The sequence below is a fragment of the Paenibacillus sp. Soil750 genome (assembly GCF_001428045.1).
Lineage (GTDB): Bacteria > Bacillota > Bacilli > Paenibacillales > NBRC-103111 > Paenibacillus_E > Paenibacillus_E allorhizoplanae.
Genome location: NZ_LMSD01000003.1, coordinates 1 through 57,671, shown reverse-complemented (window position 1 = coordinate 57,671; position 57,671 = coordinate 1). Strand labels below are relative to the sequence as shown.

Annotated in this window: 47 protein-coding genes, 3 tRNA genes and 1 rRNA gene; 12 read left to right on the top strand and 39 right to left on the bottom strand. The window is 46.1% G+C overall.

Going from position 1 to position 57,671, the window contains the following annotated elements; translation table 11 throughout:
• Positions 1 to 10: 10 nt before the first annotated feature.
• Positions 11 to 1,855: an asparagine synthase (glutamine-hydrolyzing) gene (gene asnB, locus ASL11_RS04540; RefSeq protein ID WP_056610283.1), complete on the top strand. Its 1,845-nt coding sequence runs from the start codon at positions 11 to 13 to the stop codon at positions 1,853 to 1,855.
• A 69-nt stretch (positions 1,856 to 1,924) separates the two neighbouring features.
• On the opposite strand, the gene ASL11_RS04535 is transcribed toward asnB, so the two are convergent.
• The 3 genes from ASL11_RS04535 to ASL11_RS04525 form a co-directional block, all read right to left on the bottom strand.
• The gene (locus ASL11_RS04535) at positions 1,925 to 2,572 is read right to left on the bottom strand and encodes an XTP/dITP diphosphatase (protein ID WP_056610281.1); all 648 of its coding nucleotides are present in this window, start codon (positions 2,570 to 2,572) and stop codon (positions 1,925 to 1,927) included.
• Positions 2,556 to 3,314: a ribonuclease PH gene (rph, locus tag ASL11_RS04530; protein ID WP_056610279.1), complete on the bottom strand. Its 759-nt coding sequence runs from the start codon at positions 3,312 to 3,314 to the stop codon at positions 2,556 to 2,558. Before rph ends, ASL11_RS04535 begins: the two co-directional genes overlap by 17 nt.
• Positions 3,315 to 3,493: 179 nt before the next feature.
• Positions 3,494 to 4,543, bottom strand: a complete 1,050-nt coding sequence (locus ASL11_RS04525) for a GerMN domain-containing protein (protein ID WP_056610277.1) — start codon at positions 4,541 to 4,543, stop codon at positions 3,494 to 3,496.
• A 270-nt stretch (positions 4,544 to 4,813) separates the two neighbouring features.
• On the opposite strand from ASL11_RS04525, the gene ASL11_RS35615 reads away from it, so the two are divergent.
• On the top strand, positions 4,814 to 5,776 hold the full coding sequence (locus tag ASL11_RS35615; protein ID WP_056610274.1) for a phosphatidylglycerophosphatase A family protein: 963 nt from the start codon (positions 4,814 to 4,816) through the stop codon (positions 5,774 to 5,776).
• 326 nt (positions 5,777 to 6,102) lie between these two features.
• Here the strand turns inward: ASL11_RS35615 and ASL11_RS04515 are convergent, their stop codons facing one another.
• The 3 genes from ASL11_RS04515 to ASL11_RS04505 are packed head-to-tail and all read right to left on the bottom strand — an operon-like array spanning position 6,103 to position 8,543.
• On the bottom strand, positions 6,103 to 7,080 hold the full coding sequence (locus ASL11_RS04515; RefSeq protein WP_056610271.1) for an MBL fold metallo-hydrolase: 978 nt from the start codon (positions 7,078 to 7,080) through the stop codon (positions 6,103 to 6,105).
• Positions 7,081 to 7,090: 10 nt separating this feature from the next.
• Positions 7,091 to 7,822 carry a class I SAM-dependent methyltransferase gene (locus ASL11_RS04510; protein ID WP_056610269.1) on the bottom strand — a complete coding sequence of 244 codons (732 nt, stop codon included), beginning with the start codon at positions 7,820 to 7,822 and terminating at the stop codon, positions 7,091 to 7,093.
• A gap of 46 nt (positions 7,823 to 7,868) precedes the next feature.
• On the bottom strand, positions 7,869 to 8,543 hold the full coding sequence (locus ASL11_RS04505; protein ID WP_056610268.1) for a DUF6483 family protein: 675 nt from the start codon (positions 8,541 to 8,543) through the stop codon (positions 7,869 to 7,871).
• A gap of 194 nt (positions 8,544 to 8,737) precedes the next feature.
• Here ASL11_RS04505 and ASL11_RS04500 point away from each other — a divergent pair, with 194 nt between their 5' ends.
• Complete coding sequence (locus tag ASL11_RS04500; protein ID WP_028556998.1) at positions 8,738 to 8,959, top strand: helix-turn-helix domain-containing protein; 222 nt, start codon at positions 8,738 to 8,740, stop codon at positions 8,957 to 8,959.
• A gap of 519 nt (positions 8,960 to 9,478) precedes the next feature.
• Here ASL11_RS04500 and ASL11_RS04495 read toward each other — a convergent pair.
• The 4 genes from ASL11_RS04495 to ASL11_RS04480 all read right to left on the bottom strand — a co-directional run bounded on the left by ASL11_RS04495 (position 9,479) and on the right by ASL11_RS04480 (position 15,954).
• Positions 9,479 to 11,587 carry a molybdopterin oxidoreductase family protein gene (locus ASL11_RS04495; RefSeq protein ID WP_235550375.1) on the bottom strand — a complete coding sequence of 703 codons (2,109 nt, stop codon included), beginning with the start codon at positions 11,585 to 11,587 and terminating at the stop codon, positions 9,479 to 9,481.
• Positions 11,588 to 11,644: 57 nt separating this feature from the next.
• On the bottom strand, positions 11,645 to 11,995 hold the full coding sequence (nirD, locus tag ASL11_RS04490; RefSeq protein ID WP_063795473.1) for a nitrite reductase small subunit NirD: 351 nt from the start codon (positions 11,993 to 11,995) through the stop codon (positions 11,645 to 11,647).
• 33 nt (positions 11,996 to 12,028) lie between these two features.
• Positions 12,029 to 14,455 carry a nitrite reductase large subunit NirB gene (nirB, locus tag ASL11_RS04485; RefSeq protein WP_056610266.1) on the bottom strand — a complete coding sequence of 809 codons (2,427 nt, stop codon included), beginning with the start codon at positions 14,453 to 14,455 and terminating at the stop codon, positions 12,029 to 12,031.
• 257 nt (positions 14,456 to 14,712) lie between these two features.
• Positions 14,713 to 15,954 carry a nitrate/nitrite transporter gene (locus ASL11_RS04480; RefSeq protein ID WP_056610264.1) on the bottom strand — a complete coding sequence of 414 codons (1,242 nt, stop codon included), beginning with the start codon at positions 15,952 to 15,954 and terminating at the stop codon, positions 14,713 to 14,715.
• A 463-nt stretch (positions 15,955 to 16,417) separates the two neighbouring features.
• On the opposite strand from ASL11_RS04480, the gene ASL11_RS04475 reads away from it, so the two are divergent.
• Positions 16,418 to 17,068, top strand: coding sequence for an ANTAR domain-containing response regulator (locus ASL11_RS04475; RefSeq protein ID WP_235550374.1), 651 nt, complete (start codon positions 16,418 to 16,420; stop codon positions 17,066 to 17,068).
• A complete protein-coding gene (locus tag ASL11_RS04470) occupies positions 17,065 to 18,096 on the top strand; it encodes an anthranilate phosphoribosyltransferase (protein WP_056610262.1) in 1,032 nt (343 codons plus the stop codon). Before ASL11_RS04475 ends, ASL11_RS04470 begins: the two co-directional genes overlap by 4 nt.
• Positions 18,097 to 18,163: 67 nt before the next feature.
• Here ASL11_RS04470 and ASL11_RS04465 read toward each other — a convergent pair whose 3' ends face one another.
• Entirely contained in the window at positions 18,164 to 18,940 is a 777-nt protein-coding gene (locus ASL11_RS04465; protein ID WP_056610260.1) for a peptidoglycan-binding protein, read from the bottom strand.
• A gap of 282 nt (positions 18,941 to 19,222) precedes the next feature.
• Between ASL11_RS04465 and ASL11_RS04460 the strand changes: the two genes are divergently transcribed.
• Positions 19,223 to 22,219: an efflux RND transporter permease subunit gene (locus tag ASL11_RS04460; RefSeq protein ID WP_056610259.1), complete on the top strand. Its 2,997-nt coding sequence runs from the start codon at positions 19,223 to 19,225 to the stop codon at positions 22,217 to 22,219.
• A 67-nt stretch (positions 22,220 to 22,286) separates the two neighbouring features.
• On the opposite strand, the gene ASL11_RS04455 is transcribed toward ASL11_RS04460, so the two are convergent.
• Positions 22,287 to 23,441, bottom strand: a complete 1,155-nt coding sequence (locus ASL11_RS04455) for a sulfite reductase subunit alpha (protein WP_056610257.1) — start codon at positions 23,439 to 23,441, stop codon at positions 22,287 to 22,289.
• Between the two features lie 307 nt (positions 23,442 to 23,748).
• On the opposite strand from ASL11_RS04455, the gene ASL11_RS04450 reads away from it, so the two are divergent.
• The gene (locus tag ASL11_RS04450; RefSeq protein WP_056610255.1) at positions 23,749 to 24,738 is read left to right on the top strand and encodes a ketoacyl-ACP synthase III; all 990 of its coding nucleotides are present in this window, start codon (positions 23,749 to 23,751) and stop codon (positions 24,736 to 24,738) included.
• A 39-nt stretch (positions 24,739 to 24,777) separates the two neighbouring features.
• Here the strand turns inward: ASL11_RS04450 and ASL11_RS04445 are convergent, their stop codons facing one another.
• The 13 genes from ASL11_RS04445 to ASL11_RS04385 all read right to left on the bottom strand — a co-directional run bounded on the left by ASL11_RS04445 (position 24,778) and on the right by ASL11_RS04385 (position 37,149).
• Positions 24,778 to 25,035 (bottom strand): hypothetical protein, encoded by a 258-nt coding sequence (locus ASL11_RS04445; protein WP_082595251.1) that lies wholly within the window; start codon positions 25,033 to 25,035, stop codon positions 24,778 to 24,780.
• A complete protein-coding gene (locus tag ASL11_RS04440) occupies positions 25,032 to 25,394 on the bottom strand; it encodes a hypothetical protein (protein WP_056610253.1) in 363 nt (120 codons plus the stop codon). The genes ASL11_RS04445 and ASL11_RS04440 overlap by 4 nt, the downstream gene beginning before the upstream one ends.
• A 5-nt stretch (positions 25,395 to 25,399) precedes the next feature.
• Positions 25,400 to 25,687: a hypothetical protein gene (locus ASL11_RS04435; RefSeq protein ID WP_056610251.1), complete on the bottom strand. Its 288-nt coding sequence runs from the start codon at positions 25,685 to 25,687 to the stop codon at positions 25,400 to 25,402.
• A gap of 59 nt (positions 25,688 to 25,746) precedes the next feature.
• Positions 25,747 to 26,481 (bottom strand): glycosyltransferase family 2 protein, encoded by a 735-nt coding sequence (locus ASL11_RS04430; protein ID WP_327205085.1) that lies wholly within the window; start codon positions 26,479 to 26,481, stop codon positions 25,747 to 25,749.
• Positions 26,441 to 26,962, bottom strand: a complete 522-nt coding sequence (locus tag ASL11_RS04425) for a glycosyltransferase (RefSeq protein ID WP_056610247.1) — start codon at positions 26,960 to 26,962, stop codon at positions 26,441 to 26,443. The genes ASL11_RS04430 and ASL11_RS04425 overlap by 41 nt, the downstream gene beginning before the upstream one ends.
• A gap of 24 nt (positions 26,963 to 26,986) precedes the next feature.
• Positions 26,987 to 27,367 carry a hypothetical protein gene (locus ASL11_RS04420; protein ID WP_056610244.1) on the bottom strand — a complete coding sequence of 127 codons (381 nt, stop codon included), beginning with the start codon at positions 27,365 to 27,367 and terminating at the stop codon, positions 26,987 to 26,989.
• Between the two features lie 67 nt (positions 27,368 to 27,434).
• Positions 27,435 to 28,580, bottom strand: a complete 1,146-nt coding sequence (locus ASL11_RS04415; protein WP_235550373.1) for a CgeB family protein — start codon at positions 28,578 to 28,580, stop codon at positions 27,435 to 27,437.
• A gap of 15 nt (positions 28,581 to 28,595) precedes the next feature.
• Positions 28,596 to 29,687 carry a CgeB family protein gene (locus ASL11_RS04410; RefSeq protein WP_056610238.1) on the bottom strand — a complete coding sequence of 364 codons (1,092 nt, stop codon included), beginning with the start codon at positions 29,685 to 29,687 and terminating at the stop codon, positions 28,596 to 28,598.
• Positions 29,681 to 30,568 carry a dTDP-4-dehydrorhamnose reductase gene (gene rfbD, locus ASL11_RS04405; protein WP_056610233.1) on the bottom strand — a complete coding sequence of 296 codons (888 nt, stop codon included), beginning with the start codon at positions 30,566 to 30,568 and terminating at the stop codon, positions 29,681 to 29,683. Before rfbD ends, ASL11_RS04410 begins: the two co-directional genes overlap by 7 nt.
• Positions 30,565 to 31,566 (bottom strand): dTDP-glucose 4,6-dehydratase, encoded by a 1,002-nt coding sequence (gene rfbB / locus ASL11_RS04400; protein ID WP_056610230.1) that lies wholly within the window; start codon positions 31,564 to 31,566, stop codon positions 30,565 to 30,567. Before rfbB ends, rfbD begins: the two co-directional genes overlap by 4 nt.
• On the bottom strand, positions 31,566 to 32,285 hold the full coding sequence (locus ASL11_RS04395) for a sugar phosphate nucleotidyltransferase (RefSeq protein WP_056610227.1): 720 nt from the start codon (positions 32,283 to 32,285) through the stop codon (positions 31,566 to 31,568). The genes rfbB and ASL11_RS04395 overlap by 1 nt, the downstream gene beginning before the upstream one ends.
• Before the next feature lie 231 nt (positions 32,286 to 32,516).
• Positions 32,517 to 35,867: a WIAG-tail domain gene (locus tag ASL11_RS04390; protein WP_056610225.1), complete on the bottom strand. Its 3,351-nt coding sequence runs from the start codon at positions 35,865 to 35,867 to the stop codon at positions 32,517 to 32,519.
• Positions 35,868 to 35,958: 91 nt separating this feature from the next.
• The gene (locus tag ASL11_RS04385) at positions 35,959 to 37,149 is read right to left on the bottom strand and encodes a glycosyltransferase family 4 protein (RefSeq protein WP_056610222.1); all 1,191 of its coding nucleotides are present in this window, start codon (positions 37,147 to 37,149) and stop codon (positions 35,959 to 35,961) included.
• Between the two features lie 216 nt (positions 37,150 to 37,365).
• Here ASL11_RS04385 and ASL11_RS04380 point away from each other — a divergent pair, with 216 nt between their 5' ends.
• Entirely contained in the window at positions 37,366 to 38,466 is a 1,101-nt protein-coding gene (locus ASL11_RS04380) for a YheC/YheD family endospore coat-associated protein (protein WP_056610219.1), read from the top strand.
• A gap of 607 nt (positions 38,467 to 39,073) precedes the next feature.
• Here the strand turns inward: ASL11_RS04380 and nagZ are convergent.
• Both nagZ and ASL11_RS04370 read right to left on the bottom strand, forming a co-directional pair.
• Entirely contained in the window at positions 39,074 to 40,375 is a 1,302-nt protein-coding gene (nagZ, locus tag ASL11_RS04375) for a beta-N-acetylhexosaminidase (RefSeq protein ID WP_056610217.1), read from the bottom strand.
• Positions 40,376 to 40,451: 76 nt separating this feature from the next.
• A complete protein-coding gene (locus ASL11_RS04370) occupies positions 40,452 to 40,748 on the bottom strand; it encodes a hypothetical protein (RefSeq protein ID WP_056610215.1) in 297 nt (98 codons plus the stop codon).
• Positions 40,749 to 40,951: 203 nt separating this feature from the next.
• On the opposite strand from ASL11_RS04370, the gene asd reads away from it, so the two are divergent.
• Complete coding sequence (gene asd / locus ASL11_RS04365; protein ID WP_056610213.1) at positions 40,952 to 41,740, top strand: archaetidylserine decarboxylase; 789 nt, start codon at positions 40,952 to 40,954, stop codon at positions 41,738 to 41,740.
• Positions 41,741 to 41,775: 35 nt separating this feature from the next.
• Positions 41,776 to 43,035 carry an MFS transporter gene (locus ASL11_RS04360; RefSeq protein WP_056610211.1) on the top strand — a complete coding sequence of 420 codons (1,260 nt, stop codon included), beginning with the start codon at positions 41,776 to 41,778 and terminating at the stop codon, positions 43,033 to 43,035.
• Positions 43,036 to 43,092: 57 nt separating this feature from the next.
• Here ASL11_RS04360 and ASL11_RS04355 read toward each other — a convergent pair whose 3' ends face one another.
• A complete protein-coding gene (locus ASL11_RS04355; RefSeq protein ID WP_056610209.1) occupies positions 43,093 to 44,532 on the bottom strand; it encodes an NAD-dependent malic enzyme in 1,440 nt (479 codons plus the stop codon).
• Positions 44,533 to 44,718: 186 nt separating this feature from the next.
• Positions 44,719 to 46,332 (bottom strand): MocR-like pyridoxine biosynthesis transcription factor PdxR, encoded by a 1,614-nt coding sequence (pdxR, locus tag ASL11_RS04350; RefSeq protein ID WP_235550372.1) that lies wholly within the window; start codon positions 46,330 to 46,332, stop codon positions 44,719 to 44,721.
• Between the two features lie 20 nt (positions 46,333 to 46,352).
• Between pdxR and ASL11_RS04345 the strand changes: the two genes are divergently transcribed.
• Both ASL11_RS04345 and ASL11_RS04340 read left to right on the top strand, forming a co-directional pair.
• Positions 46,353 to 46,934: a GNAT family N-acetyltransferase gene (locus ASL11_RS04345; RefSeq protein WP_056610204.1), complete on the top strand. Its 582-nt coding sequence runs from the start codon at positions 46,353 to 46,355 to the stop codon at positions 46,932 to 46,934.
• 157 nt (positions 46,935 to 47,091) lie between these two features.
• Entirely contained in the window at positions 47,092 to 48,402 is a 1,311-nt protein-coding gene (locus tag ASL11_RS04340) for an aminotransferase class I/II-fold pyridoxal phosphate-dependent enzyme (protein ID WP_056610203.1), read from the top strand.
• Between the two features lie 296 nt (positions 48,403 to 48,698).
• Here ASL11_RS04340 and ASL11_RS04335 read toward each other — a convergent pair whose 3' ends face one another.
• The 10 genes from ASL11_RS04335 to ASL11_RS04290 all read right to left on the bottom strand — a co-directional run.
• The gene (locus tag ASL11_RS04335) at positions 48,699 to 48,908 is read right to left on the bottom strand and encodes a hypothetical protein (protein WP_056610201.1); all 210 of its coding nucleotides are present in this window, start codon (positions 48,906 to 48,908) and stop codon (positions 48,699 to 48,701) included.
• A gap of 178 nt (positions 48,909 to 49,086) precedes the next feature.
• Positions 49,087 to 50,304 carry an MFS transporter gene (locus tag ASL11_RS04330; protein ID WP_056610199.1) on the bottom strand — a complete coding sequence of 406 codons (1,218 nt, stop codon included), beginning with the start codon at positions 50,302 to 50,304 and terminating at the stop codon, positions 49,087 to 49,089.
• A 29-nt stretch (positions 50,305 to 50,333) separates the two neighbouring features.
• A complete protein-coding gene (locus tag ASL11_RS04325; RefSeq protein WP_056610196.1) occupies positions 50,334 to 51,644 on the bottom strand; it encodes a D-arabinono-1,4-lactone oxidase in 1,311 nt (436 codons plus the stop codon).
• Positions 51,641 to 52,828, bottom strand: a complete 1,188-nt coding sequence (locus ASL11_RS04320; protein WP_082595263.1) for an amino acid deaminase/aldolase — start codon at positions 52,826 to 52,828, stop codon at positions 51,641 to 51,643. The genes ASL11_RS04325 and ASL11_RS04320 overlap by 4 nt, the downstream gene beginning before the upstream one ends.
• 32 nt (positions 52,829 to 52,860) lie before the next feature.
• Positions 52,861 to 54,231, bottom strand: coding sequence for an aldehyde dehydrogenase (locus ASL11_RS04315; protein ID WP_056610191.1), 1,371 nt, complete (start codon positions 54,229 to 54,231; stop codon positions 52,861 to 52,863).
• A 294-nt stretch (positions 54,232 to 54,525) separates the two neighbouring features.
• Positions 54,526 to 56,730: a glycosyltransferase gene (locus tag ASL11_RS37345; RefSeq protein ID WP_268796184.1), complete on the bottom strand. Its 2,205-nt coding sequence runs from the start codon at positions 56,728 to 56,730 to the stop codon at positions 54,526 to 54,528.
• A 452-nt stretch (positions 56,731 to 57,182) separates the two neighbouring features.
• Positions 57,183 to 57,264: transfer RNA gene (locus tag ASL11_RS04305), tRNA-Leu, on the bottom strand.
• Between the two features lie 13 nt (positions 57,265 to 57,277).
• Positions 57,278 to 57,349, bottom strand: a tRNA-Gln gene (locus ASL11_RS04300).
• A 15-nt stretch (positions 57,350 to 57,364) separates the two neighbouring features.
• A tRNA-His gene (locus ASL11_RS04295) sits at positions 57,365 to 57,437 on the bottom strand.
• 131 nt (positions 57,438 to 57,568) lie between these two features.
• Positions 57,569 to 57,671 (bottom strand): 23S ribosomal RNA (locus tag ASL11_RS04290); the annotation flags it as partial.

Here is a 57,671-nt window from a genome sequence, read left to right as displayed (position 1 = left end):
AGGAACGTCTATGTGCGGAATAACGGGTTGGATAGATTGGCGGAAAGACTTGACCGGGTACCCGTCCATTCTAGAAAATATGACGGAAACGCTCCAACTGCGCGGACCTGATGCCTCTGGTACCTGGATCTCACAGCATTGTGCCCTCGGACATCGACGTCTAAGTGTTATGGATCCTGAGAATGGCGCTCAGCCCATGGTCCGTAAACAAGGCGACTATACGTATACCATCGTATATAATGGCGAACTCTATAATGCCCCAGAGTTAAAAAAAGAGCTCGAGCTTCGCGGCCATCAATTTCGAACAACGTGTGATACCGAAGTGCTGCTCGTTGCTTTTATGGAGTGGGGAAAAGCTTGCGTAGATCGTCTGAACGGCATCTTTGCTTTCGCAGCTTGGAATGACCAAGAGCAGTCACTGACCCTGGTACGGGACAGACTCGGTGTTAAGCCTCTTTTTTATTCCCATCAGGATAGTGTATTATTATTCGGCTCAGAACCAAAAGCCATTCTAGCTCACCCTGATTTTAAAGCTGAGGTTGGCGCCGAAGGCTTTGCAGAAATATTCGCTGTCGGACCGGCTAGAACGCCTGGACATGGGATTTATCGCAACATGTCAGAGCTGAAGCCAGGTCAATTTGCCATTTTTGATCGGAATGGCTTATCCATTCGAACATACTGGAAGCTCGAAAGCCATCAGCATCCTGATGATATCGCCGGTACAGCTGCGCAGGTTGGGCAATTGCTTAATGATACAGCAGAGCGCCAATTAGTTTCAGACGTCCCCATCTGTACACTCCTCTCTGGAGGACTAGATTCTAGCGCCCTCACCGCGCTGGCTGCGACGCATTACAAAAATAGCGGGCAAGGACCGCTTCATACCTTCTCCGTGGACTACAAGGATAACGATAAGCACTTCAAAGCGAACCTATTCCAACCAAACTCAGACGCACCTTGGATAAAAAGGATGACTGAGCATTTAGGAACGGAGCATCATTACATTGAGTTCGATACGCCGGAGCTTGTGGAATCTCTGAAGACAGCAGTGATCGCCCGCGATACACCGGGCATGGCCGATGTCGACGGGTCCCTCTATTTATTTTGCCGAGAAATCAAAAAAGAAGCTACGGTTGCAATCTCTGGAGAAGCGGCTGACGAAATATTCGGTGGATACCCTTGGTTCCACAATACAGAAGCACTAGAAGCGAACACGTTCCCCTGGTCACTCAAGCTAGCGAATCGGGTCGACCTGCTCGCCTCAGACTTCGTCGACTGGATTAAACCTGTCGAATATGTCAGCAATCGATACCAGCAAGCCTTAAGCGAGGTACCTCGTTTAGCTGGGGAAACCAAGCAGCAGAATCGGATGCGAGAAATGTCCTATTTGAATATCACGCGTTTCATGCCTACGTTGCTTGATCGTAAAGACCGTATGAGTATGGCCGTAGGCCTCGAGGTACGCGTTCCCTTCTGTGATCACCGTCTAGTTGAATACGTGTGGAACATTCCATGGGAAATTAAAACATCCGGAGACAGAGAAAAAGGCATATTACGTCAAGCATTAAGAGGTGTATTGCCTGAAGATGTGCTGACGAGGAAGAAAAGTCCATATCCGAAAACGCACAACCCGAATTATTTAACCGCGGTAAGAAAATGGGTTTTGGAAATTCTGGATGATCCCTCATCCCCTATCTTGCCTTTTATTGATGTCAAAAAGATTCGCGCACTCGCCAGCTCCGAGTCCAACGATTTCGACCTCCCTTGGTTCGGTCAGTTGATGACAGGTCCTCAGCTATTCGCTTATTTAGCTCAAGTGGATATGTGGCTAAGAACTTATAAAATCTCGATCCGATAAATGAAATTGCAGTGAAAATAGAAAAGACCTGCGTCCACGCATTCACGTGGTTGCAGGTCTTTCTGTGTTTTAGTTCGTTTGATCAGGAAGCTGATCCAAAAACATACGCAAGGCTTTGGCGCGATGACTCATTTCATTCTTCTCTTCCACCGTCAACTCAGCCATCGTTCGGCCCAGTGATGGGATATAGAATAGTGGATCGTAACCAAATCCGCCTTCACCGCGCTCCTCATGAATAATAAAGCCTTGGCAGACATCCTCCGCTTCGATCACTTCATTCGCAACGGGATCAATTAAAGTGAGTGCACAAACGAAGGATGCCTCACTAAGTAATGGAGGGTGGCCATCCCCTGCGCTCAGCTCGATCCGATCTTCCAATTCATGCAAAGCTTGAAGTAGTCTGGCATTATTGTCAGCATCCGTTGCGTTTTCTCCCGCGTAGCGAGCCGAATATACACCTGGATCACCACCAAGAGCCGTAACGCATAAACCGGAATCATCAGCAAGTACAGGTACATGAAGATGCGCAGAGATGATTTGCGCCTTGATCCGCGCATTCTCTGCAAAGGTCTTCCCACTCTCAACGATTTCTGGTAAATCCGAGTAATCCGCTAAGCTTCGAACCTTATACCCTTTAGCTCCGAAAAGCTTGGCGAACTCTTTCACTTTACCTTCGTTTCGCGTTGCAATGACAACAAAATTACTTTGTAGCCGCATGCCCAGCACCTCGAATACGATCTGCGATCGGTCCTAGCACACCGGATTGTACTTCGATCATGGTGTTAATCCCCGATTCCGCTAACGCTAGCAATTCATCAAGCTCTTTACGGGAAAAAGGAGCATCCTCGCCCGTTCCTTGAACCTCAACGAATTGACCTCGCCCTGTCATCACGACGTTCATATCCACTTTCGCTTTGGAATCCTCTTCGTAATTAAGATCGAGCTTCGGAATATCTCCAATAACGCCAACACTGACAGCAGCGAGGAAGTCGTTGATTGGGAACTTGGCAAGGTTTTTATCATTAGCAAGCTTGTTGATTGCAAAAGCCATCGCTACGAAAGCCCCCGTAATGGACGCTGTACGCGTACCGCCATCTGCTTGAATCACATCGCAATCCAGCGTAATGGATCTTTCACCTAGCGCTTCCAAACTGACAACCGAACGTAATGCTCGACCGATTAGACGTTGAATTTCCATCGTGCGTCCACCGAGCTTACCTTTTGCCGCTTCACGCTGATTACGAACTTGTGTTGCCCGCGGCAGCATCGAATACTCCGCTGTAACCCAGCCTTTCCCTTGCCCTTTCATAAAAGGAGGAACACGCTCTTCAACCGTTGCTGTACAAATGACTTTCGTATCCCCGACCTCAATGAGGACCGAGCCTTCTGCGTGTTTTATATAATGAGGGGTTATTTGCATAGGTCGCAGTTCTTGATCCGTTCTTCCACCAATTCTCATAAATGTCTTTCTCCTCCTGTAGCTACATCTAAAGCTCTAATCCTTACGCCCCATTGTAACAAACTCATCAAGGAAAAGCATCCTAACACTAGTCAATATGGAAAAAACCGAAAAACCACCAGGGACTCCACCGTTAAGAACGTTGGAATCACCTGGTGGAACGTTGGTTATCAATACGATTAAAGCTTGATCGCAGGATTAATATGCGCGGGTCTCAGGACAGGCTTACTGTAGTTTTGATTATCTGTAGACGTAATTTTCACAGCGCCATCCACCTTAATTTGTACCTGTTTAAATGTTGTGTTCTCAGTTAAAGACAAGATGACGGATTGCAACGCATCGGCTGAAGCTTTCTGATCCGTTCCCAGCAGCTTGTTAGAGAAGTCCACGGTGATGAGACCCTCGCCTGGCTTAATGCTCTTCAACTCTGTCGTTGCATTGAGGACAGCAGCAAGTCCTTTCTTCTGATCTGGCCCTTTAATTAACTGCTCGACAACAGCCTTCGCAACATCGTCCGTTCTCTTTATAAGTCGAGTCACAGGGACATAATATTTGTAATTTTGATCATTTTGATTTAGGAAATAGAGTGTAACCGGAGTAGCTTGACCAAATTCGGTATCCTCTGCTTTTTCCAGATTGATCCCCATCGTGCGCGCTAATGGTACATCAAGAGGTGTTCGGCCCTTTGGCATCTCTTTCAGGTCCTTGCCATCTACACGCAGTTGAACCTTATCGATCGTAGGGAAGTTCGTCAAGTTCCACGTGATAGCCTCAAGGAGCTTGCGCTCATCCTTCACATCGTAGTTGAGGAATTCTTTGGAGAAATCAACCGTAGCACTTTTGTCTGATTTTACATTTAAACTAATAACCTTAGTCCCCTTCGGTAGAAGTGCTTGGAAACCTGAAGGCAGCTGACTCGTTTCTGGTCCGCCATCAACCATGTACTCTAATGTCGTCTTAGCAACGGAGACTGTCTTAGGTAAAGCTAGACTTAACGGTGTCACGAAGCCTTTGGCATCTTTCACATACACCGTCATTTGTGACGTAATATCTTCAGACATGTCGACTGTAACCGCTGCTGAAGTCGTCTTCACATCTACGTCTGTACCCGCCCCAGGAGGTGCATCGATGTCACTCTTCTTTCCACTGCCCAAAATCGAACATCCCGTGGTCAGTAGAACAATCACCCCCGCTAAAGCGGCTGAACGAATCCAATGTTGATGTTTCATTTGCTTATTTCCTCCTTCGATTTTTGCTATTCGCATGGCCTGTACGATGCTTTTTCGTATTACTATGTATACGAGGCTTTGTCCGATTTATAACTACTTTTTGTCCACCTTTCTATGAATCACAAAAAAACTTAATGACTACGAGGATTATCACCAATCTTCGTCAATTCGAACTCATATGCTATACTGAATACCAGCATGAAACTGAAATAAAAAACCACTATCAGTTGCAATAACTACTTTCTGATATTGGATGAAGGAGGTCTTGTAATGAGAACATTTCTGAAGGAAAAGACCCTCATTTTCAATGAATTTCGAGAAGAGGTTTTCAGTCATTATCCACAAGCTGTCATTGAGGAAGCTGTTGCTAGATTGCTTGTTGAAATAAAAGGCATCAAGAAAATCCCCACCGATTTGATCACAACCACACTGCTCGGGGTATTAAGTAAAACAGAAACATTCAACGTCATGTCTACACTCATGGAGCTTCAAAAAAAGGTGAAACATGATGCAGAACTGCTAGCGAGCATGAAAGACCCTGCCTATAACGTTCATCGCACAATTGCGATGTCCATTTGCGGATTATACGGGAGCGGTGCGATCTCACTCTTCGGTTTCATCGACTGCAAATTCCGCTTCTTTTTCCCGACGAAAAGACCTAAATCCTTCATCTCCAAGGGGATTTGTGCAATTGTCGCATCAACCGCAAGTGTCATTATTTCGGATAGCGTGAAGATGGATTACTCCAAACGCAATCTGCAAATGCTTGAGGCACGAGGTGTTCTTCTGGATGATATGGTCGAGATCCTTGACCAGTTGCAACGTCCTTACAATCCAGATATGCCACGCAGTCTCTGTGAAGAGCATATTCTGGCGGTACTTCGCAAACAGCAAACCTTTCATGCGCTCCAACTCGCGATCAAGATTGATACCGCTGTCGAAGCCAAAGAATTCAACCCTCAATACAATCATATTGTGGGGATGGACGAAGGACTTTTCGGCGTCGATGAAAGCATCGCAACTGCCGTTCCTCTCATGTACGGAACCATTGCGCTCACGAATTTCGGCTATCTTGATAAAGCCAAAATCGGCATTATCGAAGAGCTCGATAGTGATCACGCAGATGGTAAATGCAATACGTTTATCGATGATATGGTCTGTGGGATTGTTGCGGCAGCTTGTGGTCGGTTAGCGCATAACCATACGCCGACGTATAGTAAGCCGTTGAAGTAAGAGTCTGAAACGATAGTGTACGATTAGGAACAATTGACTGGTTATTGAAAGTGCGAAAGGGAACGTACTGGCGCTATTCGGATGAAAATCGGGGTAAGTGCAGGTGCTAGGGAACGTAGGGACGCTAAATTGAAGAAAAATGGGTTTTCGGCACCATTTCGGAAGAAATAAGGGATCTACGTTCCCCCTCTGGGTGAAATCGGCTGCTTAGGAGCAAAATAGAGGATCTTGGTTCCCTTACTTCAAGGCTATGTAAAGGTAAGCTGGGACTTACGTTATAGAAGCAAAGAAAACCCTCCAACTATGACATAGTTGGAGGGTTTTCTTTATTTAGAAATCGCGACGTAGGACACGCGATCTGCTTGCGGATCCACCTGCTGGATGCGGCCCTCGGCCTCCAGCAGAATCAAGTGCGCGATCGTCTCCGACAGCGCGAATCGCAGCTGGTGCACGCTCAGTCGGTCGCCGAACGTCGCCCGGCACACCTCATAAGCGCTCTGCGGCGCGCTTAGCTGCCCTTCCATGAGCGCAAGCCGCTCATGGTGATGGCGCACGAGCTCCTCTGCGCGCGCGCCAAAGCCCTGCCATGGCTCCCGGTGCCCCGGGTAAGCCATCACAACCGGCAGCCCGCTGATCTCCTGCAGGCTGCTCAGGTATGCGCCGAGCGGGTTTTCTTCCACCTGCGGGAGGAAGGAAACGTTCGGCGATATTTGCGGCAGGACGTGGTCGCCGCAAAACATCACCTGCGCCTCAGCGTCGTAGAAGACGAGATGCCCCGCGGCATGGCCGGGGGTCTCGATGGCTTCATAGACGCGGTCGCCGAGGCGCACAGGCCCTTCACGCAGCAGGGTAACCTGCGGCTGCGGGGAGACCAGATCGACGAAGCTCACCATGTGCTTCGTCATCTCTTCCATCCCGGCTTCAGGGAAGCCATGCCGGGCGAACAGCTCGAGGAGCAGCGGAGACATCGGCTGCTCCGGGCCCCACAGGAGCTGCACCTGCGCGTATCCGGTCTCCGATAGGAGAACCGGCGCGCCTGTGCGCTCTTGGAACCAACCAGCCATCCCGTAGTGGTCGGGATGGTGGTGGGTGAGCACAATTTGTTCCACGTGCTCATACCCGATCCCTTGCTCTTTGAGCACTTGCTCCCAGAGCGCCTCTGCTTCCGGGGTATGCAGTCCCGGATCGATCACAGTGTAACCTTTGCTGCCACGAATCAAGTAAGCATTCACCCAACGCAAAGGAAATGGCAACGGCACCTTCACTTGTGTTATTTCATCTGTATGTACGGTCACGACGTTCATATCCCGGTAGTCATCCTTCCTTATGTCCAACAAAAATCATCCGACTCGAAGTTTCTGGCGAATAAGCCTGGCCTTCATAGTCACCAAAGACATGATCAATATGTAATCCAGCTTTGACCAACATCGCCTCAAACACCGGACGCTCGTACAATTTCACCTGCTCCAAATAATGCCGATCTGGTGCACCCGCTTGCGAAATCATAATCCGTTTGCGCACACAACCGTCTTCGATTGTTCTCGACTCACGAATGGTCAAATCCTCTTCCTTCCGTTCGGACTGCGCGACCAAGTTCGCTTTCACATAAACCGGATTCAGAAAATCGATAATGAATCGACCTTCTTTTTTTAAAAGCCGATACATTTCATGAAGCACTTTCTCATTCTGCTCATCTTCATCAAAATAGCCAAAAGACGTAAACAAATTCACTACCGCATCGAACGGCTCACTTAGTGGCACATTCCGCATATCACCGTGAACCCATGTCACTCGCTCTTCTCCACCCTGCTTGACGGCTTCCTGTAACAGTACTTTCGACAAATCAACGCCAGTTACGGTATAACCAAGCTCCGAAAGCGCCAACGAATGCCGTCCCATTCCACAACAGAGATCCAAAAGACGAGCCCCTTGCTCCAAGTCCAACCAATTCACCATTTTCTTCACTTCATGGTAAGCACCCTGCATATCTCTATGTTTATACACAAGTAAATAATCATCGCCAAAACTTTCTTGGTACCACGCCATCTTTTCAACACCTTCAGCTTTGTGATTAAATTTCTACGATAAAATGTTATAAGAGCAGCCGTTTTTTCATAATCCGCAAACCCTCTAGCGCTTCTTCCTTGCTAAAATTCCCAGCCTTCAACTGCTCGTCCTCAACCTGAAGCAGCTTTTCATAAAAAATGAGACCTTGCTTTGGCAGTTCTGACTTCTCCGGGTGATCCTCCATATAATGAAACAAAACATCTTCAACCTTCGCATAATTGCTTTGTTTCTCATAATGTAAAAAAAGTTGCCTCTTCATTCCCTCTGGGATTTCCCAGCCTTGAAGATAATTCAAACTCGTAACCATCCGAGTGGCAATCTCATCATTAACCTCATCCTCAGGCTCAACTTCTTCCGACAAAGACAAATGCAGAAGTAAATCTAAGGACTTCAGGTGCGCCCAATAGGCCTCCCCATCTTCCTCATGCTGCTTCAACAGCTCACCTTGCCCCACAAACATATCGCTAATGACTAACGCCTTCGCTGTATCTATGCTCCCTTGGTAGGATAGCAATTCCAGAATATCCTTACTGGACAAAGACTGGAGGGAACGGATATTCAAACCCAATAAATGACGACTTGCTTCATCTAACTGTCTCTGCGCATCTTCAATCGGGATATGTTCCTTGTTAAAAAGAATCCGATGCAGCACCACCGTCAATTGTTCAATCTGTCGCATCAAATAATCACGCCTGAACATCCGAAGCAGCTCCTCTCGGTTTCAAATACACCTCAATTCAGCTTACCACGCCTCGCGCTGAAACTCAAAAATACATTCCGCCTATTTTTCACATATACCGCACCATTGACATCAGCCCTTCATAAACTAATTTTGACTGTATCCCTTAACCTTGTAATTCCCAATACCCGAGCAAGGAGGGGTGACACACATCCATGGGCAGCGACCACAAAAACAAATTTTTACTTACGAACCGCGAACGCGAAGTATTCGAACTCTTAGTGCAGGACAAAACGACAAAGGATATCGCACAGCAGCTTTTCATAAGTGAAAAGACTGTGAGGAATCATATATCGAACGTCATGCAAAAGCTGAACGTAAAGGGTCGTTCACAAGCGGTTGTAGAACTGATTAAGCTTGGGGAATTAAAGATCTGATTCCGTCAGCAAAGGGATCCATGCAAGCCACCCACCCTCCTTCGGAGGGAAACGGGGGCTTTTATGTTTGTTTTGAGTTTCAGCCACTCTACTTACCACTACCATACTGGCCGATGTAGCTATCAACTTGCCAAGTAACTATCCAACCACCGACCCCACACACGAATTAGCTGGATTTTGTACATCTAAATTCACTCAAAACGCGCTGAAATTGAGTTTAGATGGATTTTATGTAGTTATATTTGCTCACTTTAGCAATATCGAGGTAAATGGGTTAAATTAACTGTACCTTTTCCATCTAATTAGAATTTCCGTTGATTTCCCTTCATAATAGCTGTAGAAAATCCATTTAAAGTAACAGATGTAGCATGTGGTGGGAGGTTGTAAGTCGGGATCGCAAGTGGAGGTTGGCTGAGTGCTAGTTGCTGGGGGACTGGTTGGTGGATGGTGGGGGTACGGGGTACGGGTTGTTAACCAAAACAAACACCCCCAGTTGAAATCCAACTGGGGCACTCTATTTCATTCCACTCGCTCAACCTTCACAGCGCATATCTTAAACTCCGGCATCCGACTCGTTGGATCCAAGGCATCATTCGTCAACACGTTGATCGAATGCTCGTCGCCCCAATGGAAAGGAACGAAGACGGTGCGAGGTTGAATCCCCTCGGTGACCTTGACTTGAAAAACGAGAGATCCACGCCGGCTTGTGATCCGGATTTTTTGTTCCACACTTAGGCCGATTCGCTTGGCCAAAGACGGATGAATTTCGGCAACCGGAACGGGTGCCTTCTTATTAAGAGCTTCGGTTCGGCGCGTCTGCGCACCGCTTAAATAATGGTTGGCCAGACGGCCCGTTGTGAGCACGAACGGAAAGTCGCTATCAATAGGCTCGGCAGGCATTTTCGGCTGTATGCCGAATAATATGGCTTTCCCATCCGCATGATGAAAACGATCTTGGAATAATTGTGGTGTTCCCGGATGGTCGGCTGACCCACATGGCCAGAAGATCCCTTTCTCTTTTTGCAAACGTTCATAGGTGATGCCGCTATAATCGGCTTTGCCACCTGCGGTAGCTGCAGCTAGTTCACGAAACACGTCTTCAATACCCGCATATTGAAAGTAGGCGCCTCGTCCTAGCGCATCAGCTAGTTCGCTGATAATGTGATAGTCCAGTTTGCAATTCCCCGGAAGCTCCATGGCTTTCCTGCGATGGAACACTCGCCCCTCCAGGTTGGTCATGGTTCCTTCCGCTTCAGCAAAAGATGAACCAGGCAACAAATAATGCGCATACCGTGCCGTTTCGGTCTCGAACATATCTACGACCACGAGTAATTCTAGCTTTTGTAAGGCACGCTCTACCATCTTATTATTCGGGCTAGAAACTAGTGGATTAGAGCCCAGTACGATTAATGCTTTAATTTCACCTTCATCGATTTTCTGCAGCAATTCATAGGCGGAAACACCTTTACCTGGTAGCTCACTTGGATCAATGCCCCATACTTTCGCCACATGTTCACGAGCAGCAGGATCTTCGATCAAGCGGTAGCCTGGCAGCTGGTCGGCTTTTTGCCCATGCTCACGTCCACCTTGGCCGTTTGCTTGACCAGTCACAGCGCCATAGCCGCAGCCAGAACGCCCTATTTTACCCGTGAGCAGTGTCAGGTTAATGTAATTGAGTGTATTCTCAACCCCATTCACTTGTTGCTCCAAACCTCTTGCCGTTAGCACGATCCCCGTCTCTGCCTTCGCAAAGCCGCGTGCAATTGTACGAATCACCGCTTCAAGTACGCCAGTTAAATATTCAACGCGAGCTGGTGTGAACGATTTGACTGCTTCTTTCACTTGTTCGAAACCAGATGTACGTGATTGAACGAACTTCTGATCAATGAGGTTCTCGGCAATCATGACATGGAGTAGCCCATTAATGAAGACGGAGTCAAAACCAGGTTGAAGTCTCACATGAATATCTGCCGTCTTGGAGGTCATCGTATTGCGCGGATCAATGGTCACAATCACGGCGCCTTTTTTCTTTGCTTCTAATAGATAAGGCATCATCGTAGGCTGGCACTCCGCAATATTCGTACCCGCTAGAATGATATATTTCGCATTTGGAATTTCCGATAAAGGCATAGTCATCCCACGATCAATTCCGAAAGCTTTATTACTCGCAGCCGCAGCTGATGACATACAATAACGACCGTTATAATCGATATATTTGGACCTAAGCGCCACACGCGTAAACTTACCAAGTAAGTAACTTACTTCATTCGTCAACGATCCGCCGCCATAGACGCCAATCGCATCACGCCCATGTTCAGCCTGCAACGATGTAATCCTCTTCGCAATATCTGAATACGCATGAGCCCAAGAAACCGGCTGCCAATGGCCTACTCTTGCGACTTCCCTATGAAGCGGCTCCAGAATTCGTTCCGAATGAACGACATGCTCCAAAGCATTCAGACCTTTTTGACATAATCGGCCTGTTGCAACTGGGAAATTCGCGCTCGGCTTAATCGTTAAACCTTCTGCCTTATCACTGGGTAGTATCTCCAATCCACACTGCATACTGCAAAAGCAACAATGGGAGGAGGGCTGTTCATCCGATAATGTTACCAGTGCTGTTTTCAACGCTCCCACCCCCGCAGATCAAGCTCTCTTTATAGGTATATAAGAGTTATATAAGGGCTAACAAGCCATTTCATCATTGATCGGAAATCCGATAAAAACGGTACCGTCATCCACTTTAGTCAAGTACGTTTTCACGCAACCTGTATCAGGTGCTTGCACGAGTCCGGAAGGCAAATGGATCTTGCGATCATGCATAGGGCAGAACACGTGGTCATCACAGACGATGCCTTCGGCAAGGACGCCCTCTTTATGCGGACAACGATTCTGAATCGCTTGAAGCTTACCACTTTTCAATTTGAATAAGGCAACCTCTTCCCCTTGATATCGAATCGTCTTCCCTGTATTAAAGGCTAAATCCTCATAAGAAACGGCTTGCACCCAAATCATTTGCTCATTTTGTGTTATCATCTTCTCTGCTCCTCCCTGTTTATCTCTCTATTTCTATTTCAGTTCAACAACTTCATATAGATCGCGTTGGATTTTCTTGCTATCAATGGCTTGCTTCCATGGATCTTGTGTCACGGATAGCGCCAAATCCATGCGTTCACACAATTGCTTACGCTCTTGGTCATTTTGGACAACATCACGAATATGATCGATTCCTAGACGGTGTACCCATTCACTCGTACGCTCGCCGTATTTACCCGTTTCGCGGTAGTATTGCAGATAAGCTTCTGTATATTCGATGATCTCTTCTTCGGTCTTCACCGTGCTCATCAAATCACCTACGCGGACTTTTACGCCACCGTTACCACCTGCATACAGCTCCCAGCCACCATCGACAGATACGACTCCTAGATCTTTAATTCCGGATTCCGCACAATTTCGCGGACAACCTGAAACAGCAAGCTTCACTTTGGCTGGCGTATTCAAGCGTTCAAAACGTTTCTCCAACTCGATACCAACACCCATCGCATCCCCCGTACCGAAACGACAGAAGGTTTCGCCGACACATGTTTTCACTGTCCGTAAGGCTTTACCGTAAGCGTACCCTGATGGCATATCCAATGCTTCCCACATGGCGGTCAAATCTTCTTTTTTCACACCTAACAAGTCGAGTCGTTGTCCGCCAGTAAATTTCACCGTCGGTACGTTGAATTGTTCAGCAACCTCTGCAATGCGCTTAAGCTCTGTCGGATTCGTAACACCACCATAAATTCGTGGGACAACGGAGTACGTACCGTCTTTTTGTATATTGGCATGCATACGCTCGTTCACGAAACGGGACGTGCTGTCATCTTTATACGTTTCAGGGCTAATCATGCCCAAATAATAATTGAGTGCTGGACGGCATTTGGAGCAGCCTTCTTCATTTTTCCATTCAAGGACGTTCATCACTTCGCGCACATGAGATAATCCTTTTTCCCGAATAGCCGTCACTACTTCATCTCGCGTGTGCGTTGTACAGCCACAGATTGTTTCTTTCGCTGCGTTTTTATCATAAGAAGCCCCAAGGGTGAAAGCCAACAGATCACTGACTAATGGCTTACAGCCTCCACAGGAACGCGATGCCGTTGTACAGTTCTTCACTTCATCTACAGTCGTTAATCCCTGATCCTTAATGGCGGAACAAATCGTCCCTTTCGTTACACCGTTACAACCACAGATAATCGCGTCATCCTTCATCTCTGCAACCCCGGAAGCCGCACCACCACCGCCACTCGAACCGTCCGTTAGAATCGCCGTTTTTCCCATACCGCTAATATCTGTTTCTTCTCGAATCATTTGCATAAGTCGCGTACCATCAGCTGTATCACCAAAGAGTACCGCACCGATAATTTTATTATCTTTAATAACGACTTTCTTATAGACACCAGAGAATTCATCGTGAATACGAATTGCTTTGGTTCCTTCCGCCTCAACGAATTGACCGCCTGAGAATACATCAACACCGGATACTTTGAGCTTCGTGTACAAAATAGAGCCTTCATACGGGCCTGTTTCTACGCCAGCCAAATGCTTTGCCAGTACGGCACCTTGCTCATAGAGCGGTGCAACTAGACCATAGGCGATGCCTCTGTGCATCGCACATTCACCAACGGCATACACATTCGGAACGCTAGTTTGCAAGTAATCATTGACAATAATGCCTGGATTACACTCAACGCCAGCTTCTTTCGCAAGGGCTACATTAGGACGAATACCTACCGCCATGACGATTAGATCCGCTTCAGCTATCGTACCATCCTTAAATTTAAGCCCTGTCACCCGTTTGTCTCCCACAATTTCTGCCGATTGCTTCTCTAACAGAAAGTTGATACCTTGCTCTTCAAGAGCAGCTTGCAGCATTTTGGACGCTGTGCGATCCAGTTGACGCTCCATAATCGTATCGACGATGTGAACAACATCGACTTTCATACCGAGATTGAGGAAGCCACGCGCTGCTTCTAAACCCAGCAAACCGCCGCCGATGACGATCGCTTTCTTGTACTTTTTAGCCGACTCAATCATGATTTCACAGTCGCGAATCGTTCTATAGGCCATAACGCCTTCTTTGTCTGCACCTGGCATAGGAATCATGAATGGATTAGAACCCGTTGCCAAAATTAATTTATCATAAGAAACGGTCAAGCCTTTATCGCTCGTGACGGTTTGAGCCAGTGTGTCGATGCCCGTGATGGTTTGATTCGTATATAATGTAATGTTATTGTTCGTATACCATTCATAAGGGTGGATAACGATATCCTCAACCTTTGAATCGCCGGAGAGCACATAGGACAACAAGATTCTATTGTAGTTCGGATGCGGTTCACTACCGAAAATCGTAACCTCATATTTATCGGGTGCCAGTTTTAGTAAATGTTCAACGGCATTAACACCCGCCATTCCATTTCCGACCAGGACTAGCTTCTCTTTTTTGACTGTCATTGTGATCATCCTTCCATCCATTTACTATGGCATTCAATTGAATTTGAGTAGTTGTGAAAAAAGGGTCATTTAGGAGCAGGGCTCCCAAATGACAAATTTGGGATATGGAGCTTGAGCAGTTCGATTGTTCGAAAAGAACTGCAAAGACGCTAGTCGTAACGTCTTTGCCCATACAGCCTGATGAGCAGGCTGCATGAGCAAAAACCTTACTGGATGTGCCGCTGACCACGTAGAATCAGCGGCGTTCCCTGCTTATGTTAAGCCTGAATCGTATCCATGCTCGAAGACGCTACTTTCACCTTACCGCCTTCGCCAATCCATGTACGTTTCCATTGCCCTTGAACAACCGCAATAATGACGATACAACTTAGTGCAATTCCACTCAGAATCAGGAAGCCTGGTGTGAAAGAACCCGTGGATAATTTCAGGTTTCCAAGAATTTTAGGCAAGAAGTAACCACCTAATCCCCCTGCTGCTCCAACAATTCCTGTCATCACACCAATTTCCGCTTTGAAACGCTGTGGCACGAGTTGGAATACCGAACCATTTCCCATTCCGAAGGCCATCATAGCAACGAAGAGCATGACTGTCGTCAATGAAAGTGCTGGAAGCGTCGAGATACCTGCCATCATTAATCCAACAACACCATATAGAACCATTAACATACGAATTCCGCCAATCTTATCTGCAAGCCATCCTCCAACGGGACGGAAGAAGCTACCACCGATGACACATAAAGTTGTAAAGTCTGCAGCACGCACAGGAGAAAGCCCATATTGTGTATTAAAGAAAATCGTAAGATAAGATGCCATTCCTACAAAACCACCGAAAGTTACACTATAGAAAATACAGAACAACCACGAATCCTTCTGTTTCAATACTTTACCGTACTCTGCAATCGTTTTTGGTGCTGGTTTATTGGGACTATCCTTTGCCAAAATACTGAAAATGACTAGTGTTATTGCAATTGGAATCATGGCAACCCCGAAAACAACGTGCCAATCTCCATAATGTTGTGCTAAACGATTTGCAAACAAGGTAGCGAAAATCGTCCCGCTATTTCCTGCACCTGCAATCCCCATTGCTAATCCTTGATACTGTGGCGGGTACCAGCTGCTAGCGAGCGGTAGTGCTGCAGCAAAGCTTGCTCCTGCGATACCTAGCATTAGAGCTACAAAATACATATCTCCCATCGTGTTAGCGAACTGCCATCCCCAGAATAATGGAATTAAGGTAAGAGAAAGCCCAATCTGTCCTGTTAGTTTAGGACCAATTTTATCCGTTAGTACGCCAAGTACTAGTCGTAGGACCGCCCCCCCTAAAGTTGGTAAAGCAACCAAATTAGCTTTTTGTGCGGCATCCAACCCAAAATCTTTGGCTAGGATGACAGCTAGCGGTCCAAGAAGCACCCAGACCATGAAACTCATGTCAAAATACAAGAATGAACTGAACAAAGACCCTTTGTGCCCTACTTGCATAAAACTTTTCCGATCTACCATGCAATCCCTCTCCTTTTGTGAGGCTTTTCGCCTTCTTTTTGTCCTATCCATTTGTTTGACTGCGCGTTGACAGAAAAGGCCGACAAACATACCCTATCAGTCACGGGATGTTTATCGGCCTCATTGCCACTGCTGCCACTTCCTCGTGAACAGCATGATAGATGTAGTTTTTTCATAACAATGAACATAAAAAGCCTATCCAGTTACGTATTTGTAAGGGGATAGGCGCCGTTGCCTTCGTTAAGTGGCACATCATTGTGCCGATTTCTTAACTTGATTATACGATGCACTTAATTCTATGTCAATAAACTTAACACAAAAAATTATATCAGAGAATTTGAGTAGCATATCGACAAATTTCAGGTGCATATGCTATAGTATTGCCGTATAATAATACCAAATAAGATCGAAACCTAACATGTACTTGTCATGAGTTAAAGTTATTCAAGATGGAGGTATTCCCATGTTGCAATCATTCATTCTGGTCGACGAGTTCATGACAACTCGCTCAGCTGCCTCCTCTGAGCCCTCACATGCTGTTCGAACGGAAGACATGCAAGGAAAAGAATTTTTACCTGATGAAATCATGAAGGATTTGGGGTTCCGCATTTATACTTCATCTAATATGAAAGAAATTTCCTTTATCATCCCTAAGGTCGATGCTGTATTATTATCAGTAGGTCCCGAACAAGTCACAGATTGGCGTATACGCTTGCTTGCACAGCGGAGTCTTCCCATATTCTGGTGGTGTGATACGCAAACTTTTCCTTCTAATGAATGTAAGATGGATGCGGGAATAGATGGCTTGATCGGTCCCACGATGAGCCCACTAGAAATTCATTGTGCGTTGATACTGGGTGTGAACCATTATTTCCAACGAACCGAGTGGCATCAGGAGCGCGAACAACTGCTGTCCAAGCTTGAAGAACGTAAGTGGGTTGATCAGGCGAAGCGAATTTTATGCGAAATCAAAGGTATCTCGGAAGCTGAAGCTTATGATTTCCTCCGTAAACAAGCTATGAATGAACGTAAGCGTATGGTCGACGTCGCAACCTCCATCGTCAAGGTATATCAGATACTACAGGATCAGAACAAAGGGGGCCGCAAACGATGATATCCTTATTAAAAGAAGTAGGCCGCGGTAAACGCGGAGCCAGAGACCTTACCTATGAAGAAGCGGCTCAAGCAGCCGAACTCATCCTAACCGGTGCAGCCACCCAAGCTCAGATCGGCGCTTTTCTTGTAGCTGAGCGAATTAAAATGGAATCACCTGATGAAATCAAAGCCTTTATTCATGCCTTACGACAACGTATTAGCACTTATCCCATGGCAGGAAGTATCGATTGTGCCGGTCCCTATGATGGTCGCACTCGCACATTTATCGCAACATTACCGACCGCATTCGTACTCGCAGCCTGCGGATTGCCAACAACTTTGCATGGCAGCCCTAGCATGCCTCCTAAATGGGGCATCACCTTGTCCGATGTGCTTACAGCAATGGGGGTAAATGCACTTGAAGCATCACGTGAAGCATTAGTTTCTGCTGCGGCGCGAACAGGCTTCTTATTCACACCGACCGAAAGCTGGTGTGAACCGCTTGGCGAGCTGCGCGAAATTCGTAAAGAACTCGGTTTGAGAACCGTGTTCAATACGGCGGAGAAGCTGCTGCGTTTTACAGAAGCTCCCTATATGGCTGTTGGTGTGTTTCACGGCACTGTTTTTGAGAAAATCACGAATTTGCTCATTGAATTAGGTGTTTCTCGCGGTATTGTGGTGCAGGGTATGGAGGGCTCAGAGGACTTAGGTGTTGATAAACGTACAAGAACCTACCTTATCCAAGACGGGGCAAGTGAGTTATTCATTGTAGATCCTGAAATTTATGAGCTGATGGTTGAAGTGCCAGCCCAGGAATGGACGGCTGAACTGCAAGCAGAGACCACACTTTCTGTCCTTCGCGGCGATGCTTCACTCCCCTACTTAAATATGGTACTGCTCAACAGTGCTGTCCGTTTGTGGATTTCCCAGAAAGCTGGCTCCATTGAAGAAGGCATCTATATGGCCCGTCATGCGATTGAGCAAGGTGCAGCACTCCAGAAGTATACGGAATGGACCGAAGCAATTAAACCTGTATCTGCCACATAAGCATCGTTGAAACAAAAAGGACGTAATGAATGCTCACGCATCCGTTACGTCCTTTTTCCTATGTTGTCTATTTACCAATAAACTGTTGGGTGAACATTTTACCGCACGGCCCGCCATCTACAATGCCGATACCAATATGCGTGTAATCTTTGCTAAGTATATTCGCTTTATGTCCTGGAGAGTTCATTAAAGCTTCATGAGCTGCTTGAACGCTTTGGTTACAAGCAATGTTCTCCCCTGCTGCATTATACGTAATTCCGAATTTCTCCATCATATCGAATGGTGAACCATACGTTGGTGAGTCATGGGAGAAATATTTGTTATCCACCATATCTTGGCTTTTTAGACGGGCTGTTTTGGTCAACTCTAGATCAGCTGTAAGCGCAGCGAGACCAATAGCCGTTCGCTCTTTATTCACAAGATCCAGCATTTGCTGCTCTTCTACCGTTAATCCTGACGTTGAGGGAACCTGTGGAGCAGGTGTTGGACTCGGTATATCCGGCGCCGGTGTTGGTACTGGCGTTGGCGTTGGCGTCGCCTTCTTGGGAATCTTCAAATTACCATAAGCCCACAGGATGGATTGTAAGGTTTGATCATCAACATTTCCCGTTACTGGCAAACCATATCTACTTTGAAACGCTTTAACCCCAGCTTGTGTTTGATTACCATAATAGCCTGTAATCGGTCCCGAGTAGTAACCAAGAGACTTCAACATCCCTTGAACCGCGTATACATCTGGGCCTTTTGCACCTTTGCCATACGCAAAAACAGTCGTTGTGGAAGCACTGAACAAGACCACACAGATGAGGACTATCCAGATCAACCTCTTTTTGCCTTGTAACATGCGTTACGTTCACTTCCCGTCGTCTTCAGTATCTTCGTCACAAGATGGACGATAAGGGTAGCATTTCCTTCGAGTTGATCTTTTATCCAAATCATGAAAATTCTATCTACCTAATCCCTTATTTACATATATCAATCAGAAGATGGAATTCTACACTTTAGGGATTTCTCCGACTGTAGTCTGAGTTGAAACCATCCCACAGCCATATTCGCATTAAGATTGATATCGCTATACTTGTGCCTAGAGAAATAAAGAGATAGATCATGAAAGGGAGCGAGTCGTGTGACATGGTTTACGAAATGGGCTTTTAGTAACAAAGCAGCAGTCATTTTTTTGGTGATATTAATTTTAGGCACGGGAATCGGTAGTTATTTTAAATTGCCAATGGAATTTCTCCCAAGTGCAGATTTCCCACAGATTAGTGTTACGGTCGTCGGCCAAGGCTACGATGCTAAATCCATGCTAGATAGTGCAACTACACCTATAGAGAAAGCTGTCTCCAGTGTGCCGGGTAAGAAAGAAATATTCTCCACATCATCCGACGGCTTCATGAAAATTGATATGACATTTGATTCGGATATTAAAATGAAGGATGCCCAAGCTAGCGTGCAAGAAGCACTCTCCTCGATTGTTCTCCCTGCGGGGATGTCGAAGCCTTTCGTTATTCGATTAAATACCTCGATGATTCCACTCTCCTGGGTATCCCTTAACTTCAAAGATGGCATCACCAAGCAAAATGTTGAGCTAGCACAAGAGAAAATATTACCTGAGTTTCAGAAAATCAGAGGACTTGCTAGCGTAGCGCTTGGTGGCACATCCGTTTCCCAGGTGATTATTCACCCTGATAAAGATAAGCTGGCTAGTGCGAAATTGCCTGCTCAGGTGCTGATGGGTGTCCTTCAAGGGCAGAACGTGACTGTCAATGTCGGTGAAAGGCCCATCGATGGCAAAACAAGTGCCATTAAGGTCGTGGGGAACCTAAACGACCTGAATACGCTTACTAATTTAACCGTTGCACCTGGCGTCAAGTTAAAAGATGTTGCCACTGTTGAAGTTGCTGCAAACAAAGATACACTGACCCGTATTAACGGCAAAGATTCCCTTACCTTGGTAGTAACCAAGGATGCTAGCTCCAATGCGGTTGATATCAGTAAGGAAGTAGATAAAATCTCAGAAGAAATCGCAACGAAATACCCGAATGCAACGGCAGAAGTGATTTATTCCACGGCTGAATCTGTGGTCACTTCCGTGAACAGTATGATGAGAGAAGTGTTACTTGGCGCCTTATTCGCGACAATTGTGATTCTGATCTTCCTAAGAAATGTTCGTTCCACGTTCATTACGATCGTTTCTATCCCTCTTTCACTTGGATTAACATTGTTCCTGCTTTCCCAATCTGGTGTGACACTGAATATCTTGACCCTTGGCGGGGTCGCAGTAGCCGTAGGACGGCTCGTGGATGATAGTATCGTTGTTATTGAAAATATTTTCCGAAGAACCCAGAAGACGGAGTTCTCCAAGGAATTAATCCTTGATGCAACGCGTGAGGTCGCTAGAGCGATTACTGCTTCTACTTTAACAACCGTTGCAGTGTTCCTACCGCTTGGACTTTTGAAAGGCTCATTACAAGCGTTCCTGCTTCCTTTTGCCTTAACCGTTACCTACTCTCTGCTGTCCTCCTTGCTGGTTGCATTAACCGTCGTACCTGTGATGAGCGCTTGGTTGCTGCGCAAAACGAAATTAAAGGAGCATAAAGAGTCGCAGGGTCTTAGAAACATCTTATCCTGGAGCTTGAACCATAAGTTCATCTCCATTCTTGTTTCGCTTATTCTGTTTGGCGGTTCGATTGCTCTATACTTCGTCATGCCAAAAGGTGCAGTTGCAGGTTCCACAGCAAGCCAGTTGAGTGTCACGCTTTCCTACGCACCTGAAACTCCGATTTCTACCGTGCGCGAAAAAGCAATGGAACTAGAAAAATTCATGCTCGAACAAAGTGAGCTTGATCATCTTATTCTGCAACAAGGAAATACCGAAGATAATGCAAAATGGGGCAGCGTCGCACCTCCAACAATCGCAACTTTCCAAGTATTCATGAAGAAAGATGTGGATACACAGCACTTTATCGACCAGGTAATCACTCAAAAATCCAAATATCCGGACGCTGATTTGCAAGCAGGCGGCGGTGGCTTCGATGGTAGCAGCGGTTCCGCGATTACCGTTGATTTAACAGGAGATTCCGCCAAGAGCTTAGATCAAGCTGCAGCGGATGTCATTGCGGCAATTAAAGGTATTGAAGGTGTTGAGAAAGTTACGAGTAATCAAAATGTAACCAAACCTGGCTATTCGATTACAGTTGATCCTGCTCTGGCTAAACCTGAGGAAATTGCAGGTACAATTCGCTCTCTGATGAACCCAACACCCATTGGTTCGATGAAGCTGGAGAACAAAGAAATACCTGTTGTGTTAGATGCTTTAATTAATCCTTCGACGGTTTCCGACCTATCGAATATTCAAATCATGACAGCAACGGGTCCAGCTGCCTTGACCTCCGTTGCGAAGATCGAAAAAACAAATGAGTCCAACACGATCCTTCATAAGGATAGTCAACAATTCTTGCGTGTGACGGCACTCGTAGACTCAACTAAACTATCCAAAATCAACACAGAGATCACGAAAAACACCAAAGATCTCAAGCTTCCAGCCCATATTGCTTTGAGCGTTGGCGGAGCATCTGCTGAGCAATCCAGTGATTTTGCCGACTTGTTCATGACCATGGGAATCTCCATTGGAATCGTACTGCTGATCATGGTCATCACGTTTAAATCCTTCCGTGCACCAATCGCGAGCATGGTATCCCTTCCTTTTGCGGCCGTCGGTGCGATTGTCGGGATGATGATCACCAAGACATCCTTCGACGTTACGTCGATCTTCGGATTCTTGATGCTGATCGGTATCGTCGTCACGAATGCCATCGTCTTGATTGATCGTGTGAAGCAAAACGAAGAACACATGACTATTCGTGAATCCTTGCTTGAAGCAGCGGCTACACGGATGCGTCCGATCTTGATGACAGCCGTAGCTACCATTTGTGCGATGGTGCCGCTTGTTCTTGCCAAAGCCGAAGAAGGCAGCATCGTTTCCCGAGGCTTAGCAGTAGTGGTTATCGGCGGTCTGACTTCAGCAACGATCTTCACGTTGATCATGGTCCCAACGGTATATGAACTTCTGCATGCTAGAAAAGCAAAACGTCAAAGAAGATATCTTGGAACGGTTCGATAATCGCGCTAACGTCAACAAAAAAGGCGAGCAAGCTGATATTCAGCTTACTCGCCTTACCTATTTTCAATTAATAAACGTCACGTTGGTAACGCCCTTGCTCTTGCAAGCCATTCAAATAGGCTTCAGCCTCTTCGCGGCTCAACTTACCTTCTTTTTCAATGATGTCGATTAAGGTGTTGTGAACATCCTTCGCCATGTTTTGTTTATCGCCACACACGTAGAAGTAAGCTCCGCCTTCTAGCCAAGCGAATAGCTCGTGGCTATTCTCCTGCATTTTATTCTGCACATACACTTTCTGCGCCGTATCACGGGAGAAGGCTACATCGATTTTGGTCAACGCGCCCGCCTGTTGATATTGCTCCAGCTCTTCCTGATACAGATAATCTGTCGCTGAACGCTGGTCACCAAAGAACAGCCATGCTTTGCCTGTCGCTTTGCTCACCGCACGCTCTTGGATAAAGGAACGGAATGGCGCAATTCCTGTACCAGGACCTACCATGATGATATCCTGCTCCGAGGACTCCGGCAGGTTAAAATGTTTATTCAGTTGAACAAAGACAGGAACGGTATCTCCTTCGTTCAGGCGCTCTGCACACATCACGGAACATACACCTTTGCGCTCGCGGCCGTGTGCCATGTAGCGAACAGCACCGATCGTAAGATGAACTTCACCTGGATTAGCTGCAAAGCTACTTGCAATGGAATATAAGCGTGGCGGCATTTTTCTTAATAAAGCGACAATTTCGTGTGGGGAAGCTTTCCATGGTCCGAATTCGCTCAGTAAATCCAGCAAATCGCGGCCGTCTGTATAAGCCTTCAACTGCTCAGTATCTGCCACAAGCTGCTTCAATGCTTCATTGTCGGAAAATTCAACGGCTTGCTGAACGATTTTTCTGGACAACAGCGTAAGCTCGAAATGCTTCAAAAGCGCTTCTTTCAAAGGGAGTGTTTCGTTTTGTTTATTAATGACAACCGCCGTGTCCGCATCCCATTTCATAACCTCAAGGATACCAGCGACCAACTCCGGATCGTTGTCAGGTACTACACCTAAGCAATCGCCAGGCACATAGGACAAGCCAGAGCCTTCAAGCGAAAGCTCAATATGGCGTGTTTCTTTTGTGGAGCCTTCACCGTTCAAATTAATATTTTTCAACACTTTCGCTTGAAACGGATTGGTTCTGGAAAACAAGGATGGTACTTTTTCGACATCAGTAACTTGCATTTCTCTTCACCCCAGAAGAATTTTTATTATTTAGAATAGCACATGCCGCTCAACTTAGAAATGTTTTTTAATTAACCATATTATGAATTTTTAACTTTTTCCAAAAAATTAAACAATTTGTCTTAATTAAAAACCAATTCATGTAAATAATACGACGCAACCTTAACAAATGTGAGAATTTTTCAGTACATTCTTCTTCATCCTCCCATTGACAAAGCACACAGCCATATCATAAACTAAAATTAGTACCAAGTACTAATATCTAGTGCTAATTTTTTTCAAACTAAATCCCAAAGGAGTGTTCCGCATGTCTTCCTCCAGCCCCTTGCAAGCCCGAATTTCAGCCATTGGCACCTATGTGCCTGAGCATATTTTGACTAACGATGAGCTTTCCCGCATGGTCGATACGAACGATGAATGGATCGTGCAGCGCACAGGAATTCGAGCGCGCCGAATAGCTGGAGCACATGAGTTCTCCAGCCATTTATGTATAGCAGCCGTGCAAAATTTGGTCGATCGATACCCAAATTCCCTTGACGATGTAGACCTTATCATCGTGTCCACACATACACCAGATTTACCATCAACGCCAGTTGCGTGTCAGGTTCAAGCCCACTTCGGTATCCAGGCTGCAGGAGCCTATGATCTCAATGCGACGTGTGCTGGATTCGCTTATGCACTTCACACCGCAAGTGCGCTTGTGGCTGCCGGCGTACATCACAAAATACTCGTGATCGGTGGCGACGCCTTATCCAAGATCACAGATTACACAGACCGATCCACCTGCATCCTATTCGGCGATGGCGCTGGCGCCATCGTCGTTGAGCGCGAAGAAGCTAAGCCGGCATTCCTCGCTTATCATATGGGATCTGATGGTACAGGCGCTAAGCATGTGTACCGGACGGGACTGGCGTCAGAGCTGAATGGCGATCCGCTGCTAGGGGAAGGGAAGCTTGTCCAGAACGGGCGCGAAGTATACCGATTCGCTGTTTCTACCGTACCGCAGGGCATTGAGGTGCTGCTGCAAAAAAGCGGCTTGCCGCTCGCGGCGATTGATTGGTTCATCCCTCATAGCGCAAACCTGCGCATGATAGACTCCATCTGTGAAAAGAGTGGGATCTCGATCAACAAAGCGTTATACAGCCTTGAATACTTCGGAAACACTTCCGCCGCTTCGATCCCTCTTGCGCTGGATTTGGGGATAAGAGAAGGAAAAGTTAAGGTTGGCGACAACTTGTTACTCTATGGATTTGGCGGGGGTTTGACGCACGCAGGTTTAATCGTACGTTGGGGTTAATAAGTTTGCATTCGCTTGTGTTCGTACTTGGGTGTGTGACTACACATTTTTATTCAACCATGGCTTAGCCGGCTTGCCATTGACACGCTTTCGAGTAGGCTGCTTCGTTAATTTCAACATCAACGCATGCTGATAATCACTTATCGACTTCAGATTATCCGCGACATGACCAGCGAGCTGTTCAGAACCCTCTACGTGGTCCGCTACAGATTCAATGATTCTGCATAACGCTCGCTGGCTTCTGGCCAGCGAGATCAACATATGCAGCTCCACGCGTTCCCGATTCCATTCCTTCACAGCTTCCCATCCTCGCCAAACGGAAGCAGGCTGCCGAATTCCATACCGTCGTCGGACCCTAAGCCTAATGCGGAACCTGAAGGATGTTTCCCAAGTAACGCCTTCATCTGGCGATTTAGCGCATTTTCCATCTTTGTTAAACCATCTATCAGTTCAATGACACTCTCATGTATTTGGCCAGTTACTTTCATTTTATGGTCATGGCCTTCTAGATTTGTCGAATTGATATGCTGACAAATCCAGTTTTGCGACTTCGACGCTTCAACGACTCTTGCTTCCAGCATCAGACTTATTTCATATTGCAGCTTGGCTGTCGCATCTAACATTTGCATATAAAGATCTGTTCTATCCAAGGTCATTCCCTCTATTCCTCATCAGTTACATGGATTTCCTTCATAACTAATTCCGTTTGCATCGCCATAGCTTCTTCCAATTCAGCGAGGCTGTTTAAATAAGTAGTTACATTTTTGGTTAGTTGTAATGCCCGCTTCTGCAGCATATCCAATCCAGCAAACTCAGGATGAGAATCCGGCAGATCTCCTGCAATTGCCGCCATTTGCGTAGACACATGCCGATGTGTTTCCAATATTCGTCCCATTTGGCTATGTGAAGCTGCAATATGAGAAATAATTTGCGTCACCCGCTCCTCCACACTTACTCCTCCTACAACCTTTTTCACTCTACGTTATGCCGCTGATAGTGAAACGGTGCCTAAATAAACTGAAAGGGATCGACGCCCCATTTATGGATAAATTTCTTACGATTGCGTCGCAGCAGCAAGAGCTTAGATCGACGGCTATTTTTTCGAAAACTAACACTTCCACGATGATAAACGAAGCAATCGCCTGCTATGAGCAGCTGATATCCCGCTAATCGCGCACGGTAGGAGAAGTCATCATCCTCATAATATCCGGGTGCAAATCGTTCATCCAACACGCCTACCTGCTCAACCAGCTTCCGCTTAAATAGTAAACAGAAGCCAACCAAGCGTTTCGTTTCCCGCCATTTCCTAGGATTTACATGATTATAGATGTGGGCCATGTTCGAAATACCAGTGAAAGGGACACGAATTTTTTGTTTGCCATTGACATAGTTAGAGACGGGACCTACCATCCCTACCTCTTCTCGACTGTATAAGCAGTTCAGCAACATGGGCAGCCAATTAGGGGTGACGATTGTATCGTTATTCAAAAGCATTAACGAGTCACCTTCCGCAAAAAGCAAACCGTAATTGCATGCAGCTGGAAAACCGAGATTGGCTGGCAGTGCCACAAACTTGATATTTTCATTGCGGCAGTAAGTCGATGTTCCGTCCCCAGAGCCATTATCCACAACTATAATTTCATAAGGCACGGATGTATGCTGGCGGATAGATGTGACACAGGCTTTCAGCAAAGGTAGACCGTTAAACGTCGGAATTATGATGCTCGTTAATTGCAAGTTCATGCCTCCTTACTAATGTGCCATTTTCAATTCCGAATGCTACATTCTGAATACACGGAAGCAGCTCATCCGCATTTACAACCTTGTCCCCTTCTATGAAAAGCAAGAAATCTGACCGCGATATCCTCGCAGCCAAAGCTCTTGCGTCCTCTGGTTCGATTCTTTGAGGATTATGAATAATAATGGCACGGGAATGGCTTCTAACCATATCTAACGTACGGTCTACAGAGCCGTGTACAATGACGATAATCTCCCTAAATGGTAAACGTCCCAATGGCTCCAACACATGCTCGATCGTTCCTTCTGCATTGGAAGCTAGGATGATCGCACCGACAGGGGGGACACTTGTCCTATTTACTCGAGCAAAAGATCTCTTACGCTTAGGAATGAATCGGCGTTTTGGTTTCTTTAGGAGTTTTCGTTTGCTTCCCTTCCTTAAGAAAACCTGCTCCCTCACCCGCTTCTTTCTGATAAGTTTAAGCAACTGGGCTCACCTCATGACTTCACTTTAAGCAATCGTTGGATTCGTAAGCTCCCACGTATATCCTTCTGCGAAGCCAACACCGTAGCTCGCATTGTAAGCTTCATTGAAGGCTCGGTCATAGGCCAGTTGGGCTCTCCTGGCTCTTGGACTTTGGATAATACGGCGCGGGACTTTGCGGCGACGAGCTATGATTCGACTCCCCTTACGTCTAGGAAATCGGATCAGACGACGAACTAATCTGCGGTTTCCCTTTCGCCTTGCGAGTGGCCTCAACCGACGAATGGCACGTCCCTTTTTTCTAATAAGGTTACGCTTTTTTAGACCTACCTTTCTTGGCGATCCCACTCGCTTCTTTCGAATCTTTCTGCTTATGGTCAGCTTGTGAACCTTCCTTTTCGTGATCAATTTCTACACCTCATCTTTCTAAAATGGTTCTCTTCAAGTCAATTTCATTAACTTCATTGTTCAGCCTTTATCTAGGTCCAAATATGATGGAAAGCATCGTAATAAGTCGATTGGTATAGGTATGATCTCGCATCGTGCGATAGAGCCCACGCATGGCTATTTGCTTACGTTCCTCTTCATGAATTAAATAATGATTCATTTTGTAAAGCATTTCTTCTGTGGATGCATACGTCACGATATCATAGTCTGGCGTATAGAAATTGACTAAATCATCCCGAATGTCTGTCAATTGAAAAGCCCCACAACCGGAAATTTCAAATGTTCGCGGATTAGGAGAGGCGCCGGTAATTCGACGAGAGTTGTGGTTATACGATTGGTCATCGAAAGCTCTATGCATATTAATGACGATATTCGCCCCATTGTAGAACGTGGCGGTTTGATCTGGCGACATCCACGTATTCAATTGAATTTGAGGTGCAAGCAGGCGATATTTCTTCAACCGTTCCCACCAAATTCCTGAGATAATGATACGTTTGCTCGCTAAAAACGGTGTAATCTGATTGAACACGCCAACACGGTTCCAGTAAGCCGAGCCAATAAAACAAATATCGCGGTGGACACCTTTTGGCACTGGTCTTGGTCGAAACATTTCCGGTTGAAAGGCTAGAGGTAAATAATGAACCTGCTGACATCCCATCTCCCGATATAACTGTACACAATTCACTTCTAAGGTAAATAAATAATCATAGTGCCTCGCATAGGAAGCAGTAATATCCGTGTAATAGGGATCATCAGTTAGCCATATGGCAGTCCGAATCCCCATATGGCGAACCCGATCAACAACATCCAAGGAGAGATTCATCCCCTCTAAAACAATCATCACATCAGGTCGGTACCTCGCTGCAAGCGTTTCGACATTGGCTTTTGGATTCCCGATACGGATCAGATCCTTGTCACAGTTTCCTATAATCAACTCGCGAACTATAGGCCGAAGGCCGTTAATAACAGCGAGATCCAATGGCTCGTAGGGATACCCTTTGCCCGATGTAACAAACAGCACACGTACGTCCCAGACAGGACTTGGCGCACGGTCACGAGCCGCTTTTTGCATGATCGCTTCACATTGTCCCATCCTGACTCCATTAGCGCGACCTAATTGATTCCCATCAGCAAGTCCGCGCTCCCGAGCATGCGCACTATTGATAAAACTCACACCCCTCACTCCCTTCTAAGCAAATACAATGTCCAACAACTTAACTAAACGATTTGCAAACGAATGTTCCATTCGTGTTCTTCTCATCCCATTAATCGCAATACGCAATCGATCTTCCTCATGAATTAAATAATGACTTAGTTTATGAAGAAGCTCTCCCGTATGTTGGAAGGTTTCGATTTCATGTCCAGGCCGATAGTGCTGCTCCAGATCATGGCGATAATCCGTTATTTGCAAGGTTCCACATCCCGCGATCTCATAGGTTCTCGGATTAATGGAATATCCCGGTATATTTCTGCTGTTTTTATTGTAGGTTGCATCATACGTAAGTCGGTGAATATTTAGGACGATTTTGGCACCATTATAATACTTCACTGACTCTTCGACCGGAACGCCCTCTAACTTAATCCCTTGTTGAAGCAAGGCGAAGCGATCTAAACGATCCCATAATCCCCCAGCAATAACCACTTTTCTCCCTATCAAGAAGGGAGTTAACTCATTGAAGAGAGCAATTCGGTTAGGAAAGCCCGTACCTATAAAGCAGATATCGCTTAGGTAGTTAGGGCTAATAGGCTGAGGTTTAAACACAGTTGGGTTAGCCGCCAAAGGCAAGTAGTGAACTTGCCTGCAGCCTATACCCTGATAGAACGGTACACAAGACATTTCATGCGTGAATACATAATCATAGTGAGGGGCTAATGCGTCTGTCTGATCAGTAAAATAGGGATCGTCCGCAAACCAAATGGCAGTTCGAATCCCCATCTGTCTTACTTGATCCACATGATTAGCATGATCATTAGGGAAAACATGAAGCCCATTCATGACAAGCACCAGATTTGGTTTAAGCTCATTCGCTAATCGGAGCATATCCGCAGCCGTGGCTGTGTATACAACTCGGACTGTTTGTTGCAGACCATGAATAATTCCTTTGTCAATGGCATCGAAGATACCCTGAACAATAAATAAAACACTAGCTTCTCTCAGCGGTGTGGGTGCTGGATAGCAGGTGTCGAGAGCATATTGGCATCTCCCCATACGAAAGCCACTTTCTCTTCCAGCTTGAAATCCCTGAATGCGCCCCTCCGCTATGCGGTTACGAATTACCATGTATCTTTCACCCTCTTAGCCCTAACTGCTGTATCGTAATAATCTACCTGTAGAAAGAAATCCAGCGCCGTTCGCCAATCTCGCATAGGCTCAAACCCATTGCTTTGCATAGCATTGTGTGCAAATGCGGTATACATAGGTCTTGCAGCTGGTGCTGGCGGGAAAGCGTGCGTAGGCACAGGATTCAGGGAAATATGCGCCATGCCAGCCGCTTGGAGGATATGCAAGGCGAATTCATATCTGGAGCATACGCCTTGATTCGAGGCATGATAGAGACCATATCGGTCCGTTTCAATAAGCTCACGAATGAAAATGGCCAGATCCAAGCAATAGGTCGGCGAGCCAAATTGATCATCCACGATGGATAAAGTCAGATTCTCTCGCGCCTTCTCCAATACTTTAGTTACAAAATTCATTCCTTTCTGACCATATAACCAAGAGGTTCGTACAATAAAATGCTTCATGCAAGTCATGGCAACGAATTTCTCCCCAAGAAGCTTGGATTGTCCGTAGCTATTGAGCGGATTGGGTACATCCGTCTCTTTATAGGGACTTTGCTTCGTGCCATCGAATACATAATCCGTACTGACATAGACGAGCTTGGCCCCAACGATCGCACAAGCCTGCGCAAGATGAAGAGCACCCAAAGCGTTCACTTGATAGGCAGACTCCTTCTCGAATTCAGCTCTATCTACATTGGTATAGGCAGCAGCATGAACAACAACATCCGGTCGTTCGTTCAACAGCTTCTCCATGACCTCTTGTTCTTGTCTAACATCCAATTCCGATTTCCCCCAAGAGATAACTTCATGCATCTGGCTCAGCACTCGCTTAAGGTCATATCCTAACTGCCCCCCGGCACCTGTAATAACGATTTTCACCTGTGATCAGCTTCTTTATCTACACGGTACGAACCGTCTGCAATACGGGCGCACCACTCGTTTTCACTTACATACCACTCTAGTGTCTTTTGCAGGCCCTTCTCAAATGAGTAAGCCGGTGTCCACCCTAACTCGCGACGTATCTTCGAGCTATCGATGGCGTATCGCCGATCATGTCCAAGCCGATCCGCCACATATTGAATTAAAGATTCAGGTTTGCCCAGCAGCTTCAAAATGCTCTGGACAACTTCCAAATTCGTTCGCTCATTCTGACCACCAATGTTGTAGACCTCTCCCGGCACACCAGCTTCAATCACACGTTCAATGGCAGAGCAATGATCGTCTACATATAACCAGTCTCGTACATTCAGTCCATCACCATATAGGGGTATCGTTTCATCGCGCAGCGCACGTGTAATCAAAAGTGGGATTAGCTTCTCTGGAAATTGGCGGGGACCATAATTATTGGAGCAACGTGTAATCACAGCTGGAAATCCATACGTCTCATAGTAAGCTCTTACTAGCAAATCAGAGCCTGCTTTACTAGCTGAATATGGAGAATTCGGCGCAATTGGTGTTACTTCACTGAAAGCTCCTTCAGCCCCTAGTGATCCATACACTTCGTCTGTGGATATATGAATAAACTTCTTAACCTGACCTTGACGTGCGGCCTCAAGCAAGATTTGAGTGCCAACCACATTCGTTCTTACAAAACTGCCAGGGTCATGAATACTTCGATCTACATGGGATTCAGCGGCAAAGTGAACAACCACATCAATGCCTTGCATCAGTTTCATCATGAGCGCCTCATCACCAATATCACTTTGCACAAATTGATAGCCAACTTGACCATCAAACAGCCTAGCATTTTCCCTATTCCCTGCATACGTAAGTAAATCAACATTAATTATTTGATCATCTGGATGATGTTTTTTCCAGTAATGAATAAAATTACTTCCTATAAAACCCATACCTCCTGTCACAAGCAATGACTGCATTAGCTGTACCCCTTTCTAACTAACAGCGTGGCTTGAAAGAGCGATTCATGCGTGCCCGCGTCAATCCACCAACCTGTCAAGAACATATGGGCGAGCGTACCTGTGGCTGCATACACATTATTGACATCTGTGATTTCCATCTCGCCTCTTGCTGAAGGTGATTGTGATTTAATAATCTCAAAGACAGAAGAGTCATATAAATAGATCCCCGTCACAGCAAATGGAGAGGCTGGATACTCCGGTTTCTCTATAATGCGTTCAATTTGATTGTGCTTCATCGTTGCTACGCCATATCTACGAGGATCCTCCACCTCTTTTAATATGACCATAGCCCCTTCATCTTGCTGGTAAAAGGTTTCAATCATGGACTGAAGTGGATCTAGGAATAAATTATCTCCCAATATGACCACGAATTTCTCACCCTCCCCCACAAAATCCTCCGCCAATGCTAAGGCTTGTGCAATACCTCCTGCTTTCTCTTGAATCTTGTAGGTTAGATTCACCCCGAACAGGTCACCACTACCCAAGTAATCTACATATAAGCTCGCAGATTGTTTCCCAGTAATGACAAGAACATCCTGAATGCCTGCCTGACTTAGTTTATCAATGGCATATTGAATCATGGGCAGCTCACCAACTGGAAGTAAATGTTTGTTAATAATATGTGTTAAAGGGCGTAAACGACTTCCAGTTCCTCCTGCAAGTACGACACCTTTCACAAGTCATCCCCCTTCACGAACGTTCGTATGATTTCTTATGGTGCATAGTCACATCCATTTCTACTATCATATGCTTTCGTGATAGACGGAAATTGGACGATTACCCCTAAATTGAAAATTGGTCATCAATCTATCTATCGAATAGCCAAAAAACAAAAAACAGTAGTCTCGCTTAAGTGCGAGACACTGTTTTTTTTGTTTTTTGAAGGAAGGACTCGCATCTTACATCGATTAATGACTCTTACCGATGGCCATCCAATTCACAATGCCATGTTGATCGGGTGAAAACTTGGCTCGGATAATGGACAACACCGCGCTGCCTGTAGACTTTTGACTCACAATGACATAACAAGCTGGATGATTCGTGATCGCTGTTAACACATAATTTGTATTCTCATATTCCTCTTCAAAATGAAGTACCAGCTCTATGGTCTCATCCTGAATCTTCATAACAAATGGCTCAAGACCGAACTGTTGCAACACATTTCTTTGCCCGGAGGAGCTGCGCACAACATTATCTGCCAATTTCGTCACCGTAATTGAGGCATCTGCAACATGTTGATTCGTGATAACCCCAGCTTGCAGCTTACTTCCATCAATACTGCCCGTTGCTAAGTGGAAATCCGTTACCGCTCCCTGTGCCAGCTTATAGCTGTCTACACTGCCATCAGCGAGTTTAGCGGTATCGATCGCCCCGTCAATAACTTTGCTGCCATCAATACTGTTGACGGATAGCTTCGCTCCTGTAACAGCATCATCAGACAGGTGCTCCGTATTCACCGCACCGAATACGAGTTTTGTGCTGTCCACACTACTAGGAGCTAGCTTTTCACCTGTGACGGTTTCGTCTTGCAGGTGCTCACTTCCGATCGTTCCCTCGATTAGCTTGGAACTATCTATGCTGGCATTTTGAAGTTTCCCCCCGTCAATAGAGCCAGGAGCAAGATGGCTGCTAGTCACTGAGCCCAAGGAGAGCTTCAATCCATCAATGATAAAGTCCGATAAATGTTCTCGTTGTATCGCACCGTAGACAATTTTACTGCTATCTACACTTCCCGACGCCAGCTTAGAAGCATCTACAACATGATCAGCCAAATGGTCACTATTTACAGCACCTGAAGCCAGCTTACTTCCATCCACGCTTTCTGGTGCCAATTTCACACCATATACGGCATGATCAGCAAGATGATAATTGTTCACTGCGCCCGACATCAGTTTACTGCCATCTACAGAGTTCACAGCTAACTTTTCAGAGTCAATAGCTCCTGCAAGGAGATGCTGATTACTTACGGAACCATGCGCCAATTTCGTACCATTCACCACGCCTAATGAAAGATGTTCGTCTGTGATTGTGCCAGGCATGATTTTCGAGCCTTCTACACTATGATTCGCCAGCTTCGTACCAACGACCGCTCCTTCTGCCAGATGCTCCGTGTTGATCGCGCGAAAAGCAACCTTCGTGCTAATGATGGACCCATCCGCCAAATGCCTGGCAACTACCGCAGCAGGTGCCAACTTGCTACCATGCACACTTTCATTCGCCAATTTCGAGGCGGTGATCGCACCGTCGATGATATGCTCTGCATTCACCGCTTTGCTCGAAATTTTGGTACTAATGATACTGCCATCAGCCAACTTATCTGAAGTTACTACTTCATCCTCTAGCTTCGCGTTCGTTATGGCTTGATCTTCAATGGTCCACGTCGTCACAGATTCTGCTTGAAGGTGTTGTGTGCTCACCGCTCCATTCGCGAGCTTTTCTTCGGTGACTGCACTGTCGGCTAAGATTTCAGTCGTGATTGCATTTTCTTGTAGTTTACTGCCCATTAGACTTCGATCAGCGAATACCTCCAATGTAATGGATCCTTGTGCCAAATGTTCAGAAGTAATCGTCCCTTGTTTAATATGAACACCATCGATAATTTCATCTTGCAAATGACGTGATTCTATTGACATCGGAGCGATCTTCGCCGTTGTTACGGCTTCCTCAGCAAGCTTACTCGTCGTAATGCTTTCTTCCTGAATATGTCTAGTAGTGATGGCTTCATCCGCAATATGGTTGCGTTGAATCGCGTGCAAATCGATTTGTTTCTCACCAATCGCACCTTTTGCGATGTGACCAGCAGCAATAATCTCTTCCTGCAGATGAGCAGAATTGATGGTGCGGTAGGCAATTTTGTTGGAGGTGACACTCTCATCCTTTAGTTTAGAATTAGCAACACTCCCCTCTGCCAATTTATCTGTAATGATGGAACCTGCAGCAATTTTGGAGCTAGATATCACATTCTCCTCTAGATGATCAGTCCTTATCATATGTGAACCGATATGTTTGGCGATGATGGCACCTTGCGCAATTTTATCCGCAGTGACCGCACCGTCATGCAATTTGCTGTTAGAAATAACTTGATCGTTCAAGTGGTCAGACTCAATAGCTTGCGGCGTTATATGTTTGCTCGCTATGATCTTCTCGCCCAATTTCGCCACGGTAATCGCACCATCTTGAATGAGCTTCGTTTCTATGGCACCTTCCCCAATATGTTTAGTACGAATTGCTTGATCAGCTATGTGGTAACTGGTTACCTCACCGCCTTCAATATGAATACCTCTCACCGCGGATTGTGTGATATGCATCGAATCTACGGCATGCGGAGCAAGCTTACCACTTGTTACAGTCTGATCAGCGAGTTTGTCACTTGTAATTAAGTGATTTTTTAAATGTTCGGACTGAACACTATCGGCCTGGATATGAATAGAACCGATACTGCCAATCCCCAATTTTTCTTCCGTTACAGCACCATCTCTAATTTTCGCAGAGGTGATGGAAGCGTCCATGAGCTTAGCCGTATCAATAATATAGTTGGCCAGATGCTTCGTCTGAACAGCACCGCTGAGGATTTTATCTGACGTGATCGCTTGTTGATCAATATAGTCACTTGTAATAATCAGTTCTGATAAATGTTGTGGCAAAATAGAAGCGTCTGCCAGTTTGGTGGCATCCACTGACCTATCAGCAATTTTGGCAGTTGTAATGCTGCTATCGGACAGCTTTCCGCCAGATATTGAATTATCTTGAATTTTATCTCCTGCTATACTGTTTGGAGCAATATGTTCATCATGGATAGCCTGGTTGGCAATTTTCGGACGGGTTACGCTTGCATGAGCTAATTTGGAAGGCTCAATCGCGCCATCCTTAATTGATCTGACACCAATGCTGAACGGTTTTATCTTCGTGTCATCGATTGATCGGCTTGCAATTTTGTCCCATGTTACCGCTTCATCTACAATGTCGTCTGTATAGACAACCGGGTCAACGAATTTCCCCGTTTTTCGCTCCGTTAATAACAGATCAGGTGTGATTTGCTCTGCAACCTTGGAGACATGCAAGACTTTGTTTGATTCTGTCTTTTCTGTCTTCTCTGTCTTCTCTGTCACCGCTGGATTCGTTTTCGCGATTAGTTTGGGTTGTTCTACCAATTTTTCTTGCTTTATTGGTGCTTCATCGAGCCATTTTAATTCATTCAAGTTAGCGTTCACTTTGTGCACGTTCGCTTTCTGGGTAGTGCTGCTCTTACGCTTATTCATATGACTCCTCTCCATTCGCCAAGATTTATCTTTGGTAACATATTCATTCTCACCTTAATAAGTACATTAGCCCCAAAAAATGTGCGCTCACCTAGACAAGTGCCGTTTCCTTCAACATTCGACTGTACAACTCTGACCTCACCTCAGCAGCTCGCTGCCATGTGAACAGGTTATCAACCCGCTTGATGCCGTTTTCCCCCAGATTACGTTGCAGGCTTTCATCTTTCAGTAACCGTATGACACGCTCAGGGAGTTCATTGTCAATGGCGCCCAGTTCGATTAAATAGCCAGTTTTGCCATCTTCCACAACCTCTTGAATACCGCCTACTCTAGTTGCAACAACGGGAACACCAGAAGCCATGGCCTCAACATTGACAAGTCCAAAAGCTTCCTTCCCAATCGAGGGGACAACAAAAACATCGGCGATTCGGACCCATTTAGGCATTTCTTGATGCTTCACATACGGAATAAATTGGACATGCTCTGGCATCATCCTCGCTGCTTTAACTAATTGCCTGACATACTTGGTTTCTTTCTTAGATCCATAATAAGCACTCCCAATGATTACAAGCTTGGCGCTTGGTTCACTCTTTATGACACTTTTCATCGCTTTCAGCAGATGATGAACACCTTTCTTAGGAATCAATCTACCTACATATAAAATAATTTTGCGATGCTCACATTCCAATCCATTGCGCATATCCATACGAGATTTGATGCCTTCATCCGACCATTTGGAAATAAATTGAGCAACATCAACACCTAAATAGTGTGTAACTATTTTATGGGCAGCACTAGGCACTTTTTTTTGCAGAAACCGCTTTAGAAAGTCGCTATTCACGATAATGACATCAGCAGCACGCAAACAAACGGTTAGAGATGCATTAGAAATATAGGGTCTAGTAATAAAAGACGTAGAGTGGAGGACGAGACTTAATTTGGAATGAGGGTATCGTTTACGAAGAAAGGGAAGGAAGCGTGGCCGATTATCCACTTGAATAATACCAGGACTTAACGAGGATATCTGTTTAGCTACATGTTTCATATAGGTAGTTTGTGTCTGATAAGGTACTCGCTGATACGTTACATCCTGCCGAATTTCCTTCCAAGGTTGATAGGATGTTTTCCGTCCAAATACGACTACAGGCATGCTCTTCACCAACTGCTCCGCTGTCTTCTGAACCACTTGCTCAACCGAGCTACTAGTCCCTGAGGGTATAGGAAAAGAGCCTGGAGTGACAATGACAAGACGGTTCGATTGCGGCTTCCGTTTAGTCTTCAACTTCTAAACCTCCTGGATAAAATGAGGCTGAGCTCCCCCCATTCTGCTACTTCTTCTATACATATGCGGATAAAGTGGCAAAGCATGGGCATCTGTCCTTGTTTTAGAAGAAAGTATCGGCATTTGTACAAACAAGTCTTGTTCTTTTTCCATAAACTAAGTGTGATTCCGTTTTCGGCAAATATTCAAGCCCCAATTAAAGAGGGAGTGAAGTCAATGAGTAATCCCTATGTGGGTATTTTAGTTAACGATTCCTTGTTTGCAGGTATTCCTCTAGGGAACACACAATACGAAGCCATTCGTTTTTACGAGGATGCTGGCAAACTCTATGGCCTTACGCCTTGTTATTTCCGAATTCATGATGTTCATATGAAAACAATGAAGGTATATGCCTATGTAAAGGATGGCCAACATTTTATAAGAAAATGGTCTGATCTCCCTAAAGTCATTCATAATCGTGCCATTTATTTGGACTCTTCTTCAGCACGAATTTTGGAAGCATGGACACAGCAAGGTGTTACGCTGTTTAATCGTTGGAACCGTTATAGCAAGATGCGTATCCATGAAATCTTAATGAAAAATGAGAGCATTCGCCCGCATCTCCCCTGTACATTTCCAGCTACAATTGAAAATGTTAAGGCCATGATGGATTCGTTTGACACATTAATTATCAAACCAACCAATTCTAGCATCGGACGCGGTGTGATGAAATTAGAGCGTCAAGGGAACTTATGGAAACTCCTCTATCCCGTTAACATGAAGCTTTCGAATCGGACTTGGCGAACACTCAAGTTCCGTCAACACTTGCCCCTGCTTCTCCGCCGGCGGATTGTAAGGAGCAGCTATATGGTTCAACAATGCCTGCCTCTTGCCACGGTAGATGGTTCTCCCTTTGACCTGCGCGTTTCCGTTCAGCGTGGGAATGATGGATCATGGGGCGTTACTGGCATCATTGCCAAGGTAGCCTCCCGTAAGCATTTCTTAACGAATGTCGCGCAAGGCGGGCGTGTCAGTTCCTTATCCGATATTTTGAATAACCACTATCCTCAGCTTGACCCGGAGACCGTATGTCTCCAGATGACGAATTTCGCGCTCTTGGTCGCCAAGCATCTCAGCACAGAATTGCCAAACTTGGCTGATTTAGGACTCGACATTGCTATGACGAACGATGGCTTCCCTTTATTTATCGAATGCAATGGGAAGGATCAACGTTACAGTTTCCGTGAGGCAAATATGCAAGAGTGTTGGAAAGCCACCTATTTCAACCCTATAGCCTATGCCAAATTCATCTTAGACGGTGGCACGCCTCCGTGCTAGAAGCTGGAGCGGGAGCAGCAGAACGAAGCAAAAAACCGTCATTCCGAGTTTACTCGGGGGGACGGTTTTTTTTGGGTGGGGCGCGGTTGAGTGATAGTGTATAAGACGCAGCTTCACCTATGTCCGAGGCGCTCTCAACCCACTTGAATTGAAATGTAACTGTATAAAGTACATCTATTTTCGGCGATAATCCCTCTCTGCGAGGAATAACTGGAAAAAATACATCTAATTCAAGCAATATCCTCTCAATAAGGAGAAAAACGAGAATTTAGCTACATATTTTCCATTTAAATCAAAAAATCAATTGAAATCTTTCAATATAGCTGTATATTTTCCAGTTATTTCAATTCAACTACAGCATGCAGACCCATCTCTGCCTCGCCAAAGTCCTATTTCGTATATCTGTTTTCTCGAGATCTCAAAGATGTACGTGATTCCGACCCAAATAGCTAGTTTACCATAGGCAGAATGAGGTGCATTGTAACGCTGTGTTGATGGGGGCGAGGGTTATAAAGTAGCTAGTTTGTTGTGTGTCCCCCCCCCCGCACCCTTCCGTGCGGTGGTCGACTGAGATCATGGCATCTCAGCACCACCACGACGCCAACCCTTACTTCGCACTAAGCGGAGCAAGCACCCGCTGAACTTCAGCATTCAGCAGCTTCGGATCCGGTACAGTTACCGGCTGATCCTGAAGCTTATACTTCATTTTCAGTTTATAGACCTGTTGCACACTTTGGTCAATCGTGTCTAAGGGAATCCGCCCCGCTTGAACAGCGGTACGCAAGGAGTTAATAACGGTTATCGCTTTCTGAGGATCGTGCCCGACCATCACGACATTGGAACCCGCGAGCACAGACTTCACGGCAGCTTCGCCCATTTCATAATTTTCCGCAATGGCGCCCATCGTCATATCATCTGTCATGATGAGCCCCTTGAAGCCAAGCTCCTTGCGTAGAAGATCCGTCATGATCGTCTTCGACATCGAAGCCGGGTATTTCGTATCTATTTTTGGCAGCAAAATATGAGCGACCATAATCGCATCCGCCTGATGCTTAATAGCATCTGCAAAAGGAATCAGCTCAAGCTTCCGCAAGCGAGCGAGGTCATTTTGAACAACGGGTAAGCCAATATGTGAATCAACAGCCGTATCCCCGTGTCCCGGAAAATGCTTCACAACCGGAACGACCTTCATCTCTTGTATGCCATTCATCATCGGAATTCCGAAGCTACTTACGAGCGCTGCATTCGCGCCAAAAGATCGATCGCCAATAACCGGGTTCTTGGGGTTGCTGTTGATATCCAAATCAGGCGCAAAATCCATATTAAGCCCATAGGCATTCAGCTCTTTCCCCAGCAACTGACCGATGCTGTGAGCCAACTCGGTTTTACCCGATTTTCCAATCGTCTGACTTGTCGGTGTTTTCGAGATTTCATCGGGCAATCGCGTTACCCTGCCGCCTTCTTCATCGACACCAAGCCACAGTGGAAGCTTGTTCACCGTATTCGTCTTTTTCAAATCATTGACTAGGCTCACTAATTGATTCGTATCTTTCACATTCGGCTTATACAGAATAATGCCACCTACATGATAGGTTGCAATCAATTTACGTGCTTCTTCATTCATACTATAATCATCGATTCCAGCGATTATCATCTGACCTAGCTTCTCATCCAGTGTCATTTTAGGAAAATTCACCGATGCTACCGGAGTTGGCGAAGGCGTAGGAGCAACCGACGGGATAGGTGTAGAGGTAGGCACCACTGTTGGCGAAACAGTAACTGACGGTGAACTCGGGATAGGAGTTCCACTTGGCTGAGCTTCATGACGTGTCGCACAACCCGTAATAAGGAGCATTAACCCTCCAACTGTTCCAATTCTACGCATGATTTGGGAATAATTTCGTTTCATCTTTGCCACCTGCCTTTACATCACAGTCACTATATAGAGTAGACGCACCATGCATTGGAATCGTTGAATTGCCGCTTCACTCGCTGCGAATTCCTTTTAAAAAACAATGCAGCAACATATAAATCCCATATGCCCCTAAATAACCACCAGTGAACAGAAACAGCTTGTTCGTAAAAACAACATGGATGTTCGTCATGAAAACCGTATCATCTCGAAGGATCTGGTACACGTGCATGGAAGTGATTGCACCAAATATATACGCACATAAAACCGCTGCCCCTGCGAATACATGTTTAAAGGAATGTAGTAACCAAGCACTAGCAAGCATAACTAGCGGAATCAGAATAACAAAAATAACGATTATTATCGACATTGTCGCGTTCACCTCTTCAACAGCATTGACGAATTTGCTGTCGAAAATACAGAAAACCACTTGGCTAGTCCCAAGGAATTGAACAATAGGCAATTGATTCTTTTACTTTTCTGTGGCAAGATTAGCGAAGAACCGATAATAGGAAACGATGTGCTAAGGCCAGAGTCCTTCCTAACCAACGAATGAACAGGAGTTTATGATCTATGTCTAAGCCTTTTTTCCGATTACTGACCGAGTTGTCTTCACGCAAATGGGTCTCACAACTGACAGGTGCCCTTGCTCGTTCCAAAATAAGCCGACTCTTTATCCCTCGTTTTGCCCAAACCTATGGCATTCGCATTGAAGATGCTGAAAAGCATATCAAGGAGTATAAATCCCTGAATGATTTCTTCACTCGCCGATTGAAGCCAGGCTTGCGCCCGATTCACGAAGACACAACACGTGTTGTAAGTCCGGTTGATGCCATGATTACAGGTATTGGCGATATCAAAGAAGGCTTAATCGTCAATGTCAAAGGTCAAGATTATACAATCGACGAGTTGCTTAACCGCTCACCGCGCACAGTGAATTATAATAACGGCTTTTATTTCGTTCTATATCTGAGTCCAACTGATTATCACCGAATTCATTCACCAATCTCGGGGGATATCTTGGAGAAAGAGCATGTCCTAGGGAAAGTGTATCCCGTTAATGAATTCGGACTGCGTCATATGAAACGTGTACTTAGCCGCAACGAGCGATTAATTACATTCATTCAACACGCAACTGGAGAAGTAGCCGTTGTCAAAGTCGGTGCACTGAATGTGAGCTCCATCCAATATGTAACACCCCTTCCAAAAACGCTTGAACGCGGTCAAGAGCTCGCCTATTTCGAGTTCGGCTCCACGGTTGTTCTGTTATTTGAAGATGGGATGTTCGAAGCACGTCCTGATCTAAAGCTTGGCTCAAAAGTGAAAATGGGCGAAGATCTCGGGCGTTTCTTGGACAACTAGCCTAGTCGGGAATCAGAACCTGAGAGGAGAAAACCATGGCATCCATTTCAACACCATCTCCTAATCATAGCTCGAAAAGCTTGCAAGGAACGGGAGATGTCAAACCAACTGTTTATCGGATTTTATTCGCTATTGGGCTTGTTCATTTGCTCAACGATTCCATTCAATCCGTAATTCCAGCTATTTTCCCCATTCTGAAAGATGAAATGGGACTTAGCTACGCACAAGTCGGATGGGTGCAATTCGCGATTAACTTTACAGCATCCATTATGCAGCCTGTCGTTGGACTCTATACGGACCGGAAGCCATCGCCCTACATGCTGCCAATTGGGATGACATCAACCTTGATCGGTATGCTGCTGCTAGCATTTGCTCATTCGTATTGGGTAGTCCTTTTGTCTGTTTGTTTTGTCGGACTTGGGTCGGCAGCCTTCCATCCAGAAGGCTCACGCGTTTCACATATGGCAGCTGGTAATCGAAAAGGCCTCGCCCAATCGATCTTCCAAGTCGGTGGCAACGCTGGTCAGTCATTGGCTCCCATTATGACCAAATGGATCTTCATTCCGTTAGGATTGTTCGGATCGATCTGGTTTACCGGTGTCGCGGCTATCGCGATCGCTGTACAAATGTACATAGCACGTTGGTACAAGGTTGTCCTGCAAGACGCACCAGTGAAGGCCAAAACCGTCGTAAAACGGGTTGTTAGTCCGCAGCGGCGCAAGCAAGTCATGTTCGCTATCAGTGTATTGATATTCCTTGTGTTTGTTCGTTCCTGGTATGGCGCGGCTATGAGCGGATATTTCGCCTTCTTCCTTCAAGACAAATATGGTATTTCCATAGACAGAGCGCAGAATTTTATTTTCTTATTCCTAGCGGCTGGGGCCGTTGGTACTTTCTTTGGCGGGCCGATTGCGGATCGCTTCGGTAAACGTAATGTCATTTTCTTTTCCATGTTAGGATCGGCACCATTCGCCTTATTGCTACCGCATGTGTCCGTCGGTTGGGCGTACGTGTTGCTCGTTATTATCGGTGTTATTCTTTTAGCCAGCTTCTCTGTTACCGTCGTTTATGCTCAAATGCTTTTCCCTGGGAAAGTGGGGACTGTATCCGGTCTCATCACAGGTTTAGCCTTCGGTCTAGGAGGTATCGGAAGTGTCGTACTCGGTAACCTTTGTGATACGATCGGAACGTCCCGCGTCATGGAGCTCTGTGCGTTCCTGCCTTTGCTGGGAGTACTTACTTTCTTGCTGCCTACCGATCGTAAGTTGAAGGAATGGACAGAAGAACAAGCCTAAAACATAAAAAGCAGTTCGGCACGCTGAGTCAGCGTTGTACCGAACTGCTTTTTTCAATTAATCGTGATGTGACTCGTTTACTTCGCGTTGACTGCGACGACGTGCAACACCTGATTCAAACGCCGCTTCCATAACAGCTTCTCTAACCTTCTCAACAACAGCGTGGTTGAACACGCTCGGGATAATGTAGTATTCGTTCAGCTCGTCCTCATTTACGACAGCAGCAATCGCTTTGGCTGCAGCAAGCTTCATCTCTTGCGTGATCTTAGAAGCCCGGCAGTCTAACACGCCGCGGAAAATACCTGGAAAACAAAGTACATTGTTAATTTGATTCGGATAATCGGAGCGTCCTGTCGCCATGACACGAACATAAGGCTCAGCTTCCTCTGGTGTGATTTCCGGTGTGGGATTCGCCATTGCGAAAACAATCGGGTCTGCCGCCATCCGTTTCACATCATCTTGCTTCAGCACGCCTGGTCCTGACAGCCCGATAAAAATATCTGCACCTGAGATGACATCAGATAAGGTACCACGTTCTAGCCCAGGGTTCGTGTTTTCAGCGTACCACTCCCAAGCCTTGTTCGTGAATTCATCTCCTCGCACAATAGCCCCTTGACGATCCACACCAATGACATTGGTAACGCCTGCTGAGATTAGCATTTTGGTACATGCAATACCAGCAGCCCCGATACCTGTGATAACTACCTTACATGATTCCAATTGCTTTCCTACCAGCTTAACCGCATTTAGCAGCCCGGCTAGAATAACAACCGCTGTTCCATGCTGATCATCATGAAAAACAGGAATATCAAGCTCATTAATTAAACGTTCTTCGATTTCAAAACAACGCGGGGAAGAAATATCCTCCAAATTAATACCGCCAAATCCTGGCGCAATCGCCTTCACGGTACGAATAATTTCTTCGGTATCTTGGGTGTCCAGACAAATTGGGAACGCATCTACGCCTGCCATTTGTTTAAATAGCATCGCTTTCCCTTCCATCACGGGCATTGCCGCTTCTGGTCCAATATTTCCAAGCCCTAGTACAGCCGTACCATCTGAAACGACAGCAACGGTATTTCTTTTAATCGTCAACGAATGTGCCTTGCTCGGGTCTTCATGAATCGCCATACATACTCTGGCAACTCCAGGTGTATATACGCGGGACAAATCGTCCCTGTTTTTAATCGGTACTTTGGGGGTGACTTCAATTTTCCCACCCAAATGAAGCAGGAAGGTCTGATCTGACACGTTAATGATGCGGACACCTGGAATAACCTTTAGTGCTTTCGTTATTGTTTCCGTATGCTCGGGATCACTTACTTTGACTGTAATATCACGTGTAGTCGTCGTTTTGCTAGCTCTTGTGACGTCAATCGCCACTATATCGCCGCCTGCATCACCAATGGCTGTTGCAATTCTTCCAAAGGTTACGAGTTCTTTATGTATTTCCAGTCGCACGATGACACTTGTGCCCCCACCATTTAATCCAGCCATGAAAGGATCACTCCTACGAATTGTAATTTAATTGAACACATGTTAGATGATAACATACAACCTATTGCAAACAAAGTTATTGCCCAAAAGACTTATCTTGCACAGTGATAGAGACTTTTTATGGTAGGCGAGAAGGAATTAGGAAAAGTATGGTACAGATAGAGCAGGAAGCATGGTAATAAAGGGTCAGATAAATCCTACAGAGACTGAGCGGAGCAAGGTGATGCCTTGCCTGATCTCAGCCTCTGTTAGATGGGCGAATCCGAAGCATACTCCCGCTCTGCCGTCCGGGAGTGCGTAGTTGCCGGCGTCCGTCCAGGTCACGCCGACTGCCCGACATGCGGCTGCATACGCGATATAGGTGCGAAGCTCACCGCGCCACCAGCCGAACAGATGCAGCCCGCTATCGCTGTCCACCCACTCGAAGAGGGTGGACAGCTGCTCCTGCAGCAGCGCCTGCAGGAGCAAGAACTTGCTCGCGTACACCCGCCGCATGCGGCGCAGGTGTCGCTCGTAGCCGCCGCTCGCCATGAAGGCGGCGAGCGAGCGCTGTTCGAGCAGCCCCGTTGGGTGCGGCTCGTATAGCCGCTTCGCGGCTACAAAAGCGTCGTGCAGCGCCTCCGGCAGCACGACATAGCCGATGCGCAGGTCCTGCAGCATCGTTTTGGAAAAGGTGCCGATGTAGACCACTCGGCCCTCTTGGTCCAGCACCTTGAGCGGCTCAATCGGCCGCCCGCGGTGCCTGAACTCGCTGTCATAATCGTCTTCGACGATGACAGCGCCTTGCTCCGCCGCCCAGCGCAGCAGCTGCTGGCGGCGCTCCAGGCCCAGCACCGCCCCCGTAGGAAATTGGCGGCTGGGCGTTACGAACAGCAGCCGCGCGTTCCACGGCTGCGGGATAAGCCCTTGCCCGTCCACAGGCGCGTGGACGGGTACTCCGCCAGCCGCCAGCACAGCGCGGCTGGCGCCTTGATACCCGGGCCGCTCCAGCACCACGGGGTCGCCCGGGTTTACGAGCAGCTGGGTCAGCAGGGCTATCGCCTGCATCGACCCATTGACGATTACGATGCGCTCCGGCGGCGCATCGATGCCTCGCATCCGCCTCAGGTGCACCGCAATCGCTTCGCGAAGCGCGTAGTGTCCCTCGGCGATGTGAGCGTCCTCTTGCGGCGACTCCGTCATCCGCCGCACCTGTTCGTACATCCCGCGGTTCCATTGCTCCCGCGGGAACTGGTCCATCTGCGGACGCGCCACCACGAATGCAATTTCTCTTCCAGCTTGCTTACCTTCTAGCTTTTCCCCCTGCTCTTTGTCACCATCAATTCTTCCCTCTCGCTCTCTCCTACGCCCCCCAGCATCTACACCTTCGCTCACTCGGGCGCCCCAAGCCGACAATTCTATATTCTTTCCCACCTTGGCCTCATACATCACATGACCGTCCGCATAGACGACGAAAGTGCCTCTGCCAACATCTGCCTGCAAATATCCCTCTGCAATCAGCATATCGTACACCTGATTTACTGTCCCCCGAGAAATGCCCAATCGATCAGCCAAGTCCCGGCTAGATGGCAATTTCGTATTCTGCTTCAACTTATTTCCCACAATTTCATCGCGAAGCGCATGATACAATGCGGCGTATTTACTAGGATATTGTGTGCAGTACGTTTGAAACGGCAAATAAAATGCCATACAACCACTTCTTTTCTTTTTAAAATGGTACATATAAATTGAGTCATATTGGTACTTATTATGAATCCAATCATACAGTATGCTTACTACAATCACATTAAAATCATTCACGAGTAAGGAGAAATCAAACTATGAATCTACTACCGCCAACCCTAGAAGGAACTCGCGTCACCTTGCTTCCTTTGCATGAGTCACATATTCCTGGACTGATCGAGGCTGCTAACGACCCTGCCATTTTCTCATTTATGACACCCTTGCTTAATCCTGCCGAAGTTCACAAATTTGTCTACCAAGCACTTAACGAGCAGGAAGCGGGACAAGGAATCCCTTTCAGCGTCTACGATAGAGCTACAGATACCATCGTCGGCAGTACACGACTTTTCGATATTTCCATCCCTCATCGGAATTTGGAGATTGGGCATACCTGGTACAATTCAAGTGTTTGGAGAACTCGTGTGAATACAGAATGTAAGTATTTATTGCTTCAATACTGCTTTGAATCTCTAGATCTTCTGCGTGTTCAGCTCAAAACAGATCTTCGCAACGAACGCTCCCAAGCAGCAATTGCCCGTATAGGAGCCCAGAAAGAAGGTATTCTTCGTCAACATCGTGTGCTTCACGATGGTTATGTACGAGATACAGTTATGTTTAGTATCCTTGACAACGAGTGGCCGCAAGTCAAGCAACGACTAGAAGGTTTTTTAATCAAATAAGCCTATGGCAAGTGACTGGAATGCGTTCATCCATGGCACTTGCTTCTTTTGATATCAATTCGCAGAAAATTTGTTTAGCGCAGTGACGTGCAGGTGTGAAAGTGATATAATAACTGGGAAAAAATGAATCGCTCATTGGAAGGAATGACCCAATCTTATGAATCCTTTGGCAAGTCAGTTAAACGAGACCCTGCAACGTGAAAATTCTCACGTACATGACATGCTTTCCGCATTAGGTAAATCGATTTACTTCCCGAAAGAAGGCATTCTCAGCCAATCGGCTGAAGCGAAGGCCAAAGCCAAGAAATTCAATGCTACCATCGGTATTGCGATCGAAAATGGTCAACCAATGCATCTGAAGGTCATTCAAGATACACTCTCCACTTACAATCCTAAAGATATATATGAATACGCTCCACCGGCTGGTAAGCCTGAGCTTCGTACAGCTTGGCGCAAAAAGATGCTCGAAGAAAACCCGGGCATTGGCAGCAAGCTTATCGGTAACCCGATTGTAACGAATGCTTTGACACATGGTCTAAGTATCGCTGCTGATCTCTTTGCAGATGTTGGTGATGCGGTTATTATTCCTGATAAAAATTGGGAAAATTACGAGCTCACTTTCGAGATTCGCCGCGGTGCTCAAATCGTGAACTATCCGCTCTATAACGAACAAGAGAGATTTAATTCCGAAGGATTGCGTGATGCACTCCTTGCTCAGAAGTCCAAAGGCAAAGCCATCGTCGTGCTGAACTTCCCGAACAATCCAACGGGCTATACGCCTGATGTGGAAGATGGCAATGCCATTACGGCCGCGATCAAAGAAGCTGCTGAAGCTGGGATTAACGTAGTTGTTCTGACGGACGATGCTTATTTCGGTCTTTTCTTTGAAAATTCCTTGCATGAATCCTTGTTCGGTCAATTGGCTGACCTGCATCCACGTGTGCTTGCAGTCAAAATTGACGGAGCAACCAAAGAAGAATACGTTTGGGGCTTCCGTGTAGGCTTCATAACGTATGCGGGTCAAAGTGATGCACTTCTTAGTGCGCTCGAACAAAAAACAATGGGGATTATCCGTGCGACAATTTCCAGTGGACCGCATCCGTCCCAAACGTTCGTGCTTCACGCCTTGAACTCACCAGAATTCAATGCTCAGAAACAAGAGAAATACGAAATCATGAAAGGCCGCGCGAACCGTACGAAATCCATTTTGGACAGCGGCAAGTTCGACGATGCATGGGGCTACTACCCTTTCAACTCCGGCTATTTCATGTGCTTGAAGCTCAAAACCGTTGACGCTGAAGCATTGCGCGTACATTTATTGAATCAGCATGGTGTAGGCACAATCGCGCTTGGCGAGACCGATCTTCGTGTAGCATTCTCTTGTATCGAAGAATGCAATTTGGAAGAGCTATTCAATATCATCTATCAAAGTGTTAAAGAAATAGAGACAGTTGCCGCAAGCAAATAGGCAGACAACGTAAAAAGAGGTGTCCCAGTAGCCATGTATGTGGCGGGGACCCTCTTTTTTTACGAAAGTGCAACTATTTCTGTTGGCAAAGCTCATCTTGACATCTTTCGGCCCTAAAAATTGCCTTTTGGCACTTATTCATCTACGTTAAACTGTTTTCCCCGAAAATAAGTGTCTTTTTGCATCTTTGACCGTGTACATATTACTTAGATAAACGTCTTCCCACCTGGAATGGAAGTTATATACGACAAATCACGTTCAGATTATCCTCTAAACACTTCAATTAGATGTAACTGTCATCCCATACCCGTCGAACATTGCGGAGGTGGAGCTACTACAAAGGTTGAACTGCTGCGTACATATCTCCCCTGCCCTACCTTGACCTCAGTTTCATCAAACTCCGCGACAAGCCCGCCGCCAATCATTTTTCCATCCATCAACACCAAGATGTAAGTTCCAAACAACATCGCATTCGTAAAATCTGCATCCCGATGTATGATATTCATAGGCCCCCCAGTAAATACTTTCCTATTATTTCTATGTATAAGCCACTATACCTTTTCCAGCGTTACAGTATAGTTACACACAATCAACACAGCGAAAAGGCTTGGAAGGTTCCCTACCCTGTCGCCTATTGGCGCTCCCTGCCCCTCTATCCCAATCAAACAAGTTCGAAGAGGATCTTTACATCTGTTCGTTTCTTTCACGTTGGATCCTCGAAGGTGCCGTCTGTAGTCGCCCAACCGCTGGCAAAATGAGAATGGCTACAATAGCTAATATGCCGATAGCTACAATCCTATTCCCTAACAAGAGTTGAACAATCAAGGAAAGCACAATCCCCCCTAAGTTGCCAAATAGCAGCAACAAGCCTGTGACCGCGCCGACTGACTGCGGATCGGATTTGGCCTCTGCCAGCGAAAGCATCACGGGTAAATCAGCCAGTAAAAGAAAACCGCATATCACTAGCAAGCTGATGAACATCCACTGGGGCATACCGACTGCAAGTCCGATCAGAAGTACCACGCTCGCCACGAGTGAAAAGCGTACAACCACTCGCGCGCGCTGACCGCGCAGCGCCCATCGTGGCACAATCGCAGCACCGACAATACCTGCCGCCGTCATTACACCGATGCCAATGCCGACTTGCTGGGCATTGAAACCGATAGCGCTGGCCAACACTTCAAGCCATGTCGCCAGTGTAATGAAAATGCCGAAGCCAGCGAACAGGAGCAGGCTGAACAGCCTTACCCAACGCTGCGACCATAGGGTCGCAATCGCGCTGAACCCTAACGTGCTGCTCGTATCATCAGCCGCATCGACCCCAAACACTGGCGCTCGTCTTAGCGCCACAAGCATAGCAACGGCGGCAATGACGCTAATGGCGCCTTGTGTCCACAGGACAGCTGACATCCCTTGCCATGCTAGTAAAAAAGGAACGGTGACGGTTGAGATAAGGATACCGACGAACAAACTGGCCGTACCAGCCGCAATCGCATTAGCTCGTTGCTCTGGACGTACATAGAGCACAGCTAATTTGTTCACGGCGTTGAGTACGAGAGGCTGACCTACGGATATCACAATCTGTCCGATGAGCGCATATTCATAGCCAGGTAGAATACGAATAAGTGCTCCAACCGCAGTCAACGCAGCGCCAATGAGCAGCGATCCGCGAAACCAACGATCAGCAGCCATGCCAGAAGGAATTGAAAGCAATACATAGACAAGAGGAAATACGAGTGATAACCAGCCTACGGCATCGACAGAAACATGCCACTCACTGGAAGCCGCCGTCGTAATCGGCGTAAATGTGACCCATAGCAGCTGAGTCACCGCCGCTAATAAAGCGTAAGCAGTAACGACCGCCCAGCGTGACCGAGTCACACCTACACTTAGCTCCACCATCCAGACACCTCCCCATTTTCTTGTCAACCTTAACCGGTCACACCGAAAATCTTTTCCAGATACCCGTTCAGCATAATACCGTCCGGATCCAACACCTCTCGTATATGGCAAAATGGCTGCCACATCGGATACCTATCGTTTAGCTTATCTGCGTTAAGTGAATGCATTTTGCCCCAGTGCGGCCTGCCGCCGTGTTTCAGGAAAATGTCCTCCATCCCCGCAAAATAGTCCTCATGCGGCATTCCTTTATACATATGAATCGCAATGTACGAAGAATCCCTCCCGAATGCTGGACTCAACCAGATATCGTCCCCCTTAGCAAAGCGGCATTCTATCGGAAAATGAACGTTGTATTTGTCCTTCATCATCTTTTCACGCATTTCTTCAATAACGGTGGGCATGGCTTCTGCTGGGAGATTGTATTCCATCTCATTAAATCGAACAAGTCTTTGCGTCGCGAACAGTCGATGACTGTAATCTACTTTGGTGCCCACAGGCACTTGCGAGGCGGATATCCGACTCACCGTCCGACTGAGTTTCGGGACCTTACGACACAGTTCAGACAACAGACCGAAAACCGTATTTTCGAGTAGGACATCCCCGATGTAATCACGCACCTTGCGGCTCGTCACCGCGTGATCCGTGGGATTCATGAATTTCAGCTGACACGGTTCAGCGTAAGGAAACCAATAAAATTCAAAATGCCGATGTCCACTCGCGATATCAGGCAACTCCTGTAAGCATTGTTTCAGTGGCATACGCTTGCTTTCGTACATCATTTTGTAAGTGGGTTGGAGCCGTAGCTTCACTTGCACAATAATACCTAACGCGCCAAGTGATACCTGCATCGCTTTAAACATATCAAGATGAGTCACAGCTGTACATGTGATTACCTCACCTGCGCCAGTCACCATTGTCAGACCTACCACTTGCGTAGCGATATTGCCGAACTGCTGACCAGTGCCATGCGTCCCTGTGCTGATTGCACCAGCTATCGACTGTACATCGATGTCCCCGAGATTCTCCTGTGCCAGCCCTTGAGCGTACAGCAGCTCCCCAAGCAGCTTGAGCTTCGTCCCTGCCCATACCGTTGCGGTCCGCTCCTCAGCGTCTACCTCTATGAGGCCCTGCATGCGGTCCAGGGTGATAAGCACATCATCCGATGCCGCAATCGGTGTAAAAGAATGCCCCGTGCCGACAACACGCAGCCTGCGTCCTTGTCGTCTGCAAAGCAGCACCGCATCAACCACCGCTTCTATGGAGTCCGGATACAGTACAGACTGCGGTGTTGCCTGTACGATACCTGACCAATTGGTCCATATCCCTGATTTGCTCATCATAGAAAACACGCCCCCATACCGCGATACGTTGGATATGTAGATACAATATTGCCCTGCGAAACGGCATATAGCGTAAGGAATCGCTCACATAGTTCTCCTGCTTTCGCATGTCGGAAAAACACCGGATCGCCCAGCTCCAACTGGACTCCACCCCGCACACGAAGCGGCGTTTGTACTTCTCCTGCACCTTCCAATGGAAATAGCTCCAGACCTTCCGGCAAATACGGCTTAGGCCGTTTGTCTATACCCGTCGGTCCCGAAGCCGTATAACCGCCGCCCATACAGGTTACGATATTTGGCTGTGGACGTCGCACCACCTCTACTGCATACCCAGCAGCAGGTTTATAGTGAAATGACTTGTAGTTGTCGAATAAGCCAGGGGAGTAAAACCCAGATCCTGTAGTGATCTCTGTCACTGTTGTCTCTGCCCGCGAACTGTCCATGCTGCCCGTACCTCCCGCATTGACGAAACGAAGCTTAGCTCCCATCGCTTCAAGCCCACGCGCCACTTCCTCTCTCCACTGTGCAGCTTTGCGAATGGAGGTTTTTTTCATCCTGCGGATTAGCGCGTTTTTCACAGCTTGCCCAGGCACATTATCGCCTACACCGGCAATCTGCGCCTCGTATCCCATAATGCCATCAAGCCGCAGCCAACTCGCTCCGACTATCCGCTCAGCCACAGAGCGAACCTGCTCCCATCGGGTCAACGGCGATCGCCATACCCCAAAATGCAATCCAGGAAAATCCGTCGACATGTCGATGTCGATACAAACAGGAACAATAACCTGTTTAGCCGTCGCCAGCCGCCCAATGTGTTCAACATGCTCGATACAATCGACCATGAACGTAATCGTTTTGCCTTCACCTATTAGCGAAATCACATCGGTAAGCCCCTCTGCGTGCCACTGCGGATAGCCTAGTAAAAGATCATCAAACCCTTGTCGGGCTAGAAAAGCAGCCTCCTCCACCGTATAACACATAATTCCTTGGTACGCAGGATCAGCTGCCAAAATACGGCGAATCACATCCGGACAGCGAATGGACTTACTCGCCACCCGAATCTTCTTTCCCCCAGCTTCCTGCGCAATGGCCTTGATGTTAGCATCCAATAGATCCAAATCTACGAATGCGAATGGCTTCGGTACATCCTTGAAAATCTGCTTATAGTACTCGTAGGATCCTATCATGAGACTTACCTCTTCCTAGTGAGTCGTAATTAAGGCTTCGTCAGCCTGCGAATGATTTTCAACCCGATTTGACTAGAGGGATATCGAAAAGGGATATCGAACCTCGTCGTCTGCTTTAATATACTTTTCATATGTGAAAATATGTGAAAACTCATTTCGCCATGATAGCTGCCCATTCCGCTCTCGCCGACGCCGCCAACAGGCAAATGTGTAGAACCAAAATGCATCAGCGTATCATTGACACAACCACCGCCGAATGAAATTTGCTCGAGCATGACATCTTGGACTTTTTTATCTTCCGAAAATACATACAGTGCCAGCGGCTTCGGCCTAGCTTGGACTAAGCCTACTACTTCATCCAGATTGTCATAGGTTAGAACAGGAAGTATAGGGCCGAAAATCTCCTCCTGCATGACTGGCATATCCCATGTGATATTTTCAAGTACCGTCGGTTCGATTTGCAGTGTCTGATCGTCAGCTAACCCACCAATAGCGACCTTTCCATCATTCAAAAAGTGACGCAACCGCTCGTAATGACGGCGAGAAATGATTTTGCCGTAATCAGTGCTTTGCAGCGGCTTGTCGCCATAGAAGGATTTGATAGCCTCTTGCAAATAGGCCAGCAGCTTATCTTTCACACTCCGATGCACAAGCAAATAGTCTGGAGCCACGCAAGTCTGTCCCGCATTAGAGAACTTCCCGAAGGCGATACGCTGCGCCGCCAGCTTTATATGTGCGTCATGATGTACGATGCATGGGCTCTTTCCGCCGAGCTCTAGCGTGACTCGTGTAAGATGCTTCGCTGCTGCCTCCATCACGATTTTCCCAACGGCAACACTGCCTGTAAAAAAGATTTTGTCAAACGGCTGCTCCAACAGCGCGGTACTTTCTTCCACACCACCTTCCACAACAGCAATATATTGCGGTTCGAAGGTAGCGCGTACGATCGAGGTCATCACAGCAGATACCGCTGGCGCTAGCTCTGACGGCTTTAACACAACCGTATTGCCAGCCGCAATTGCCCCTACTAACGGATCAAATGCCAACATAAATGGATAATTCCATGGAGCAATGATTAATGCCGCCCCCAGTGGCTCAGGGATTATGTAGCTGCGACTCCCCGAATGCGTCATCGGAGATTTCACTTTCTTCGGCTTCATCCAATGTTTCAGATGCTTGATGACATGAGCTATTTCTTGATAAACGATGCCTATTTCAAAAGCGTACGCTTCCTTCTCTCCTTTATTCAAATCGGTGCGCAACGCCTGAATAATCTCTAATTCCCGATCGACAATCGCTTGTTTCAGCTTTTTGAGCTGTGTAAGCCGAAAAGCGAGTCCTCGTGTCGAACCGGAGAGATAGTACTTCTTTTGTTGATCCATCAATTGGCTTATCGTCATGCAAATCTCCTTCTTTCGAATATTTATATTCTGGTTGTGCATTCACAATCATTTATGAAAACGTTTACAAATATCAGTATTAAACAATTACGTAATCCTATAAGTTTACCATCCCAATCGCCACAGTGACAATATCACGATTCTGCTCCGATCATGATTTCGTCATATCGAGAAAATAGTCCTGATCGCTCAGGTCTTCTGAAAACAAAAGAAAAACCCTTATTCCAAAGGGTTTTTCTTTACAAATGGGATGCGGTCGGAGGGATTTGAACAGTAGGACCAGCCGCTCTGCTGTCACCTGTTACTTCTTGCTTTTATTCGCTTTGTTACACTTCGTTTAGCTTTTATCTTTTTCTTTATGAAGTATTTTTTTCTTCCTTTTAAATTTGTTCTTCTTTGCAATTTTATATTTTTTCTTCTTCTTAGCAATTTTAAATTTGTTCTTCTTCTAAGCAGTTTTAATTTTTTTCTTCCTCTTAGCCGTTTTAATTTCCTTCCTCTTAGCAATTTAAATTTTCTTCCTCTTAGCCGTTTTAGCTTTACTCGTCTTTTCATAAATTCATTAATTTTCTGTTCATACAACGTGATATATTGGTCCACCATTGTAGCAGTCGTGAACTTGGTAAGCACATATTCTCTTAGGACATGTGGTGGCGGGAATGGCTCATGTAAAGCTTTGTGCGCAAGTTCATCTATGCTATTACATACTAACTGAGGAAAGCCTTCAAGTACCTCTAAGGCGGCACCATTGTTCAAGGCTAGTACGGGGGTGCCTGAAATCATAGCCTCAATCAATACAAGTCCAAAAGGCTCCTTCCAAATAGACGGAAAGAGGACACATCGAGCTCTCTTAAGGAGCTCCTGCTTTTGTTTACTTGCAACAGCACCTATATAGTGAATGTTTTCATTATTATCAATACGGGGCTGTAAAATGTTTCGGAAATATTCTTCATCTTTAATAGGTCCGGCTATAATTAGCTTTTGGTGATTGCGTTCAGCAACTTCAATTGCATGAATGACGCCTTTGTCGGGGAGTATCCTCCCAATAAACAATAAATAGTCATCTTTTCCTTCACTGTACTCGTATTCATCTGGATTAATTCCGTTGTGAACAACTAGGCCTTTGACGCCGGCATTCTTCCGAGCAGCGTGACTGACATAAACGGAATCATGGAATTCAATATTGGTAGGTAAATGATGAGTGGGTAACACGGGAATTCCCATTTTTCTTAATCTGACAATAGAAGAAAAAGTGTGGTCATGAATCAGGTCTACTTTCGAAGGTCTTGTTTTACGGATAAATGCGGGTAAGTGTCGATCTTCGAAATATTTGGGGAATGGTACTACCTTTGCTGAAACTTTACTTCCCTTAGGAGCGTATAAAACAACCTTATGTCCACGTTTTACCAATTCCTGTGTAATTTCGTAAACCATTTTCTCTGTTCCAGCTGTGTCAACAGCTGATACAGGGCTACAGATTGGTGAAATGACTTGTATGATGCTTAAGGTTCGTTTTTTTTGAGTTGCATATTTTGCTGCATATTTTGGTATATTTCTTGTTTCATTCTTTGTATCATTCTTTGTTTCATTCTGGTTTGTTGCATATATTGGCGTACTTTGATTAAATAAACCAAATAAGTCACGAATCTCATTCGTTTCAACTGCTTGGCGATTATACTCTCCAACGCTTAATAATTCTCGATGTTTCCTTGCATACTCCCAGAAATGCTCAGCATACTCCGGTTTAAAATCAATATAAAAATTGATACATTTAGTTACAAAAAAGAGAATTTCCTCTTTAAAACTATTATTCAACTGTGCATGTTCGATTAAACGGTCCCAGGCTCGTAAAATATCTAACACTTTGGGTCCGCTGCTATTTGCGATAGAACCTGGTCTAGACCTTTTGTAATAATATAAAGGAATATTCAAATAAGCTGGCATATTCGCTAGACTGATCAGAATTGGAGTTGATGCAACATCCTCATACCAAATATTTAAATACTCAATTTTTTGTAATAATTCCTTTTTGTAGAGCTTATTCCAAGGAACCACTTGAGCGTAAAGAATAGCCTGCTTTTGCGTAAAGATGTCTTGTGCGTATCCCTTCTCTGGAATAGTCAGATCTTCATCTTCGTACCTACTAAAATAATCACAAATGACCATGTCATGCCCATCTAAAGCTTTCGTATACAACAACTCAAACATATTGTTAGCAATCCAATCGTCCGAGTCAACGAAACCGATATAGTCGCCTCTAGACTGAGCAATCCCTACATTCCGAGAGTTACCTACACCTTGGTTTTCAGCATAGTGAATACTTATTATACGTTCAGGTTCCTGTTTCACGAACTCTTTAATAATTTCGGAAGAATGGTCTGATGAACCATCATTGATAATAACTAACTCCATGACACTCCATATGGTTTGGTTAATTATAGATTGCAAACACTTACTGAGGAATTCCCCAGTATTGAATACAGGGACGATAACTGAAATATTAGGACGAACTGGTGTTTCTACTTTTGAAATGATCTCATTCGAGCCAAGAATAGGTTCCCCCTCCTCTACTGTTGAATTTCATACATTCATATTCCTATATTTAATTATGGCTTGTGTATTTGCTGACTTCTCCTATAAATGGGTAGTATTATTACCTAAGCGAAGCGCCAAGTAACGGGCAATCCATTATTACTGCATTCTTCCATCTGTACTAAAATAGATAAAACCCTTACTAGGTAAGGGTTTCAAGATAATAAAACTGGGATGTGGCTTATTTCTACACAATACTCCGTCCATAATCCCAAGAACGTGCCTAGAACGGCAGGGTGCATACTCTCAGGGGTACTACGCTCGTAATTTATTAAACTGTATTACTTCATTTATTCTATCTGTTGTAAAAGAAAAAAAAACCCTTATATAACAAGGGTTTTAGGCTTGTAAAGCTGGGATGCGGTCGGAGGGATTTGAACCCTCACGCCTTGTGAGCGCCACCCCCTCAAGATGGTGTGTCTGCCGTTCCACCACGACCGCTTAAGAAAATATACTGGGGATCTAGGATTTGAACCTAGGCATGACGGAGTCAAAGTCCGTTGCCTTACCGCTTGGCTAATCCCCATTATGAAGGGAAAAGGGCGACCGATGGGACTTGAACCCACGAATGCCGGATCCACAAACCGGTGCGTTAACCCCTTCGCCACGATCGCCACAGTAGGAATATTATTCCCTTAAAACTAGATACGAAACTTTAACGTAAAGTTAGGATTTGCTTAGGTTTTCTGGGCCCCAATCAAGTATTCGGAATTCGCTACAAAGCTTATCTTCACTTGGTTGGGATTTGGTTAAGCCCTCGACCGATTAGTATTCGTCAGCTGCATACGTTGCCGCACTTCCACCTCGAACCTATCAACCTCGTCGTCTACAAGGGGTCTTACATACTG

Bases quoted from the DNA above. Each gene is read 5' to 3' on its own strand.
- ASL11_RS04440 (WP_056610253.1), bottom strand. From the start codon at position 25,394: ATGACCTTGGATAGAACAGATCTTTATATGCAAATGTTAGATGCGACA.
- ASL11_RS04325 (WP_056610196.1), bottom strand. From the start codon at position 51,644: ATGATGAGCAAATCAGGGATATGGACCAATTGGTCAGGTATCGTACAG.
- ASL11_RS04475 (WP_235550374.1), top strand. From the start codon at position 16,418: ATGTTGCAATCATTCATTCTGGTCGACGAGTTCATGACAACTCGCTCA.
- ASL11_RS04505 (WP_056610268.1), bottom strand. From the start codon at position 8,543: ATGTTCAGGCGTGATTATTTGATGCGACAGATTGAACAATTGACGGTG.
- ASL11_RS04480 (WP_056610264.1), bottom strand. From the start codon at position 15,954: ATGGTAGATCGGAAAAGTTTTATGCAAGTAGGGCACAAAGGGTCTTTG.
- ASL11_RS04465 (WP_056610260.1), bottom strand. From the start codon at position 18,940: ATGTTACAAGGCAAAAAGAGGTTGATCTGGATAGTCCTCATCTGTGTG.
- ASL11_RS04360 (WP_056610211.1), top strand. From the start codon at position 41,776: ATGGCATCCATTTCAACACCATCTCCTAATCATAGCTCGAAAAGCTTG.
- ASL11_RS04335 (WP_056610201.1), bottom strand. From the start codon at position 48,908: ATGAATATCATACATCGGGATGCAGATTTTACGAATGCGATGTTGTTT.
- ASL11_RS04450 (WP_056610255.1), top strand. From the start codon at position 23,749: ATGTCTTCCTCCAGCCCCTTGCAAGCCCGAATTTCAGCCATTGGCACC.
- ASL11_RS04470 (WP_056610262.1), top strand. From the start codon at position 17,065: ATGATATCCTTATTAAAAGAAGTAGGCCGCGGTAAACGCGGAGCCAGA.
- ASL11_RS04500 (WP_028556998.1), top strand. From the start codon at position 8,738: ATGGGCAGCGACCACAAAAACAAATTTTTACTTACGAACCGCGAACGC.
- ASL11_RS04390 (WP_056610225.1), bottom strand. From the start codon at position 35,867: ATGAATAAGCGTAAGAGCAGCACTACCCAGAAAGCGAACGTGCACAAA.
- ASL11_RS04455 (WP_056610257.1), bottom strand. From the start codon at position 23,441: ATGCAAGTTACTGATGTCGAAAAAGTACCATCCTTGTTTTCCAGAACC.
- ASL11_RS04535 (WP_056610281.1), bottom strand. From the start codon at position 2,572: ATGCGGCTACAAAGTAATTTTGTTGTCATTGCAACGCGAAACGAAGGT.
- ASL11_RS04510 (WP_056610269.1), bottom strand. From the start codon at position 7,822: ATGGCGTGGTACCAAGAAAGTTTTGGCGATGATTATTTACTTGTGTAT.
- ASL11_RS35615 (WP_056610274.1), top strand. From the start codon at position 4,814: ATGAGAACATTTCTGAAGGAAAAGACCCTCATTTTCAATGAATTTCGA.
- ASL11_RS04315 (WP_056610191.1), bottom strand. From the start codon at position 54,231: ATGACGATAAGCCAATTGATGGATCAACAAAAGAAGTACTATCTCTCC.
- rph (WP_056610279.1), bottom strand. From the start codon at position 3,314: ATGAGAATTGGTGGAAGAACGGATCAAGAACTGCGACCTATGCAAATA.
- nirB (WP_056610266.1), bottom strand. From the start codon at position 14,455: ATGACAGTCAAAAAAGAGAAGCTAGTCCTGGTCGGAAATGGAATGGCG.
- ASL11_RS04525 (WP_056610277.1), bottom strand. From the start codon at position 4,543: ATGAAACATCAACATTGGATTCGTTCAGCCGCTTTAGCGGGGGTGATT.
- ASL11_RS04380 (WP_056610219.1), top strand. From the start codon at position 37,366: ATGAGTAATCCCTATGTGGGTATTTTAGTTAACGATTCCTTGTTTGCA.
- ASL11_RS04515 (WP_056610271.1), bottom strand. From the start codon at position 7,080: ATGAACGTCGTGACCGTACATACAGATGAAATAACACAAGTGAAGGTG.
- nagZ (WP_056610217.1), bottom strand. From the start codon at position 40,375: ATGAAACGAAATTATTCCCAAATCATGCGTAGAATTGGAACAGTTGGA.
- asd (WP_056610213.1), top strand. From the start codon at position 40,952: ATGTCTAAGCCTTTTTTCCGATTACTGACCGAGTTGTCTTCACGCAAA.
- rfbB (WP_056610230.1), bottom strand. From the start codon at position 31,566: ATGCAGTCATTGCTTGTGACAGGAGGTATGGGTTTTATAGGAAGTAAT.
- asnB (WP_056610283.1), top strand. From the start codon at position 11: ATGTGCGGAATAACGGGTTGGATAGATTGGCGGAAAGACTTGACCGGG.
- ASL11_RS04410 (WP_056610238.1), bottom strand. From the start codon at position 29,687: ATGGTAATTCGTAACCGCATAGCGGAGGGGCGCATTCAGGGATTTCAA.
- ASL11_RS04330 (WP_056610199.1), bottom strand. From the start codon at position 50,304: ATGGTGGAGCTAAGTGTAGGTGTGACTCGGTCACGCTGGGCGGTCGTT.
- ASL11_RS04430 (WP_327205085.1), bottom strand. From the start codon at position 26,481: ATGAACTTGCAATTAACGAGCATCATAATTCCGACGTTTAACGGTCTA.
- ASL11_RS04355 (WP_056610209.1), bottom strand. From the start codon at position 44,532: ATGGCTGGATTAAATGGTGGGGGCACAAGTGTCATCGTGCGACTGGAA.
- nirD (WP_063795473.1), bottom strand. From the start codon at position 11,995: ATGATAACACAAAATGAGCAAATGATTTGGGTGCAAGCCGTTTCTTAT.
- ASL11_RS04370 (WP_056610215.1), bottom strand. From the start codon at position 40,748: ATGTCGATAATAATCGTTATTTTTGTTATTCTGATTCCGCTAGTTATG.
- ASL11_RS04345 (WP_056610204.1), top strand. From the start codon at position 46,353: ATGAATCTACTACCGCCAACCCTAGAAGGAACTCGCGTCACCTTGCTT.
- ASL11_RS04340 (WP_056610203.1), top strand. From the start codon at position 47,092: ATGAATCCTTTGGCAAGTCAGTTAAACGAGACCCTGCAACGTGAAAAT.